Origin of the sequence: Marivita sp., from assembly GCF_051251565.1 — a bacterium.
Lineage (GTDB): Bacteria > Pseudomonadota > Alphaproteobacteria > Rhodobacterales > Rhodobacteraceae > Marivita.
Genome location: NZ_JBPOFB010000008.1, coordinates 1 through 55,572, shown reverse-complemented (window position 1 = coordinate 55,572; position 55,572 = coordinate 1). Strand labels below are relative to the sequence as shown.

55 protein-coding genes and 2 tRNA genes (1 of these 57 only partly in view) are annotated in these 55,572 nt (G+C 60.6%); 26 read left to right on the top strand and 31 right to left on the bottom strand.

What is annotated here, in order from left to right; genetic code table 11:
• The 6 genes from ACSHXH_RS12210 to ACSHXH_RS12185 form a co-directional block, all read left to right on the top strand.
• On the top strand, positions 1-146 hold the final stretch of the coding sequence (locus ACSHXH_RS12210; protein WP_435672170.1) for an alanyl-tRNA editing protein. It extends 574 nt beyond the left edge of the window; 146 of the gene's 720 nt are visible here — the last part of the coding sequence; the start codon falls outside the window, past its left edge; it ends in the stop codon at positions 144-146.
• Entirely contained in the window at positions 143-472 is a 330-nt protein-coding gene (locus tag ACSHXH_RS12205; protein ID WP_435672076.1) for a hypothetical protein, read from the top strand. Before ACSHXH_RS12210 ends, ACSHXH_RS12205 begins: the two co-directional genes overlap by 4 nt.
• Positions 473-587: 115 nt before the next feature.
• Positions 588-677 (top strand) — tRNA-Ser (locus ACSHXH_RS12200).
• Between the two features lie 128 nt (positions 678-805).
• On the top strand, positions 806-1,066 hold the full coding sequence (locus tag ACSHXH_RS12195) for an XRE family transcriptional regulator (RefSeq protein ID WP_435672075.1): 261 nt from the start codon (positions 806-808) through the stop codon (positions 1,064-1,066).
• Between the two features lie 99 nt (positions 1,067-1,165).
• Positions 1,166-1,420: a ribbon-helix-helix domain-containing protein gene (locus tag ACSHXH_RS12190; RefSeq protein WP_132831509.1), complete on the top strand. Its 255-nt coding sequence runs from the start codon at positions 1,166-1,168 to the stop codon at positions 1,418-1,420.
• A 4-nt stretch (positions 1,421-1,424) separates the two neighbouring features.
• A complete protein-coding gene (locus tag ACSHXH_RS12185) occupies positions 1,425-1,742 on the top strand; it encodes a type II toxin-antitoxin system RelE/ParE family toxin (RefSeq protein ID WP_435672074.1) in 318 nt (105 codons plus the stop codon).
• Between the two features lie 405 nt (positions 1,743-2,147).
• On the opposite strand, the gene purL is transcribed toward ACSHXH_RS12185, so the two are convergent.
• Both purL and ACSHXH_RS12175 read right to left on the bottom strand, forming a co-directional pair.
• Entirely contained in the window at positions 2,148-4,307 is a 2,160-nt protein-coding gene (gene purL / locus ACSHXH_RS12180) for a phosphoribosylformylglycinamidine synthase subunit PurL (RefSeq protein ID WP_435672073.1), read from the bottom strand.
• 463 nt (positions 4,308-4,770) lie between these two features.
• Positions 4,771-5,676 carry a LysR family transcriptional regulator gene (locus tag ACSHXH_RS12175; protein ID WP_435672072.1) on the bottom strand — a complete coding sequence of 302 codons (906 nt, stop codon included), beginning with the start codon at positions 5,674-5,676 and terminating at the stop codon, positions 4,771-4,773.
• Between the two features lie 165 nt (positions 5,677-5,841).
• Here ACSHXH_RS12175 and ACSHXH_RS12170 point away from each other — a divergent pair, with 165 nt between their 5' ends.
• The 5 genes from ACSHXH_RS12170 to ccmE all read left to right on the top strand — a co-directional run bounded on the left by ACSHXH_RS12170 (position 5,842) and on the right by ccmE (position 12,805).
• Complete coding sequence (locus tag ACSHXH_RS12170; protein WP_435672071.1) at positions 5,842-9,264, top strand: indolepyruvate ferredoxin oxidoreductase family protein; 3,423 nt, start codon at positions 5,842-5,844, stop codon at positions 9,262-9,264.
• A gap of 158 nt (positions 9,265-9,422) precedes the next feature.
• Entirely contained in the window at positions 9,423-10,235 is an 813-nt protein-coding gene (locus ACSHXH_RS12165; RefSeq protein WP_435672169.1) for a lysophospholipid acyltransferase family protein, read from the top strand.
• Positions 10,236-10,269: 34 nt separating this feature from the next.
• A complete protein-coding gene (gene murI, locus ACSHXH_RS12160; protein ID WP_435672070.1) occupies positions 10,270-11,082 on the top strand; it encodes a glutamate racemase in 813 nt (270 codons plus the stop codon).
• A gap of 49 nt (positions 11,083-11,131) precedes the next feature.
• On the top strand, positions 11,132-12,160 hold the full coding sequence (gene argC / locus ACSHXH_RS12155; RefSeq protein WP_435672069.1) for an N-acetyl-gamma-glutamyl-phosphate reductase: 1,029 nt from the start codon (positions 11,132-11,134) through the stop codon (positions 12,158-12,160).
• A 189-nt stretch (positions 12,161-12,349) separates the two neighbouring features.
• Positions 12,350-12,805, top strand: a complete 456-nt coding sequence (ccmE, locus tag ACSHXH_RS12150; RefSeq protein WP_435672068.1) for a cytochrome c maturation protein CcmE — start codon at positions 12,350-12,352, stop codon at positions 12,803-12,805.
• 112 nt (positions 12,806-12,917) lie between these two features.
• On the opposite strand, the gene eno is transcribed toward ccmE, so the two are convergent.
• The 6 genes from eno to ACSHXH_RS12120 all read right to left on the bottom strand — a co-directional run bounded on the left by eno (position 12,918) and on the right by ACSHXH_RS12120 (position 18,888).
• Positions 12,918-14,195, bottom strand: coding sequence for a phosphopyruvate hydratase (gene eno / locus ACSHXH_RS12145; RefSeq protein ID WP_435672067.1), 1,278 nt, complete (start codon positions 14,193-14,195; stop codon positions 12,918-12,920).
• Positions 14,196-14,287: 92 nt separating this feature from the next.
• On the bottom strand, positions 14,288-15,178 hold the full coding sequence (locus ACSHXH_RS12140; protein WP_435672066.1) for a DMT family transporter: 891 nt from the start codon (positions 15,176-15,178) through the stop codon (positions 14,288-14,290).
• 53 nt (positions 15,179-15,231) lie between these two features.
• Positions 15,232-15,642, bottom strand: coding sequence for a Fur family transcriptional regulator (locus ACSHXH_RS12135; protein WP_435672065.1), 411 nt, complete (start codon positions 15,640-15,642; stop codon positions 15,232-15,234).
• 75 nt (positions 15,643-15,717) lie between these two features.
• Positions 15,718-16,563: a DMT family transporter gene (locus ACSHXH_RS12130; protein ID WP_435672064.1), complete on the bottom strand. Its 846-nt coding sequence runs from the start codon at positions 16,561-16,563 to the stop codon at positions 15,718-15,720.
• Between the two features lie 15 nt (positions 16,564-16,578).
• Positions 16,579-17,373 (bottom strand): DUF533 domain-containing protein, encoded by a 795-nt coding sequence (locus ACSHXH_RS12125; RefSeq protein WP_435672063.1) that lies wholly within the window; start codon positions 17,371-17,373, stop codon positions 16,579-16,581.
• Positions 17,374-17,469: 96 nt separating this feature from the next.
• Positions 17,470-18,888 (bottom strand): protein adenylyltransferase SelO, encoded by a 1,419-nt coding sequence (locus ACSHXH_RS12120; RefSeq protein WP_435672062.1) that lies wholly within the window; start codon positions 18,886-18,888, stop codon positions 17,470-17,472.
• 98 nt (positions 18,889-18,986) lie between these two features.
• Between ACSHXH_RS12120 and ACSHXH_RS12115 the strand changes: the two genes are divergently transcribed.
• Positions 18,987-19,526, top strand: coding sequence for a CBS domain-containing protein (locus ACSHXH_RS12115; RefSeq protein ID WP_435672061.1), 540 nt, complete (start codon positions 18,987-18,989; stop codon positions 19,524-19,526).
• Between the two features lie 3 nt (positions 19,527-19,529).
• Here ACSHXH_RS12115 and ACSHXH_RS12110 read toward each other — a convergent pair whose 3' ends face one another.
• Together ACSHXH_RS12110 and ACSHXH_RS12105 are read right to left on the bottom strand one after the other, a co-directional pair.
• Complete coding sequence (locus ACSHXH_RS12110; RefSeq protein WP_435672060.1) at positions 19,530-19,976, bottom strand: GNAT family N-acetyltransferase; 447 nt, start codon at positions 19,974-19,976, stop codon at positions 19,530-19,532.
• Complete coding sequence (locus tag ACSHXH_RS12105; protein ID WP_435672059.1) at positions 19,973-20,914, bottom strand: nucleoside hydrolase; 942 nt, start codon at positions 20,912-20,914, stop codon at positions 19,973-19,975. The genes ACSHXH_RS12110 and ACSHXH_RS12105 overlap by 4 nt, the downstream gene beginning before the upstream one ends.
• A gap of 217 nt (positions 20,915-21,131) precedes the next feature.
• On the opposite strand from ACSHXH_RS12105, the gene zwf reads away from it, so the two are divergent.
• From zwf to pgi, 3 genes are read left to right on the top strand one after another with little or no spacing between them, the layout of a single operon-like run.
• Positions 21,132-22,586 carry a glucose-6-phosphate dehydrogenase gene (zwf, locus tag ACSHXH_RS12100; RefSeq protein ID WP_435672058.1) on the top strand — a complete coding sequence of 485 codons (1,455 nt, stop codon included), beginning with the start codon at positions 21,132-21,134 and terminating at the stop codon, positions 22,584-22,586.
• Entirely contained in the window at positions 22,565-23,260 is a 696-nt protein-coding gene (gene pgl / locus ACSHXH_RS12095; protein WP_435672057.1) for a 6-phosphogluconolactonase, read from the top strand. The genes zwf and pgl overlap by 22 nt, the downstream gene beginning before the upstream one ends.
• Before the next feature lie 4 nt (positions 23,261-23,264).
• On the top strand, positions 23,265-24,848 hold the full coding sequence (gene pgi / locus ACSHXH_RS12090; protein ID WP_435672056.1) for a glucose-6-phosphate isomerase: 1,584 nt from the start codon (positions 23,265-23,267) through the stop codon (positions 24,846-24,848).
• A 28-nt stretch (positions 24,849-24,876) separates the two neighbouring features.
• On the opposite strand, the gene ACSHXH_RS12085 is transcribed toward pgi, so the two are convergent.
• Together ACSHXH_RS12085 and ACSHXH_RS12080 are read right to left on the bottom strand one after the other, a co-directional pair.
• The gene (locus ACSHXH_RS12085; RefSeq protein WP_435672055.1) at positions 24,877-25,371 is read right to left on the bottom strand and encodes an acyl-CoA thioesterase; all 495 of its coding nucleotides are present in this window, start codon (positions 25,369-25,371) and stop codon (positions 24,877-24,879) included.
• Positions 25,372-25,383: 12 nt separating this feature from the next.
• On the bottom strand, positions 25,384-25,833 hold the full coding sequence (locus ACSHXH_RS12080) for a cupin domain-containing protein (protein ID WP_435672054.1): 450 nt from the start codon (positions 25,831-25,833) through the stop codon (positions 25,384-25,386).
• An 88-nt stretch (positions 25,834-25,921) separates the two neighbouring features.
• Between ACSHXH_RS12080 and ACSHXH_RS12075 the strand changes: the two genes are divergently transcribed.
• The 5 genes from ACSHXH_RS12075 (at position 25,922) to ACSHXH_RS12055 (ending at position 30,483) form a co-directional block, all read left to right on the top strand.
• On the top strand, positions 25,922-26,545 hold the full coding sequence (locus ACSHXH_RS12075; RefSeq protein WP_435672053.1) for a holin-associated N-acetylmuramidase: 624 nt from the start codon (positions 25,922-25,924) through the stop codon (positions 26,543-26,545).
• Positions 26,536-27,060: a holin family protein gene (locus ACSHXH_RS12070; RefSeq protein WP_435672052.1), complete on the top strand. Its 525-nt coding sequence runs from the start codon at positions 26,536-26,538 to the stop codon at positions 27,058-27,060. Before ACSHXH_RS12075 ends, ACSHXH_RS12070 begins: the two co-directional genes overlap by 10 nt.
• A 96-nt stretch (positions 27,061-27,156) precedes the next feature.
• Positions 27,157-29,124 (top strand): heme lyase CcmF/NrfE family subunit, encoded by a 1,968-nt coding sequence (locus ACSHXH_RS12065; protein ID WP_435672051.1) that lies wholly within the window; start codon positions 27,157-27,159, stop codon positions 29,122-29,124.
• On the top strand, positions 29,121-29,621 hold the full coding sequence (locus tag ACSHXH_RS12060) for a cytochrome c-type biogenesis protein (RefSeq protein ID WP_435672050.1): 501 nt from the start codon (positions 29,121-29,123) through the stop codon (positions 29,619-29,621). The genes ACSHXH_RS12065 and ACSHXH_RS12060 overlap by 4 nt, the downstream gene beginning before the upstream one ends.
• Before the next feature lie 85 nt (positions 29,622-29,706).
• Complete coding sequence (locus tag ACSHXH_RS12055) at positions 29,707-30,483, top strand: enoyl-CoA hydratase-related protein (RefSeq protein ID WP_435672049.1); 777 nt, start codon at positions 29,707-29,709, stop codon at positions 30,481-30,483.
• 217 nt (positions 30,484-30,700) lie between these two features.
• Here the strand turns inward: ACSHXH_RS12055 and gltA are convergent, their stop codons facing one another.
• Together gltA and gltX are read right to left on the bottom strand one after the other, a co-directional pair.
• The gene (gene gltA / locus ACSHXH_RS12050) at positions 30,701-31,996 is read right to left on the bottom strand and encodes a citrate synthase (protein ID WP_435672048.1); all 1,296 of its coding nucleotides are present in this window, start codon (positions 31,994-31,996) and stop codon (positions 30,701-30,703) included.
• 82 nt (positions 31,997-32,078) lie between these two features.
• Entirely contained in the window at positions 32,079-33,491 is a 1,413-nt protein-coding gene (gltX, locus tag ACSHXH_RS12045) for a glutamate--tRNA ligase (RefSeq protein WP_435672047.1), read from the bottom strand.
• A gap of 78 nt (positions 33,492-33,569) precedes the next feature.
• Here gltX and ACSHXH_RS12040 point away from each other — a divergent pair, with 78 nt between their 5' ends.
• Complete coding sequence (locus ACSHXH_RS12040; RefSeq protein WP_435672046.1) at positions 33,570-35,600, top strand: ComEC/Rec2 family competence protein; 2,031 nt, start codon at positions 33,570-33,572, stop codon at positions 35,598-35,600.
• Here the strand turns inward: ACSHXH_RS12040 and lexA are convergent.
• From lexA to ACSHXH_RS12005, 7 genes are all read right to left on the bottom strand, one after another.
• Positions 35,594-36,292 carry a transcriptional repressor LexA gene (gene lexA, locus ACSHXH_RS12035; protein WP_435672045.1) on the bottom strand — a complete coding sequence of 233 codons (699 nt, stop codon included), beginning with the start codon at positions 36,290-36,292 and terminating at the stop codon, positions 35,594-35,596. The two genes, ACSHXH_RS12040 and lexA, sit on opposite strands and share 7 nt — an antisense overlap.
• 86 nt (positions 36,293-36,378) lie before the next feature.
• A complete protein-coding gene (locus ACSHXH_RS12030; protein ID WP_435672044.1) occupies positions 36,379-37,548 on the bottom strand; it encodes a molybdopterin molybdotransferase MoeA in 1,170 nt (389 codons plus the stop codon).
• Complete coding sequence (gene moaC / locus ACSHXH_RS12025; RefSeq protein WP_435672043.1) at positions 37,545-38,021, bottom strand: cyclic pyranopterin monophosphate synthase MoaC; 477 nt, start codon at positions 38,019-38,021, stop codon at positions 37,545-37,547. The genes ACSHXH_RS12030 and moaC overlap by 4 nt, the downstream gene beginning before the upstream one ends.
• Positions 38,018-38,821, bottom strand: coding sequence for an indole-3-glycerol phosphate synthase TrpC (gene trpC / locus ACSHXH_RS12020; protein ID WP_435672042.1), 804 nt, complete (start codon positions 38,819-38,821; stop codon positions 38,018-38,020). Before trpC ends, moaC begins: the two co-directional genes overlap by 4 nt.
• Entirely contained in the window at positions 38,818-39,462 is a 645-nt protein-coding gene (locus tag ACSHXH_RS12015; protein WP_435672168.1) for a uracil-DNA glycosylase, read from the bottom strand. Before ACSHXH_RS12015 ends, trpC begins: the two co-directional genes overlap by 4 nt.
• Before the next feature lie 127 nt (positions 39,463-39,589).
• Positions 39,590-40,606: an anthranilate phosphoribosyltransferase gene (gene trpD, locus ACSHXH_RS12010; protein ID WP_435672041.1), complete on the bottom strand. Its 1,017-nt coding sequence runs from the start codon at positions 40,604-40,606 to the stop codon at positions 39,590-39,592.
• The gene (locus ACSHXH_RS12005) at positions 40,603-41,184 is read right to left on the bottom strand and encodes an anthranilate synthase component II (protein WP_435672167.1); all 582 of its coding nucleotides are present in this window, start codon (positions 41,182-41,184) and stop codon (positions 40,603-40,605) included. The genes trpD and ACSHXH_RS12005 overlap by 4 nt, the downstream gene beginning before the upstream one ends.
• 286 nt (positions 41,185-41,470) lie before the next feature.
• On the opposite strand from ACSHXH_RS12005, the gene ACSHXH_RS12000 reads away from it, so the two are divergent.
• Positions 41,471-42,874 carry a divergent polysaccharide deacetylase family protein gene (locus ACSHXH_RS12000; protein ID WP_435672040.1) on the top strand — a complete coding sequence of 468 codons (1,404 nt, stop codon included), beginning with the start codon at positions 41,471-41,473 and terminating at the stop codon, positions 42,872-42,874.
• Between the two features lie 20 nt (positions 42,875-42,894).
• Here ACSHXH_RS12000 and ACSHXH_RS11995 read toward each other — a convergent pair whose 3' ends face one another.
• The 5 genes from ACSHXH_RS11995 to ACSHXH_RS11975 form a co-directional block, all read right to left on the bottom strand.
• Positions 42,895-43,536, bottom strand: a complete 642-nt coding sequence (locus tag ACSHXH_RS11995; protein ID WP_435672039.1) for a DUF1638 domain-containing protein — start codon at positions 43,534-43,536, stop codon at positions 42,895-42,897.
• On the bottom strand, positions 43,520-43,693 hold the full coding sequence (locus tag ACSHXH_RS11990; protein WP_435672038.1) for a hypothetical protein: 174 nt from the start codon (positions 43,691-43,693) through the stop codon (positions 43,520-43,522). The genes ACSHXH_RS11995 and ACSHXH_RS11990 overlap by 17 nt, the downstream gene beginning before the upstream one ends.
• Before the next feature lie 95 nt (positions 43,694-43,788).
• Positions 43,789-44,493, bottom strand: coding sequence for a corrinoid protein (locus tag ACSHXH_RS11985; protein WP_435672037.1), 705 nt, complete (start codon positions 44,491-44,493; stop codon positions 43,789-43,791).
• Between the two features lie 213 nt (positions 44,494-44,706).
• On the bottom strand, positions 44,707-45,723 hold the full coding sequence (gene bmt / locus ACSHXH_RS11980) for a betaine--homocysteine S-methyltransferase (protein WP_435672036.1): 1,017 nt from the start codon (positions 45,721-45,723) through the stop codon (positions 44,707-44,709).
• Positions 45,724-45,870: 147 nt separating this feature from the next.
• Entirely contained in the window at positions 45,871-47,079 is a 1,209-nt protein-coding gene (locus ACSHXH_RS11975) for a bifunctional alpha/beta hydrolase/OsmC family protein (RefSeq protein ID WP_435672035.1), read from the bottom strand.
• Between the two features lie 119 nt (positions 47,080-47,198).
• Here ACSHXH_RS11975 and ACSHXH_RS11970 point away from each other — a divergent pair, with 119 nt between their 5' ends.
• Both ACSHXH_RS11970 and ACSHXH_RS11965 read left to right on the top strand, forming a co-directional pair.
• On the top strand, positions 47,199-48,056 hold the full coding sequence (locus tag ACSHXH_RS11970; protein WP_435672034.1) for an endonuclease/exonuclease/phosphatase family protein: 858 nt from the start codon (positions 47,199-47,201) through the stop codon (positions 48,054-48,056).
• A 58-nt stretch (positions 48,057-48,114) separates the two neighbouring features.
• Positions 48,115-48,855, top strand: coding sequence for a heme-dependent oxidative N-demethylase family protein (locus ACSHXH_RS11965; protein ID WP_435672033.1), 741 nt, complete (start codon positions 48,115-48,117; stop codon positions 48,853-48,855).
• Positions 48,856-48,858: 3 nt separating this feature from the next.
• Here the strand turns inward: ACSHXH_RS11965 and ACSHXH_RS11960 are convergent, their stop codons facing one another.
• The 4 genes from ACSHXH_RS11960 to ACSHXH_RS11945 all read right to left on the bottom strand — a co-directional run bounded on the left by ACSHXH_RS11960 (position 48,859) and on the right by ACSHXH_RS11945 (position 52,452).
• The gene (locus ACSHXH_RS11960) at positions 48,859-49,674 is read right to left on the bottom strand and encodes a lytic murein transglycosylase (RefSeq protein WP_435672032.1); all 816 of its coding nucleotides are present in this window, start codon (positions 49,672-49,674) and stop codon (positions 48,859-48,861) included.
• Between the two features lie 111 nt (positions 49,675-49,785).
• Positions 49,786-50,322 carry a hypothetical protein gene (locus ACSHXH_RS11955; RefSeq protein WP_435672031.1) on the bottom strand — a complete coding sequence of 179 codons (537 nt, stop codon included), beginning with the start codon at positions 50,320-50,322 and terminating at the stop codon, positions 49,786-49,788.
• A 333-nt stretch (positions 50,323-50,655) separates the two neighbouring features.
• Entirely contained in the window at positions 50,656-52,062 is a 1,407-nt protein-coding gene (gene glnA / locus ACSHXH_RS11950) for a type I glutamate--ammonia ligase (RefSeq protein WP_435672030.1), read from the bottom strand.
• A gap of 51 nt (positions 52,063-52,113) precedes the next feature.
• The gene (locus ACSHXH_RS11945; RefSeq protein ID WP_435672029.1) at positions 52,114-52,452 is read right to left on the bottom strand and encodes a P-II family nitrogen regulator; all 339 of its coding nucleotides are present in this window, start codon (positions 52,450-52,452) and stop codon (positions 52,114-52,116) included.
• Positions 52,453-52,621: 169 nt separating this feature from the next.
• Here ACSHXH_RS11945 and ACSHXH_RS11940 point away from each other — a divergent pair, with 169 nt between their 5' ends.
• Together ACSHXH_RS11940 and ACSHXH_RS11935 are read left to right on the top strand one after the other, a co-directional pair.
• Entirely contained in the window at positions 52,622-54,256 is a 1,635-nt protein-coding gene (locus tag ACSHXH_RS11940; protein WP_435672028.1) for an NAD(P)H-hydrate dehydratase, read from the top strand.
• 108 nt (positions 54,257-54,364) lie between these two features.
• A tRNA-Leu gene (locus ACSHXH_RS11935) sits at positions 54,365-54,448 on the top strand.
• Positions 54,449-55,138: 690 nt separating this feature from the next.
• Here the strand turns inward: ACSHXH_RS11935 and ACSHXH_RS11930 are convergent.
• Positions 55,139-55,474, bottom strand: a complete 336-nt coding sequence (locus ACSHXH_RS11930; protein ID WP_435672027.1) for a transposase — start codon at positions 55,472-55,474, stop codon at positions 55,139-55,141.
• Positions 55,475-55,572 lie beyond the last annotated feature (98 nt).

Genomic DNA, 55,572 nt, shown 5'->3' with positions numbered 1-55,572 from the left:
TCGGAGACGGGGTGGATCAGGTTGATCTGCAACCATGCGGTGGCACCCATGTGGCCCGCACCGGCGAGATTGGTCGCGTTGTTTTTGGCAAGATCGAAAACAAGGGCAAGCAGAACCGCCGCGTGAACATCTCGCTCGATACATGATGCATCGGGCGCTGTTTTTCGCAACCGGCCTGTTCGTCCTTCTTATTGGCGCTGTGCTTCTGATCGCGCCACAGGCGTATATGCAGCTCTACGCGACGCAGTACCATCCCGGTATGGATTTCCCCGCCCGCAGGTTTGCCCCTGCGGTACTGGCGCTTGGCGCCGTTCTGATCCTTGCCCGCAGCCTCGCACCTGGACCGTTCCTCGCGTCGCTGTCGCTTGTCTGTACGTTGGCGTTCCTCGGGGTCGCGGCGACGGGCGTGTCGGCGTGGTCCACTGGCGTTGCGGGCCCATCTTGCTGCTCGCGGCGGCCTCCGAGGTTGTGATTGCCGTGCTTTTCGGGGTGGTCTGGTGGCGCATCCGGTCGCAGTGACGCTTTGTTCTGATTTATCTCAACAATCGCCTTGCATCCCCCCAAGGGTTTCTTCTAAACACCGCCTCGGACAGGTGGCCGAGTGGTCGAAGGCGCGCGCCTGGAAAGTGCGTGGGCGGGTGACCGTCCCGAGGGTTCGAATCCCTTCCTGTCCGCCATTATCCCCATTGCGAACCAGTGACACTGCCTTGACGGGCACGGATTTTTACGTGTTATCAAAAGGGGTTTGCGGGAACTGACCGAACCTCATAGACGCGCTGCCAGGCCGAAGCTGAGCGAGGCGCTGATGCCCCTGGTCGACGAACCAACCGATTATCCAGCCGCCATAGCGATGGCTCGGCACGAGAAGTTGGACCACACACACAGGGCAATCAAAATGGCCATGCGCTGGACGGGTGCCAGCGAACGCACCGTGAAGTACTGGTTCTCGGGTGAGCGGGGGCCGAGCGGCGACCATCTGATCGCCCTCGCGCGGCATTCGGATGCTGTGCTCTATGTTGTTCGTGCACTTGCGGGCCGCCACATTGTCGAGGAGGCAGACGATTGAGGGGCGAACGATGATCGGCAGGAGCAGGGTGCAGCTCACTCTTGTTTTGTGTGCGTTTTTGGTTATATTGAATACAGGCGAGATGAGAGGTGCCGTGCCATGTCCCGAACGACCACGATGACCGTCCGCCTTGGTGGGGCACTGAGTGACTTCGTGTCGGCCAACGTAGGCGATGACGGGTCCTATGAGAACGTCAGCGAGTATATCCGTGACTTGATCCGGCGTGACAAGGAGAGGGCGGAGCAGGAAGCCTTCAACCGGCTGAAGGGCGAGCTTACCCATGCCTTCGCAGCCCCGGAGGAGACATACCAGTCATTGACGGCGGCCGAGGTGATCGCGCGGAACCGGGCCTGATCCAGTGCCCGCCATTCGTATCCAGGAAGGGGGGTCGCACCGCCTCGATGACATCTACCGCTACACCCGTGACAGGTGGGGAGATGATCAGGCCGAGAAATACATCACCGGCCTGTTCGCCGCCTTCGACAAGATCGCAGCACACGGTGTCGCGTCGAAACCGATCCCAGCCGAGTTTGGTGTTGAAGGGTTCTTCTTTCGATACGAGCGTCATTTCGTCTACTGGCGTCATCTATCGAATGGCGACATCGGGATCGTGACCCTCCTGCATGAGCGCATGCATCAGATCGACCGCTTCCGGGATGACTTTGGGCTCTGCTGATCGGACGCCTTTTAAAGGCGCATCAGATTTGCGCAGCGTGGAATCGTCAATGTTTGCACGGTCCAGCTGTAACAATAGCCAGCTACTTGCTGGAGGTGATGAGGACGCTCTAACCAGAAGGCATCACCACGTGAGACGCTTGCAGTGCTGGAAGCGCTCGTGGGGTGCATTGCGCGAAAAATAATTATTTTAAATCAATGACTTGATGTGGGTAAGGTTCGACGCCAGTCTTGTTCCCTCCGCCATAAACCTCATAAATCTCATCGTTCGGCACATGTCGTGCGCCTTGTCCGCGCGGGCGGTAAAGAGCGGTTGAAGACATGGGGTGCCCACATGCAAAACGCATGCGCGTGGCGTGCGTTTTGGCGGTGCTCAGAAGCAACCCAAGATGACAGATCGTATGGCTTAGGCGAAATGGCCTGCGAAGGCAGAGCGGTGCATCTCGGTCAACTCGGATAGCGCCGCTTCAGCGCTGCCAATGCGGACGGTGTCGCCTGTGAACCGACCCACGGACGAAATCGGCACACCAGCCTGACCTGCCGCGATCATCAGGGCTTCGGCCTGATCAAAGTTGCAGGCAACCAGATAGCGGCCTTGATCTTCGCCAAACAGGTATGCTTGGTCGGCGGTGTCAATCAGGACGCCCACGCCTGACCCGCTGGCCATCTCGAAAGCGGCCAGCACAAGACCCCCATCCGACAGATCGGTGCAGGCTTTGATCAGGTCGCGGTTGTTGCGGATGAAATCGCCGTTGCGGCGTTCGGCGATCAGGTCCACCGCAGGTGCGTCACCATCTTCACGGTTGAACACTTCGGCCAGAAGTGCCGATTGGCCCAGATGTCCCTGTGTCTCGCCCACCAGCAAGGCCACATGCCCGTCGCGGGCGCGGCCCAGGATCGGCTCTTCGCCAGCGGCAATAAGGCCGACTGCGCCGATGGTGGGGGTGGGCAGGATGCCTTGGCCGTCGGTCTCATTGTAGAGCGACACATTGCCCGACACGATGGGCATGTCCAGCGCCTCGCAGGCGCGGCCGATGCCTTGCAGAGCGCCGACGAACTGGCCCATGATTTCGGGTTTTTCGGGGTTGCCGAAATTCAGGTTGTCGGTGGTCGCCAGTGGTTTGGCACCAACGGCGCACAAGTTGCGGAACGCTTCGGCCACAGCCTGTTTGCCGCCCTCAATCGGGTTGGCCTTGACGTAGCGGGGGGTGACATCTGATGTGAAGGCAAGCATCTTGTCAGTACCGTGCACGCGGATCACGCCCGCGCCCCAGCCGGGGCCTTCGACAGTGTCGGCCATGACCATGGTGTCATATTGTTCGAACACCCAGTTGCGCGCGCAATAGTTCGGGCTGCTGATCAGCGCCTTGAGCGCGTCGATGGGATCAACCGCGGGCACGTCGTCCATAGGTGCGGGCGCCTCGGTGGGCACCCATGGGCGGTCGTATTCAGGGGCCGAGGAGGACAGGCGCGACAGCGGCATATCGGCTTTGACCGCGCCGTGATGCACGATCAGGAACCGGTCTTCGGCGATGGTCTCGCCGACAATAGCGAAATCCAGGTCCCACTTTTCAAACACAGCACGCGCCGCGTCTTCCTTTTCGGTGTCGAGCACCATGAGCATGCGTTCCTGGGATTCCGACAGCATCATCTCATAAGCGGTCATGTTTGTTTCGCGCTGCGGCACCTTTTCGAGATCAAGCCGGATGCCGAGCTTGCCCTTGTCGCCCATTTCCACGGCAGAGCAGGTGAGGCCAGCGGCCCCCATATCCTGAATGGAAATCACCGCACCCGTCTGCATCAGCTCAAGCGTGGCCTCCATCAGGCGCTTTTCGGTAAACGGATCGCCGACCTGCACAGTGGGGCGCTTTTCTTCGATGCTGTCGTCGAACTCGGCCGATGCCATGGTTGCACCGCCGACGCCGTCACGGCCGGTCTTGGCGCCAAGATAGACCACGGGGCGGCCCACGCCGCTGGCTGCGGAATAGAAAATCTTGTCTGCATCTGCCAAACCCGCGGCAAAAGCGTTCACAAGGCAATTGCCGTTATAGGCCGGGTGAAAGCGCACTTCGCCGCCGACGGTGGGCACACCGAAGCAGTTGCCGTAGCCGCCAATGCCTTCGACAACGCCGTGTACAAGACGGCGGGTCTTGGGGTGGTCTTTTTCCCCAAAGCTCAGCGCGTTCATTGCCGCAATCGGGCGCGCGCCCATGGTGAACACGTCGCGTAGGATACCACCCACGCCGGTGGCGGCCCCTTGGTAGGGTTCAATATAAGACGGGTGGTTGTGGCTTTCCATTTTAAAGACCACGGCCTGTCCGTCCCCGATATCCACAACACCTGCGTTCTCACCCGGGCCACAGATCACTTGCGGCCCTGTGGTGGGCAGGTTTTTGAGGTGAATTTTTGACGATTTATAAGAGCAATGTTCGTTCCACATCGCCGAAAAGATGCCCAGTTCGGTGAAAGTGGGTTCGCGGTTCATGATGCGCAGGATTTCTGCGTATTCATCGGCGTTAATGCCGTGCGCTGCGATAAGGTCGTCTGTGATGGCGGGCTCTTGCATGATGGGGTCCGGCGGCAGAAATGGGGTTGCGCGTGTCATATGCCATGGGCGCGCCGGAAGGAAGGGGCCAGCCGGATTTCGCGCCCTATGACCCGAGTTGCGGCGCGTGGCCGATCTCTTGGGGTCGGTTCACCTTGTCCATTGGTCAGATCAGAGGGGGTGCCGCGCAAGGGGCGGTGCCAAGGCGGTCGCCGGTCTCGGAGGTGGATTTCAAACACGATCCCGCGCGGTTTCCTTCAGCGGTCCGTCCGAAACGAGCATGTATCTTGAACCACCGGCAAAAAAAAGGCCGAGCTCAAAGCTCGGCCGAAGTCCAACAGGGAGGTATGAAGGTGATGCACAATTCAGCGCCGCACCTCATATGTGCCAAATATGTCAGCAAAGCCTGACATGGCAAGACGCTGAGCCTTTTTGATATATCATTCCCGCTATGCGTGAGGCGCATGGGTCACACTTTCGCGGGCTATTTGCCCTCAAGCGCGCGCAGCGTCTGACGGTGGGCAAATATCTCTTCCTGCACGAAATCCCGGAAAGCGGCGATCCGTTTGGATTGGCGCAGCTCTTCGGGATAGGCAAGGAAAACAGGCACTTCGCTGGATTCCACATCTGTCAGGACACGCTTGATGGTTGGGAAATCCTCAATGATATAGTCCGGCAGTACGCCGATCCCAAGTCCGGACAAAACGCTTTGCAGCACGCCAAAGTAGTTGTTCACGGTCAGGGTGGACCGAATATCATAGGTCATAAGCTGCTGCACAAGCGTTGTTCCGGCCGTGACCTGTGCGGCACGCAGATTTTGGCAAATCAACCGGTGCTTGGAGATGTCCTCGATGGTTTCGGGCGTGCCGTTCTGGGCAAGATATTCGGGCGACGCGTAAAGCCGCATGCGAATGGCCATCAGCTTTTTGCGGATCAGGTCCGCTTGGCTGGGTTCCTTCATCCGCACCGCAACATCGGCCTCGCGCATTGGCAGGTCCAGAACGCGCTCTTCCAGCATCAGGTCGATATTGAGGTCTGGATATTTCTCGTACAGCTTTGGCAGGCGCGGAGCGAGCCAGAGCGACCCGAACCCAATCGTGGTCGTGACACGCAATTCGCCGAACACTTCTTCTTCGCTGTCGCGGATGCGGGCGGTCGCCGCGTCGATGCGTTTGTTCATCGACCGCGTGGCATCAAACAGCAATTCGCCCTGTTCCGTCAGAATCAGGCCGCGCGCGTGTCGGTGGAACAGCACAGTATTAAGCGATTCCTCCAAGGAGCGAATCTGCCGGGACACGGCGGATTGCGACAGGTGAAGCGCATCACCCGCATGAGTGAGGCTGCCCGCATCGGCCACCGCGTGAAATATTCTGAGTTTGTCCCAGTCCATCTGATACACTTTCAATCGTTAAATAAGGTCTACATGACACAAAGACATATATGAATGACAACTTCGTCTCACACTGAAATTTGGGGAGAATTTTCTGGCAAGGTCAGCATATATGACCTAAATTTAAGCAAGGATACAGGCCCATTTCGCGCGGGGAGGCGTAAAATGACCAAAGCAGAAATTACATTGAACGACCGCTTTGATCTGGCCAAGTCGCCAGTTCTTCTCAATGGAACCCAGGCGCTTGTGCGGTTGATGCTGATGCAGAAAGCCGCTGATCAGGCGGCAGGTCTGAACACGGCTGGCTATGTAACGGGCTATCGCGGGTCGCCGCTGGGCGCTGTGGATATGCAGATGCGCCGGGCTGAGCGCTTTCTCAAAGCTGCGGATGTGACGTTCAAAGAAGGGCTGAACGAAGACCTCGCTGTCACGGCGCTTTGGGGCGCGCAGCAGGCCGAACTGCGCGGCGAAGGGCGCTATGATGGGGTGTTCGGTCTTTGGTACGGCAAGGGCCCCGGTGTGGACCGGTCGGGCGATGCCATGCGCCACGCAAATATGGCGGGCACGTCACGACATGGCGGTGTGCTGATGGCGATGGGGGATGACCATACTGGCGAATCCTCGACCGTGCTGCACCAGTCGGAATGGGCGATGGTAGATGCCTACATGCCCGTCGTGTCCCCGGCAGGCGTGCAGGAAATCCTTGATTACGGGATGTACGGCTTTGCCCTCTCGCGGTTTTCCGGTCTCTGGGTTGGTCTCAAGACGATGAAAGACACGGTCGAGGCGACGGCTGTGGTGGATGCCACGTTGGATCGGATGTCCTTTGTCCTGCCGCAATTCGACATGCCCGAAGGTGGGTTGAACATCCGTTTGGTCGACACACCCCACGCCCAGGAAGCGCGGATGATTGACCACAAACGCTTTGCCGCCGAGGCGTTTTCACATGCCAACAAGATGGACAAGCGCGTTTGGGGCAAGCCGGGTGCCAAGATCGGCTTTGTCGCGGCGGGCAAGAACTGGCTTGATCTGGTGCACGCACTTGCCCTGCTGGGCATTGATGGACCCGAGGCAGAGCGGTTGGGTGTCACGACTTATAAGGTGGGGCAAACCTGGCCTTTGGACGTGCGCGGTTTCTGCGATTGGGCCGAAGGTCTGGACCTGATTGTCGTGGTAGAGGAGAAGCGCAAGCTGATCGAAGTGCAGATCAAGGAAGCCATCTTTGATGACAGTCGCGGACGGCGTGTCTGGGGCTGGCACAAAGGCGGCGGGGCCGGGTCCATGCACGGGCCAGAGTTGTTCCCGACGCGCGGCGCGCTTGATCCGATCCTGATCGCAGAAAAGCTGGGCGAGATTCTGATCGAAGAGGGGCGCAATACCGACCGTATCAAAGCCGGGATGCAAGCCCTTAATGAGGCAAGAAAAGCTGACAACGCTGAAGAAATCGCGGCGCGTCTGCCGTATTTCTGTTCGGGCTGTCCGCACAACTCTTCCACCAAGGTGCCCGAAGGCAGCCGCGCCTATGCGGGGATCGGCTGTCACTACATGGTGCAGTGGATGGACCGCGAGACGCTGGGCTTTACCCATATGGGGGCAGAGGGCGCGAACTGGATTGGCGAGTCGCTGTTTTCGAAAACAGACCATGTTTTCCAAAACTTAGGCGACGGAACGTACAATCATTCGGGCATTCAGGCAGTCCGTGCGGCTGTCGCGGCGGGCACCACGATGACCTACAAGATCCTTTACAATGATGCTGTGGCCATGACCGGTGGCCAGCAGAACGATGGCGGGCTGAGCCCGCAGCGCATCGTTGCAGAACTGCGCGCAATGGGTGTCGCGCATCTGGCGGTGGTCTATGACGAAAAGGAAGACGTGGACGTCAAGACCTTTCCACAAGGCGTTGAATTTGCAGAACGTGCGGATTTGCAAACCGTTCAGGAAAAGTTTGCAAAGACGTCAGGCGTCAGCGCGATTGTCTATATTCAGACCTGCGCCGCCGAAAAGCGCCGCCGCCGCAAAAGGGGCACCTTCCCGGACCCGGACAAGCGCGTGTTCATCAATACCGATGTTTGCGAAGGCTGCGGCGATTGCGGTGTGCAAAGCAACTGCGTGTCCATTGTCCCCAAAGAAACCGAACTGGGCCGCAAGCGGGCGATTGACCAATCCTCCTGCAACAAGGATTTCTCGTGCGTCAAAGGCTTCTGCCCGTCCTTCGTCACGCTGGAGGGCGCGCAGGTCAAAAAGGCGGCAACCGCGGATGTGGCCTTGCCCGACATGCCGGACCCACATTTGCCGCGTATCAACGGCACCTGGAACATGGTTGTCACCGGCGTTGGCGGCACCGGCGTTGTGACCATCGGCGCGGTGCTGGCGCAAGCGGCGCAGATCGACGGCAAAGGGGCGGGCATGATGGAAATGGCAGGCCTCGCGCAAAAGGGTGGCGCAGTGCATATCCATTTGCGCTTGGCAGAAAACCCCAGTGATATCAGTGCCATTCGGGTGGCCACCGGCGAAGCGGATGCGCTTATTGGCGGTGACTTGGTGGTCAGCGCGGGCGCCAAGACGCTTGGCCTGATGCGCACCGGGCGCACCGGCGGAGTGGTCAACAGCCACGAGATCATCACCGGCGATTTTACTCGTGACACCGAATTTGCCTTGCCGACCGACCGGCTGCGTCTGGCGCTTGAGGCGCGGTTGCGCGACCGGCTTGATCTGTTTGACGCGTCTGATCTGGCCAAAGCCACGCTGGGGGATTCGATCTTTTCCAACATGATGATCCTTGGCGCTGCATGGCAGCGCGGGCTGGTCCCGCTGAGGCGCGACGCCATTGTCCAAGCGATCGACCTGAACGGGGCAGCGGCAGATAAAAACATCCGCGCGTTCGAGATCGGCCGCTGGGCGGTCCTGCATCCCGAAGACGCGGCACGGGTGACAGAGCCCAAGGTTCTGGCACTGCCCAAGACGTTGGACGACAAGATCGCCTACAGATTTGACCATTTGGTAAAATATCAAAGCAAGCGCTACGCCAAACGCTACCGCAAGCTGGTGGATCAGGTGTCTGATCCCGCACTGCGTGAGGCGGTGGCAAAGGGGTATCACAAGCTTTTGGCGTATAAGGACGAATACGAAGTGTCCCGCCTTCACTTGGAAACCCGCGCTAAGGCACAAGAGCAGTTCGGCGGCGATTTCAAAATGTCCTTCCACCTGGCCCCCCCAATGCTGAGCAAAACCGGTGCTGATGGCCGCCCGGTGAAAAAGCAATTCGGCGAAGGCATGTTGCGCGGCTTTGGCCTGTTGGCAAAACTCAAGATGCTGCGCGGCACGCCGTTTGACCCGTTTGGCCGGACCCAGGAACGCCGGATGGAGCGCGCGCTGATCACGCAATTTGAGGCCGACATGCGCGACTGGCTGCCCAAAGCCACACCCCAGATCATGGAGCCGCTTGTGGCGCTGGCCGAGCTGCCACTGCAAATTCGCGGCTTTGGTCCGGTCAAACACGCCAATGCCGCAAAGGCCGAGAAACGGCGCGAAGAGCTTTTGACGGTGCTGCGGGCGGGCGGTGCAGGGATGCAACAGGCGGCGGAATGATGCATAATATGGACGTTAAGGTTCTGTTACATCTTTGCGGATAAGTCAGAGCGCGCTAGCAGGGCGCGTTCCTCTGAACCGGAGTCCTCTTGGTGACGTCATCCGCCGCTCGTGATATTTCCTACGCCTATTCCGCGCGGTCAAAACCGGGCCGTGCCATGATCCGCCTGATGGAGAACGCGACAGGTCGGCTTAGCCTGATCAAGCGCGCCGCTGGCTATCAGGACGAGGTCGCACAAGGCCGCGATTTCTGGGAGGTGATGATCACACGCTACGGCCTTAGCCTAGATGTGGTCGGCGGGTCATTGGACAACATCCCCAAAACCGGGCCTCTGATCATCATTGCGAACCACCCTTACGGTATTCTTGATGGGCTGATCCTTGGGCACATCCTGTCGGTCACACGGGGCGATTTCCGAATTCTGGCCCATAAGGTGTTTCGCAAGGCCCAAGAGCTGGACCGCGTTGTCCTGCCGGTGAACTTTGACGAAACCAAAGCCGCCGTCGCGCAGAACATCGAAACCCGCAAAATCGCGCTGGACTATCTGGGGCAGGGCGGCTGCATCGGCATCTTTCCCGGTGGCACCGTGTCAACCGCCGTCACGCCATTTGCAAAACCGATGGATCCCGGCTGGCGCAGTTTTACCGCACGGATGATTGCCAAATCGGATGCCACGGTTGTGCCGATCTATTTCGATGGCCACACCAGCCGTTTGTTCCAAATGGCCAGCCACCTGCATTACACGCTGCGCATGGGGCTGTTGATCAAGGAATTCCACAAACGGGTCGACACACCGGTGCGTCTTGCCATCGGCGCACCTATCCCCGCGCATGAGATTGCCAATCGCAAAAAAGACGCGCGAGAGCTGATGGATTTTCTTCGCAAAGCCACGTATGAGCTGTCTCCAACGCCGTTTGCGTCTTACGACTACGGCTTTGAGTTTGAAGAGCGGCATCGGGTGCGCGGCTAAAAAGGCCACCCCTTGCCGATTGCGCGAGGGCGACATGGCGGTAGGTGTTTTTGACAGTGGGCTTGGCGGGCTGACGGTGCTGGATGCAGTGTCCAAGCGCTTGCCGGATGTGCCGTTTGTGTATCTTGGCGACAATAAGCATGCGCCCTATGGCGTGCGCGACGCGGATGACGTCTACACCCTGACCTGCGCCGCAACCGAACGGCTTTGGGATGCGGGCTGTGATCTGGTGATCCTTGCCTGTAATACCGCCTCGGCGGCCGCCTTGCGCCGGATGCAGGAAAGCTGGATTCCCCGTGACAAGCGCGTCTTGGGCGTCTTTGTGCCGCTGATCGAGGCGCTGACCGAACGGCAATGGGGTGACAATTCCCCGCCGCGCGAAGTTGGCGTGCAGCACGTGGCACTGTTTGCGACCCCGGCCACAGTGCGCAGCCGTGCGTTCCAGCGGGAGCTGGCGTTCCGCGCCATTGGCGTCGATGTCGAAGCGCAGGCTTGCGGTGGTCTGGTGGACGCCATCGAAGAGGGCGACATGATCCTTGCCGAAGCGCTGGTGCGGTCCCATGTCGATGCACTCAGACGCAAGATGCCGACCCCGCAAGCGGCCATTCTTGGCTGTACGCATTACCCGCTGATGCAGGACGTGTTTCAGGATGCGCTGGGGCCGGATGTGGCGGTCTACAGTCAGGCCAATCTGGTGGCAGAGTCGCTGGCCGATTACCTGACCCGCCATCCCCATATGATGGGGTCTGGTGCCGAGTCGGCGTTCCTGACAACGGGTGATCCCAAGCGCGTGTCCGATCACGCCACGCAATTCCTGCGACGACGGATCCAGTTCGAGGCTGCCTGAGCCTGACATCCTTAAATTTCACAGACCATCCGTCACGGGGAGTGACCCAATGACCTCGAAAATCGCCATCATCGGCGCAAGCGGCTATACCGGGGCCGAATTGTTGCGCCTCATTGCCACCCACCCCGATATGGAGATTGCCGCCTTGGCCGCAAATTCCAAGGCGGGTCAGACCATCGCGCAGGTGTTTCCGTTCCTGCGCCATTTGGACCTGCCGCAATTGGTGACGTGGGAAGAGATTGATTTCTCCGGCATCGACCTGTGTTTTTGCGCATTGCCGCACAAGACCAGCCAAGAGGTGATTTCAAAGCTGCCGACCCACCTCAAGATCGTTGATCTGTCGGCCGATTTCCGTCTGCGCGATCCGGCAGAGTATGAAAAATGGTACGGCAATCCGCATGCAGCCCCAGAGATGCAGCACGAGGCGGTTTACGGTCTGACCGAATTCTACCGCGACGCCATCAAAGACGCGCGTCTGGTGGCAGGCACGGGCTGCAACGCGGCGACGGGGCAATACATCCTGCGGCCATTGATTGCGGACCGGGTGATCGGCCTCAAGGATATTATCCTCGATCTGAAATGCGCAGTGTCCGGCGCGGGTCGGTCGCTCAAGGAAAACCTGCTGCATGCTGAACTGTCCGAAGGCACAAACGCCTATGCTGTGGGTGGCACACACCGGCATCTTGGTGAATTTGATCAGGAATTCAGCGCCTTGGCGGGCGAAGACGTTCGGATACAATTCACCCCACACCTCATTCCGGCGAACCGGGGTATTCTGGCGACCTGTTATGTCAGTGGCGACGCGCAGGCGGTCTATGCGTCTTTGATCAAGGCCTATGCGGATGAGCCCTTTGTCGAAGTGCTGCCGTTTGGCGAAACCCCCTCTACGCACCATGTGCGCGGATCGAATTTCTGCCATATTGGGGTGACCGGGGACCGGATCGAGGGCCGCGCCATTGTCGTGGCGGCGCTGGACAATCTGACCAAAGGATCGTCGGGGCAGGCATTGCAGAACGCCAACCTGATGCTGGGGCTGAAGGAAACGGCGGGTCTCATGCTCGCGCCGTGTTTCCCGTAAGAGGGGGGCGCGCCCAGTTTGCCGGTCGCGCAAGGCAGGGGGCGCTGCCCCCTTTTGGCCCTTTGGGCCAATTCACCCCCGGCAGTATTTGGAAAAAGAAGAAGACCAGAGCCGCGGCAAATTGGACCGACCCGTTTTCAGATGCGATTTTTCTGACTATATTCGTACCAAGTCTGGGAAGAGGACGTCATGGCACTGAAATCGCTGAAAAAACAACGCCGGATTCAGGTGGTTGCGCTGGCAACCGTGGCATTGATTCTGTCAACCGCCCTGATCGGGTACGGCATGCGCGACGGGATTAATTTTTTCCGGTCACCAAGCCAGATCATGGCAGAGCCACCATCGCCGAATGAGACCTTTCGCATCGGCGGCTTGGTTTCCGAAGGTTCGATCGTGCGGGGGCAGGGGTCTACCGTGTCGTTCAGCGTGACGGACGGAGGCGCCACTGTGCCCGTGGTGTATACCGGCGTGTTGCCAGACCTGTTCACTGAAAATGAAGGTATGGTCGGCACCGGGCGTTATGTGGACGGTGTGTTCGAAGCGTCCGAAATCCTGGCCAAACACGACGAAGAATATATGCCCGCCGAAGTGGTCGATGCACTGAAAGAGCAGGGCATTTACAAAGACCCGAACGCCGGGAGCTAAGGTACGGCGCTGCCTTTGGGCGCGTTCTGGTCTTCTTCTTTTTCCAAATATGCAAAAAGCCGGGCGCGCAGCGCCCGGCTTGTCGGATTTTCCATAGGAAAATTCGAAATCATCACCCGCGAAGGATCGACCGCCCGGCGTATTCGGCGGTTTCTGCCAGCATCTCCTCGATGCGGATCAACTGGTTGTATTTCGCCAACCGGTCTGACCGCGCCAGCGATCCTGTCTTGATCTGACCGCAGTTCGTTGCAACGGCCAGATCCGCGATGGTGGCGTCTTCGGTTTCGCCCGACCGGTGGCTCATCACGTTGGTGTAGCGCGCGCGATGCGCCATATCGACGGCCTTGAGCGTTTCGGTCAGTGTGCCGATCTGGTTCACCTTGACGAGCATGGAATTGGCGCAGCCGCGGGCGATGCCATCGGCCAGACGCACCGGGTTGGTGACAAACAGATCGTCGCCCACCAGCTGTACCTTGTCGCCCAGCACTTCGGTCAGCATCGCCCAACCGTCCCAGTCATCCTCGGACATGCCGTCTTCGATGGACAGGATCGGGTAGTCGGCCACCAGCGCCTGAAGATAGGCCACGTTTTCGTCCGAGGTCAGGGTTTTGCCTTCGCCAGCATAGACGTAATTGCCGTCCTTGTAATATTCGGTCGCTGCGCAATCGAGGGCAAGCATGATGTCCTCGCCCGGCGTATAGCCTGCTTTTTCGATGGATTTCAGAATGAAATCAAGCGCCTCGCGGGTTGAACCAAGTTCCGGCGCAAAGCCGCCTTCGTCGCCCAAACCTGTGGACAGACCTTTGGCAGACAGTTCTTTTTTCAGGGTGTGGAACACTTCGGAGCCCATGCGCACGGCATCACGGATGTTTTCCGCAGCCACGGGCATGATCATGAATTCCTGAATGTCGATCGGATTGTCAGCATGTTCGCCGCCATTGATGATGTTCATCATGGGCACGGGCAAAAGCCGGGCCGAAGTGCCACCGACATATCGGAAAAGCGGTTGTGCAGTGAAATCGGCCGCTGCTTTGGCGACGGCAAGGCTCACTCCGAGGATGGCGTTTGCGCCAAGGCGGCTTTTGTTATCGGTGCCGTCCAATTCGATCATCGCCATGTCGATGCCGACCTGTTCGGTCGCGTCCAGACCCACGATCTCGTCGGCGATTTCGCCGTTGACGGCGGCAACCGCTTCGAGCACGCCTTTGCCCATGTAGCGGCTTTTGTCGCCATCGCGTTTTTCCACTGCCTCATAAGCACCGGTCGACGCGCCCGACGGGACAGCGGCGCGTCCGATGGTGCCGTCTTCGAGGGTGACGTCTACCTCAACAGTGGGATTGCCGCGGCTGTCCAGAATTTCGCGGGCGTGGATGTCGATGATGGTGCTCATTGCGCTTGGGTCCTGAAAAAGCTGATGATGGGCGGGGGTATAGCAGGCAGGGACGTAAAGTAAACTGCGGCTGATAGCGCTAACGGTTCACCTTAGGACAGCGACTCCTGATCAGCGCGCGCGGCGCGGCGCAGCTTGCGTTCGCGCAGCACAGTATAGACGCCCGACCCCACGATCAGCGATCCGCCCGCCAGCATCCAAATGTCGATGGTTTCGCCAAACAGCGTCACGCCCAGGACAAGCCCGAACAACAGACGGGTGTAGCGAAACGGTGTCACAACCGAGATTTCGCCGACCCGCATCGCGGCGGTGATGGCGTAATAGCCTGCAATGGTTGGCACGATGGCCAATGTCAGCAACCCGGTCTGGTGCAGAGTGGGAAGCTTCCATGGACCGGTGAAGGGGATCAGGCAAAGGGCTGCCACGTTGAACGCGGCAAAGCCAACGGTTGCCAGTTGCAGGTTGCTCAAAGTTTTGGGTGCGGCCCGCGTGGACAGGTCGCGCGCGGCCAGCGCCAGCATCGCGCCCACAGCCAGCAGTGCGAGGCTGTTGAACCCGTCTGTGCCCGGTCTCAGGATGATCATTACGCCGGTCAGCCCGGTGAGGATCGCGCACCATCGCCGCCAACCGACTGTTTCCTTAAAGAACACCACAGCACCCAAGGCCACGACCAATGGCCCCGCTTGGGTGACGCTGGTGACCAACGACAAAGGTGTCAGCGCCAGCGCATTCACCATGAACAGCGCGGCAACGATTTCGGCAATGCCGCGTGTGGTGACGGCCGGATGGAGCAAGTCGCGCGACCAAACGGGCTGGCCTTTGGCCCGGCTGAGGCCGACAAAGAACGTGGTTCCGACAATCCCCATCGTCATCACGATCTGGCTGAGCGACAGGTCGGCGGACAGGAACTTGATGCCCACATCGCCAAGGGCAAAGCCCGCCATGGCCGCGATCATCAAAAGGATGCCTTGGAGGTTCTGCATCCCGCGCTGCTACGCCTGTTTCGGGACAGGGACCAGCGCTTTTGATGTGTAGGTCACTTCTTGATCGGAACGCCGTAGAGTTCGAGCTTGTGACCCTTGAGCCGGTAGCCCAGCTTGGCTGCGATCTTTTCCTGAAGCGCTTCGATCTCGGGGTCTACGAATTCGATCACCTTGCCGGTTTGCAGGTCGATCAGGTGGTCATGGTGATCGCGTTCGGCGTCTTCGTAGCGGGCGCGGCCGTCGCCAAAATCGATCTTCTCCAGAATCCCGGCTTCTTCGAATAGTTTTACCGTCCGGTAAACTGTGGCGATCGAAATGTTCGGATCACGCCCGGAGGCGCGGGCATACAACTCTTCCACGTGCGGATGATCGTCTGCCTCTTCGAGGACTTGCGCAATGGTGCGGCGCTGCTCGGTCAGGCGGAGCCCTTGCGCTTCGCAACGCGAGATGATGGTTTCGGTCATCGCCGGACCTCTTGTCAATGTGGCGCAAGGTGTATCCAACTGCGTGCGGCATTGCCATAACCGCACGCGGAAAAATTACGCGCGGCGGCGCAGGTGCCAAAGATATATCGCCAATGTCGACACCACGATGGCCCCGCCGCTCAGCATGGTGGGGGTGGGGGCCTCACCAATCGCCATCCAGACCCAAACCGGACCGAGCACGGTTTCGAGCAGCAGCACGAGGCTGACATTGACCGATGCGGTGTGCCGCGATGCTTCGGACATCAGGTAGAAGGACAGGGGCAGCACGACAAAGCTGGCCAGCGCTATGGCCCAAGTGGTGCCGGATGTCATGATCGCGGGTGTGGTGAACGCAAAAGCGGTGATCCCGGCCAGAAACGACCCTGTTCCAACAGCAGTCAACAACGGCATGTCGGGCCTGTTGCGCAGTAGCGTAAAGCTGAGCGCGAGGCTGAGTGCCACGCCAAGACCACAGGCCACGCCAATGACAGAGCTTCGGTTGAGCGCCACATCGCCTTTGCCCAGCATGGCCAGAACAATGCCCGCGCTGACAACGGCAATCGTGACCCATGTCGCGGGGCGGGTTGGCTGACCGTAGAGCACGCGCGACAGGATCGCCGCCCAGATCGGAACGGTTGCCACCGCGATCAGCACCAAGGCCACAGGGGCCAGCGAAATCGCCGGGGCGAACAGAGAGGCGTTGGCCCATTGCGCCAGTACCAACGCGAGGCCCGCGCCTGAGGCAAGACGCGGAAACAGCCGAAGTTGGCCTGTGAGCGTCGCTGCGATCAGGAACAGGGTCCCCATCGCCAGACCACGCCACGCGACAAGCGGGGCTGCCTCCAACCCCGACAGACGAATAAGAAGCGCGTCCGGTGTCAGGATCAGAACACCGAGAACGGCCAGCAAAATGCCTTTCATACAGGGTAAATGCGATCAGCTGTAAAGCGGCTGAACCCCCATCTGCATGTGCACAGTGTTGACGGTTGGTTGGTCCAGACCCATCGCTTGGGCCAGTTCGTGCAGGTATTGCGCCTCGGCCTGGGAGTCGAGGCGGATCGTCATGAGCGATGCGCCGTAGACTTGTGCGCGCAGCGCATCGGGCGTGTCCTTGGCAAGGCTTGCTACATCGACAGGCGCGGCAAGCTGGGCTTGGACAAAGGCAATATCTTCGGCGTCGGCGTCATCGCCTACTGTTTCAAGGATCTTGGCGCGTTCTGCCTCGTCGATGCCGCCATCGGCTTTGGCGGTCTGGATCATCGCACGCAGCATCAGGGCGGCGGTTTCCTCGGCCTGCGGGGCAGAGGCCCCGGACGCGGCGAACTGATCCATCAGACCCCCCATGTTCTTGCCACCCATCGCGGCCATGCCACCAGCAGCGGCCAGAATGCCTGCAAGACCCGCGCCGCCGCCACTGCCGCCGCCGCCAAGCTGGGACAAAAGCCCGCCCTTGTTGCCGGACGGTTCACTGGCACCGCCCCCCATGAGCGACGACAGGTCAAGCCCGCCGGATTGAAGTTTGTCCATGATCCCGGCCATTGGGTTTGCGCCACCGCCTGCGCCGCCCATCATCTGACCCAACTGCGCCTGAATTTGCGCCATTGGATTGTCACCGGGAACTTGCGCACCGCCCATGAGGCCACCCAGACCTTTGCCGCCTGAAAGCGAAGCCACGCCGCGCGCCGTGGCATATCCGATGGCCACTTTGGCCAGTGTTCCCATGAGACTCATATCCGTACTCCAAAGTTGTTTGGGGCAGGATGACAGATTCGTGTGACGCTGGCGACTGTTCTGCCCGGTGGGCCATATCCGCGCTTGGATATTGTGTCAGGTTCCGCAAAACGTGGCCTGCACCACCTCTTGTGGTTTTGGCGGCTGGCGCAGGTCTGCATCCGCGCCCGTGTCGGCATAGGGCGTCGCATAGGCCGTGTTGAGCCGGTGAAAAAGGCTGTCATCGCCCGCAACCGCGGCGGTGATCATCTCTTCGATGCGGTGGTTGCGCGGGATCAGCGCAGGGTTGGCCGTGCGCATCTGGCCCTGTGGGTCGTCCTCGGTCTTGATCCGGGCCTGCCATGTTGCGGCCCACGCATCAAAGGCCACGGGATCGGTGAACTGGTTCCGTGCGGTACCATCCACCAACCCCCGGAAGGTGTTGGTGAAATCGGCCTCGGCCTCTTCCATCACTGATAAAAGACCGGTGATCAGCGCGCTGTCCTCGGGTGTGGCTTGGGCCACGCCGATCTTTTTGCCAAAGCGCGACAGCCATTCGGCGCGGATCATCTCGGGCATGGCGTGGATCTGCGCGGTGAACGGTTCCACCGACGCCTCCGGGTCGGGCATGAGCGACAGCAATGCGGTGGCAAGCTGTGCCATGTTCCACACGATAATGTCGGCCTGTGCGGCATAGCTGTAGCGGCCGTACCGGTCGATCGAGGAATAGACCGTTGCCGGGTGATAGCTGTCCATAAAGGCGCAGGGGCCGTAATCTATGGTCTCGCCTGAAATGCTGCAATTGTCGGTGTTCATCACGCCGTGGATAAACCCAAGGCTAAGCCAATGTGCCACCAAAGCAGCCTGCCTGCGCATCACGGCATTGAGGAAACTGGCGGGGTCGGGCGCGTCGGGATAGTGGCGCGCAACCGCGTAATCGAACAGCGTTTGGAGGGCTTCGATGTCGCCGCGCGCTGCAAAGACCTGAAACGTGCCCACCCGCAGATGGCTGTGCGCCACGCGGGTCAGGACGGCACCGGGCAAGGGGCGCTCGCGCACCACCCGTTCGCCGGTTCGCACAGCGGCAAGCGCGCGGGTTGTGGGCACGCCGAGCGCGTGCATGGCTTCGCTCACCACATATTCGCGCAGAACCGGACCCAGCCATGCGCGCCCGTCGCCCATGCGCGAATAGGGCGTGCGCCCCGAGCCCTTGAGCTGAATGTCCCGGCGTTGACCGTCAGGTCCGATGGCTTCGCCCAGAAGGACCGCGCGGCCATCCCCCAGTTGCGGGTTGTACTGACCAAACTGGTGCCCAGCATAGAGCTGCGCCAGCGGCGTCGCGCCGTCGGGCAGGGCATTGCCGGAAAACAGCGCGGCGAGGTTCGGATCGTCCAGCCCGTCGATCCCCAGCTCCTGCGCCAGCGGCGCGTTCACGGCAATGAGCGACGGCGCCTTGACCGGCTCTGGATTGACCCGCGCAAAAAAGCTGTCTGGCAGGGTGGCGTAGCTGTTGTCGAACGGGATGTGTAAAGTCATAGCGCAGATATAGGACGCGGGGCCGCGCATCACCAGAGGCTTGTCTTTGTCAGATCGGCGCTAAGCTCAATAGGGTATTGATTAAAGGAGTATCCTGCATGGCCGCATCAGACACGTATGGCATGACGTTGAAGGATCGTCCCGAATTCGCGTCCAAACCCAAACCGCTTTGTTTCCCTCCAACCGCCACAGTGCTCGAAGCCGTGGTTGCGATGAGCGCCAAGAATTTCGGGTCTGTGGTAATTGTGGACGGCGATCAAAAAGTGATCGGCATCGCCACAGAGCGCGACGTGATGAAAAAGCTGGTCGCGGCGGGCAAGGACGCCGAGACGACGACACTGGCTGATATCATGACCAGTGATCCACGGCTTGCCCGCGAAACCGACGATGTGGTCGATTGGCTGCGCATCATGTCCAACGAACGGTTCCGCCGATTGCCCGTGGTGGACGAGGATGGCCGGATCAAGGTGATTTTCACGCAGGGTGATTTCGTCAGCTACACATGGCCGGATTTGATTTATCAGGCCAAAGAACTGGCCAAGGCCAGTGTGGGGCGCAACTACCCGATCTGGCTTATTGGCGGGGGTATCATGCTTTATTCGTTGCTCATGATTATCGTCGTGTCATCCATGGGCTAGGCGTCACAGCTCGCGGGACATATAGGCATAGCCTTCGCGGGTGAAGAACTTTGCGCGTTGATAGAACCGTTTGAGGGTTTCATCGTTCTGGTTGGCCTCAAGGTGAAGCGCGCGGATACCGCCTTCGCTGAGCGCTTTGGCCAAAGCGTTGAGCGCATCCGACCCCATGCCGCGCTTGCGTACGGCGTTGCGGACATACAATTCGTCGACGATCGCGTCCATGCCGCCATATTCGACAGACCAGCCGAATGACACCACCACATAGCCCACCGGCGCGCGGCGTGGACCAATCAGCCAGATCGCGCCGTGCGGGCTGCCTTGCAGCAGGGGCAGGATCGCGTCGTGCTGGTGTTCGGCTGTGGTGTTGAAGCCTTGGTGGTCGTGGAACCCGGCCACCAGCGGCAAAAGCTTGGGCAGGTCCTCTTCCATGGCAAGGTGAAGCGATCTCATAACCGGGCCAGCCGGTTGGTCAGCAGAGCAAAGAACCCATCGGCATCAATATCGCCCATGAAGGTGGCATTGGCAGGCCGGTCAGTGACACCCCACCAATCGGCGACCGTCATGCCGAGGGTAAGGTCAGAGCCGGTTTCAACCTCGACATTGATGTGCCGCCCGGAGAACAGGTCTGGCTGGATCAGATAGGCGACAACACATGGATCGTGCAGCGGCGCGCCAGAACTGCCGTATTTTTCCTTGTCGAACCGTTCAAAGAAATCGGTCATGTCCGCCACGGCCCTGCCCACAGGGGTTTCAAGCGCACGGAATGCGTCGTTGCGCGGTGTGGTGACCAACGCCTTGTGGGTGACGTCCAACGGCATCACCGTGATGGGGGCACCGCAGGCAAAGACGATCTTGGCCGCTTCGGGATCGACATAGATGTTGAACTCGGCCGCAGGGGTGATGTTGCCAACTTCGAAATAGGCCCCGCCCATCAGCACGATCTCTGCAATCCGCCCTGCAATATCCGGCGCGCGCTGCAACGCGACCGCAATGTTCGTGAGCGGTCCCAATGGGCACAGTGTGACTGTTCCCGCAGGTTCGGTGCGCAGCGTGTCGATGATGAAATCCACCGCGTGCTGATCCTGAAGCGGCATCGTGGGATCAGGCAGGGTTGGGCCATCGAGTCCGGTCTTTCCGTGCACATGTTCCGCCGTGACCAGCGTGCGGGCGATGGGGGTGTTGCAGCCTGCGAACACCCTGGTGTCAAGCTTGCCCGCCAATTCACAGACGATGCGCGCATTTTTTTCAGTCAGATGCAGTGGCACGTTCCCCGCCACGGCTGTGATGCCCACAACCTCAAGGTCTTCTGGTGAGGCGAGCGCCAACAGGATGGCAACCGCGTCGTCCTGGCCGGGGTCGGTGTCGATGATGATCTTACGGGGTGCCATACACGCCTCCTTAGCTTGGCGCGGTGGTGACACGCGGGTGTCTTGGGATCAAGCGTGATGATGGCGGCGGGCAAGGCTTTGCCGGTTCTTTTGGGGAACCCGATTGCAGCCCCTTGCCGGACTGTTAGACTGCTGCCATTCGATGCGAAATAAGTTTACATCCGCTTCGTTAGCGCTAACAAGGCGCTGAGCGAAGCAGAATCGGAAGGACCACGCCATGGTGTCCCGCGTTATTCCCGTTGACCCGTTTGACCTGGTGATCTTTGGCGGAACCGGAGATTTGGCGCGGCGCAAGATTTTGCCCGGCCTGTTCCGGCGCTTTTGTGCAGGCCAGATGCCCGAGGGCTCGCAGATCATCGGCGCGGCACGATCCGACATGGATGATGCCGAATATCGCAGCATGGTGTCCGAAGCGGTGGCAGAATTCGGCGGCGGTCAGGCCTGCGAAAGCGGAACGCTGGCGGCGTTTCTCGAACGGGTGTCTTATGTCACAACCGATGCCAAAGGCGATGGCGGGTGGGTCGAACTGCACGCCAAGATGCGGCAGGACCGCGTGCGGGCGTTCTATTTCTCGGTGGCTCCATCGCTGTTTGGCGACCTGGCCGAACGCCTGCATCGCTTTGGCATGGCAACCCCCGAAAGCCGCATCGTGGTCGAAAAGCCGTTTGGCCATGATCTGGAAACGGCGCGCGCGCTGAACGCGACGCTGGCCCAGCATTTCCACGAGACGCAGATTTACCGGATCGACCATTACCTTGGAAAAGAGACCGTCCAGAACCTGATGGCGGTGCGCTTTGGCAATATGCTGTTCGAGCCGCTTTGGAACGCGCAATATGTCGATCACATCCAGATCACTGTGGCAGAAACGGTTGGTGTTGGTGGGCGCGGCGGCTACTACGACAAATCCGGCGCAATGCGCGATATGGTGCAGAACCACCTGATGCAGCTTTTGTGCCTGATCGCAATGGAGCCGCCCGCAAAGTTCGAGCCTGATGCGGTGCGGGATGAAAAGCTCAAGGTCATTCGCGCGCTTGAACCGGTTGACTGGCATCACATCGTGCGTGGCCAATACGCGGCGGATGCCAAGGGGCCAAGCTACCGAGACGATGTGGAAGATCCCAAATCCAAGACCGAAAGCTTCATCGCCATGAAGTGCCACATCTCGAACTGGCGCTGGGCCGGGACGCCGTTCTACCTGCGCACGGGCAAACGGCTCAAGGCGCGCGCGTCCGAGATTGCGGTGGTGTTCAAGGACGCCCCGCATTCGATTTTCGGGGTGGATGCAGGGCGGCACCGCAATGTGCTGGCGATCCGTTTGCAGCCCAATGAAGGCATGACGCTGGATGTGACGATCAAAGAACCCGGACCGGGGGGCATGCGTCTGATGGACGTACCGCTGGATATGAGCTTTGCCGAAGCGCTGGGCCCGGATGCCGAAGAGGCCACTGACGCCTACGAGCGTCTGATCATGGACGTGATCCGTGGCAACCAGACATTGTTTATGCGGGGGGACGAGGTCGAGGCGGCGTGGGCGTGGACCGACCCGTTGATCGAAGGTTGGCAGGCGCGCAATGACGTGCCCAAACAATACGACCCCGGAAGCTCTGGCCCCGAGGATTCGCTGATGCTGATGCACCGGGACGGGCGCAAATGGCGCGAGGTAAAACCATGACCTATGACCTGCAAACCTATCCCGACCGCGAAATGCTGGCGATGGATTTGGCCAACCAGCTTTCGGGCGATTTGCGGATGCTGCTCAAGCACGAAGACCGTGTGGTGCTGGCGGTGCCCGGTGGGACGTCGCCGGGGCCAGTGTTCGATGATCTTTGTGCCGCCGATCTGGACTGGAGCCGCGTGGACGTGATGCTCACCGATGAACGCTGGGTGCCCGAAGACAGCGACCGGTCCAACACGAAGCTCATCCGCAAACGGCTTTTGGTGGATCGCGCCGCGGCGGCGCGCCTGTTGCCACTTTATGTGCCCGCACATCAACCCGAAGAGGTGCTGGCCGAGCTAGAGGCACAGATTGTCGACGCATTGCCGCTGGCGGTGGTGTTGCTTGGCATGGGCACCGACATGCACACCGCGTCGATCTTTCCCGGCGCGGACCAATTGGATTTGGCCTTGGCCCATGACGCGCCGATCCTGGTGCCGATGCGCGCCCCCGGTGCGCCGGAACCCCGGATCACGCTGAGCGCGCGGGTGCTCAATGATGCGATCCGCAAGCATGTGCTGATCTTTGGCGCTGACAAGCGCGACGCTTTGGACAATGCCAAGGGCAAGAAGCCCGAAGACGCGCCGATCATTGCCGTTCTGGACGGCGCAACAGTTCACTGGGCGGAGTAAGCAGATGTGGAACGCGCTGAAAGCAACCGCCGAGGTGGGCAAACATACATCCATCCTCGATTTGTTTGCCCAAGATCCGGGCCGGGCCGAGGCGTTCAGCCTGCATGCCCTCGACCTGCTGTTTGACTACTCCAAGACGCAAATTGATGACACCGCCCGCAATGTGCTGATCGACCTTGCCAAAGCGGCAGGGGTCGAAGCACGCCGCGAGGCGATGTTCACGGGCGAAAAGATCAATGAAACCGAAGGCCGGGCGGTTCTGCACACGGCGCTGCGCAACCTTGATGGGGACGCGGTGCTGGTCGACGGGCAAGACGTGATGCCCGGTGTGCTGGACACGCTGGTCCGAATGGGCGCTCTGGCCGATGAGGTGCGTGGCTCTGGTTTTACGGATGTGGTGAATATCGGCATCGGCGGGTCCGACCTTGGGCCCGCGATGGCGTATCGGGCATTGGCGCCCTATTGTGACGGCCCGCGGTGCCATTTCGTGTCAAACGTCGATGCGGCGGATATCGCCGACACGCTGCGCGGTTGCGACCCGGAAAAGACGCTGTTCATCGTGGCGTCCAAGACCTTTACCACGATCGAAACGATGACCAACGCCCGTACCGCGCGCGCTTGGTTGCAGGACAATGGCGTGTCCACTGATGGCCGCTTTTTCGCGCTGTCCTCAAATGCCGAGGCCGCCGGTGACTGGGGCATCCCGTCGACGCGTGTTCTGGGCTTCGAGGATTGGGTTGGCGGGCGCTATTCCTTGTGGGGCCCGATTGGCCTGTCGCTGATGATTGCGATTGGCCCCGATGGCTTCAAGGCGTTCCTGCGCGGCGGCCAGTCGATGGACCGGCATTTCCGCGCTGCTGCTTTGCATGAAAACATGCCGGTGCTGCTGGCGTTGGTCGGGCTGTGGCACAACCAGGGCTTGGGCCAAACAACACGCGCGGTTCTGCCCTACGACAACCGACTGTCTCGCCTCCCGGCTTACCTTCAACAGCTCGAAATGGAATCAAACGGCAAATCCGTGGCGATGGATGGCACGGCGGTGCCGGTGCACACGGGCCCCGTGGTCTGGGGCGAACCGGGCACCAACGGCCAGCACGCGTTCTACCAGTTGATCCACCAAGGCACGCGTGTGGTGCCCTGCGAATTCATGGTCGCTGCCGAGGGCCACGAGGCTGACCTGCGCCACCACCATGATCTGCTGATCGCCAATTGCCTTGCCCAATCCGAAGCGCTGATGCGTGGACGGTCCTTGGACGAGGCGCGCGCGATCATGGCGGCCAAGGGTCTGACGGGTGATGAACTCGATCGACAGGCGCGTCACCGGGTCTTTCCGGGCAACCGGCCCTCGACCACGTTGATGATGCCAAAACTCACGCCCGAAGTTCTGGGCCAGATCATTGCGCTTTATGAGCACAGGGTGTTTGTCGAAGGCGTGATCTTGGGGATCAATTCTTTTGACCAATGGGGCGTGGAGCTTGGCAAAGAACTGGCCACATCCCTTGGTCCGCTGGTCAGTGGCGATGTGCCAGCTGGGGATAAAGACGCCAGCACGCAAGCGCTTCTGGGGTATGTGAAACGGTATTCTTAGACGTTGAAGGGGTTTCGACCGCGCGTGGTCAAGGCGCGTCGACGCGCCTTTCCACGCCATCAAATTCATGAAAATAATCAAGGATACGCGCGGGGATCGGCATGCGCCCGTTGCCATCCGGCTGGAGCAAAACAATCACGCAGGTGAATGCTGCACGCTTTCGGCCACCGGCCCAAATCTCTTGCTGCATGGTAAAGCTGCTGGTCCGGTACGCGACCGCCTTTGACAGGATCACATAATCCTCGTCTGCGCGCATTTCCGCAAGCCAGTCAATTTCGCCCCGCCGGATCACGATCCGCGGCTCGACCGCGTCATCCGCATAGGTCGAAATGCCGACATGCTTGAAATACGTCACCCGCGCACTCTCGAACCAGATCAGATAGGCTACGTTGTTCACATGGTTCAGCGGATCAAGCTCTGCAAAACGGACGCGGTCCGCAATGGCCAGCGGCCAGGGGTCCAGTACGCCAAAGGCGCGTTGCTGGTCGGGCGATAGCGGTGTGAGATACGGCAGATGTGTCATGCGGAAGCTGTGTCAATCGGCACGGGGAATGTCAAATCCCGGTGCGGCCAGCGCAAACCCTTCAAACCGAAACGCCGGGCTGACCGTGCAGCCCACAAGCGTCCAGCCGCCGGTGCTGTGCGCGGCTTGCCAATGGTCTTTAGGCACGATGATCTGCGGGGACTGACCGGCAAACAGGTCCGGCCCAAGCACATGGTCGGTAGCCGGTCCAGCATCGGTGGCCGATAGCGACAGGATCAGCGGCGTTCCGGCATAGTGATGCCAAATTTCGGTGGCATCGACGCGGTGCCAATGGCTGTTTTCACCTTCGGACAGCAGGAAATAGATGCAGGTGCCTGACGGGCGGCCCGCCTCATCGCCAATCCAGGTTTGCCGGTAATGCCCGCCTTCGGGGTGCGGGGACAAATCAAGACGCCGAATGATGTCCTCCGCTGTGTATCCCGCCAGATCATGTGGTTGCATCGTCATCTCCCGCATCGCGCGCCGTCTTGTCACTTCGTTAACCACAGATTTGCAGTCTTTGCACCGGGGAGCAATCAGTGGAGGTGAGATGGAGCGGCTTGTTCAGGACGTGCGCGCAATTGCGCAAGAGATCGTGGCGCGTGAAGGCGGGTATGTGGATGATCCTGACGATCCGGGCGGGGCAACCAACCATGGCGTGACGATCCACACGATGCGTCGCTTGGGGTTGGACTTGACTGGCGATGGTCAGATCACCAGCGCCGATGTGCGGCGGCTGAGCCGGGATCAGGCCATCGCCATATTCATCGAGCATTACTTCGAACGGCCCCGCATCGCGGATTTGCCGACACCGCTGCACGCGACTGTCTTTGATATGTATGTCAATGCCGGGACCAATGCGGTGAAAATCCTGCAACGCCTTTTGGGCAAGATGGGTTTTGCGGTGGCGGTTGATGGCGCCATAGGCCCCAAGACCATCGCCGCCACAGCCCGTGCGCTGGCCCTCGCGCCGGACCACTTTGTTGATGCCTACGGAATCGAGCGGCGTAACTACTACTTTGATCTGGCCGACCGCCGCCCCCCCAGCCGCAAATACGCGCGGACCCGCAAAGGCGGCAAAGGCGGTTGGATCACCCGCGCCGAGGCGTTCATCGCCGCGCGGTATCATCTGTCTTCAGCAGCGTTTCAGCAAAGGGTGTCGGCATGGGATTGATCGAACAGGTGTTCTCATTGGTCTTTGGATCGGGGCGCAACGTGCTGCGCGAAACGGCCGAGGTGTTCCGCCCCAATGCCGAAGCGCAGGCACAGCGCGATCACGGCATGCAAGACGCCGCCCTGCGCCAGTTCGCGCAGGAATTTCACACCCCGCAGCGCGGATGGTTTGACCGGCTGATGGATGCGCTCAACCGGGTGCCGCGCCCGGCAATGGCACTTGGCACCCTGGGCCTGTTCATCGCGGCGATGGTCGATCCGGTCTGGTTCGGGGCCCGCATGCAGGGGCTTGCGCTGGTGCCCGAACCGCTTTGGTGGTTGCTGGGTGCCATTGTCAGCTTTTACTTCGGCGCGCGACATCAGGCAAAGGGGCAGGAGTTCCAACGCGATCTGGTGGCGCGAATGACCGACGCTCCGCCACGGGACGTGGCGCGACAGGGGGCCGTTACACCGGCGCAGGCCCCACAGCCCGATGGCAATGCCGCTTTGGAAGATTGGGTCAAACAGCGCCGGTAAGAGCGGTCATCGCCGCAAACCGCTTGCGACAATGTGAACCGCGTGAATGGTCGAAACGGATTGGCCGATTGGCACTCTGCGCCTATAGTTACGACCATGATTACAGAACTCGGTCACTTCGCCCTTATCCTCGCGTTCCTTGTCGCGATTGTGCAATCTGTCGTTCCGCTCGTCGGTGCGCATAAACGTTGGCCCGGCTGGATGGCCGTCGCCGAACCGGCCGCTACAGTGCAATTCCTGCTGACGGCTTTTTCCTTTGCGGCGCTCACATATGCGTTCGTGACGTCTGATTTCTCGCTCCGGCTTGTTTGGCTCAACAGCCACTCGGCCAAGCCAATGATCTACAAGATCAGCGGTGTCTGGGGCAATCACGAAGGGTCAATGCTGCTCTGGGTGCTGATCCTGGCGCTCTTTGGCGCAATGGCCGCGTGGTTCGGCAAAGGCTTGCCGCCCACCTTGCGCGCCCGCGTGCTGGCGGTGCAATCATCTGTTGCCGTTGCCTTCTTCGCCTTTATCCTTTTCACCTCCAACCCATTCCTGCGCCTTGCAGTGCCGCCCTTTGACGGGCAGGATCTCAATCCGCTCTTGCAGGATCCGGGTTTGGCCTTCCATCCGCCATTCCTCTACCTCGGTTACGTGGGCCTCAGCATCTGCTTCAGCTTTGCGGTTGCCGCCCTGATCGAGGGCCGCGTTGACGCGGCGTGGGGCCGGTGGGTGCGTCCTTGGACGCTGGCCGCATGGGTCTTTCTGACCATCGGCATCGCGCTGGGATCGTGGTGGGCCTATTACGAGCTTGGCTGGGGCGGTTTCTGGTTCTGGGACCCGGTTGAAAACGCGTCCTTCATGCCATGGCTTCTGGCGGCGGCGCTGTTGCACTCCGCCATCGTGGTGGAAAAGCGCGAGGCGCTGAAAAGCTGGACCATTCTGCTGGCCATCCTGGCCTTCGGGTTCTCGCTGATCGGTACATTCATCGTACGCTCTGGACTGCTGACATCGGTGCATGCCTTCGCCAATGACCCGGAACGCGGCGTGTTCATTCTGATGATCATGGTGTTCTTCACGGGCGGTGCGCTCACCCTGTTTGCGGCCCGTGCCAGCACGATGGAGGCCAAGGGCATCTTTGGTGTCGCCAGCCGGGAAAGCGCGCTTGTCGCCAACAACGTGATCCTCGCGGTAAGCTGCTTTGTCGTGTTCGTCGGCACCCTGTGGCCCGTCGTGGCCGAGATGTTCTTTGACACCAAGCTCAGTGTTGGTCCGCCTTTCTTCAACATGGCCTTCACACCGTTCATGGTGGTACTCGGCCTGCTTTTGCCACTGGGGTCAATGCTCAGTTGGAAACGGGCCAAGGTCGGGCGTGGGATCAAACAGCTTGTCCCTGCGTTTATCCTGAGCGTCCTGCTGCTGGGTCTCTTCTGGACCATGCAGACGGGCACCAGCCTCTTGGGTCCTGTCGGCGTGTTCCTTGCGTCTTGGGTGATCTCGGGTGCGATTGTGGACCTGCTGAACCGCACCGGCCAATCGCGTGACCTGTCGCGTCTGTTCCGTCTGCCGCGTGCAGATTGGGGCAAGGCCACCGCACATATCGGTTTTGGCATCACCATGGTTGGTGTTGCGGGGCTGATGGCCTGGCAGGAAGAAGACATCCGTGTCGCTCAGATCGGCGAACGGTTCGAGGTCGGCGCGTTCGAGCTTGAGCTGACAGCGGTGAATGACGTGCGCGGTCCGAACTATTTCTCGACCATGGGGGACGTGATTGTCCGTCAGGACGGGGAACAGATCGCATTCCTGAATCCTGAGAAACGCAACTACCCTGTGGCGCAGATGCCAACCACGGAAGCCGCGATTGACTACCGCTTCTTGCGCGACATCTACGTGGTGATCGGCGACGAACAGGACAACGGCGGATGGGTTCTTCGGACCTATATCAAACCGCTGGCGAACTGGATCTGGGGCGGGTCAATCCTGATGGCGTTGGGCGGCTTGCTGTCCTTGTCGGACCGGCGGTACCGCGTCGCGGCTGGCACACGACAGCAAACCACGCCGCAGGGGGTGCCCGCAGAATGAACAGGTTCCGCACATGGTGGGCAAACGGCCCATCCTACGCCCTGATCCTCTGCCTTGCACTGGCGATGCCTCTGGCAACGCCAGTGCATGCGGTTCTTCCGGACGAAGTGCTGGACGATCCGGTTCTCGAAGACCGGGCGCGCGCCCTGTCACGGGGCCTGCGCTGTGTGATCTGCCAAAACGAAAGCATCGACGAATCCCATGCCGATCTGGCGCGGGAATTGCGGCTGGTGGTGCGCGAACGTCTGGTTCTCGGTGACAGCGACGAAGAGGTCCTGGACTACCTTGTCGACCGTTACGGCGAATTTGTCCTGCTCAAGCCCCGCACCGATGGCTGGAACATGGTTTTGTGGCTGTCTGCCCCGGCCCTGTTCCTGATCGCGCTGGGGGTGGGCGGCGTCTACATACGCGGCCGATCAATGGCGGTTGCGCCATCCGAGGCGGTGTTGTCCGACGCGGAACAGGCACGGCTCAAGGAAATCCTGAAAGACACCTGATTCAATTCATGACGCCGCGTTGGCCTTTGCCAAATCAAACACTTCGGTGTTTGATGCGGCCATTGGTTACACAAAGGCGCGGCGCATGAACTACGACACCATCACCTTCGACATCACCGACGACATCGCAACGGTCACATTGAACCGGCCCGATGTGATGAACGCGCTCAACAGCCAGATGCGGGCCGAGATTACAGACGCAGTGCTTGAGGGCGGCAAATCTGCGCGGGTGGTTGTGCTGACGGGGGCGGGCAAATCCTTCTGCTCGGGTCAGGACCTGGGCGACCGTGCCAATGCGGCGAACCTTGATCTCGAACGTACGCTGCGCGATGAATACGTCCCGATGCTGCGCGCGATCTATGACTGCCCGGTGCCCACCATCAGCGCAGTCAACGGCGCAGCAGCCGGGGCAGGGGCGAACCTTGCCCTTGCCGCCGATGTTGTCATCGCAACCGAGTCTGCCTTCTTCCTGCAAGCCTTCACGCGCATCGGCCTGATCCCGGATGCGGGCGGCACCTATTACCTGCCACGCCAGATGGGGCTGGCCAAGGCAATGGGTGCGGCGCTTTTTGCCGACAAGATCACCGCGCGGCAGGCCGATGACTGGGGCATGATCTGGGAGGCCGTGACCGATGCGTCCTTTGCCGAGCACTGGAGATCCCGTGCGGCCCATCTCGCCAAGGGACCGACCGCCGCCTATGCCCGCGTCAAGCAGTCCATCCGCGCATCGTTTGACAATGATCTGGAGGCGCAGCTTGCGCTTGAGGCGCGGCTTCAGGGGCAATGCGGCCAGACCCGCGATTTCAAGGAAGGTGTCGTGGCCTTCCTCGAAAAACGCCCCGCGCAATACGAAGGACGCTAAACCGCCCGCGGCGTCGCTATCGACGCCGCATCCCGTGGGGTCGCTGTCGATTGCACATAGCGCAGCGCGTCATTGAAATGGGACATCACCAAGGTGTCGCTGTAGACGGTGTACAGATCGACAAGATCGGTGGTCCGCGCGTCTCTCAGAACAAGTCGTTAGCTGTGCACGCGCATCTTGCGAAAAAGGCCGCCCCGAAGGCGGCCTTTCCTGTGTCTTAGCGATTTTCGATATCGACGTAGTCGCGCTCGGTCGGGCCCTGATAGAGCTGACGCGGACGACCGATTTTCATCTGTGGGTCAGCAAGCTGCTCTTTCCACTGGGAAATCCATCCAACTGTCCGGCTAAGTGCAAAGACCGGCGTAAACATCGACGTCGGGAAACCCATCGCCTCAAGAATGATGCCCGAATAGAAATCGACATTCGGGAACAGCTTTTTCTCGGCGAAATACGGATCGGCAAGTGCGGCTTCTTCGAGGGCCTTGGCGGTCGCAAGGATAGGGTTGTTTTCCACACCCATAAGATCAAGCACTTCATCGGCCGATTGCTTCATCACCGTCGCGCGGGGATCGAAGTTTTTGTAGACCCTGTGGCCAAAGCCCATCAGGCGGAACGGATCGTTCTTGTCCTTGGCGCGGGCGATGAATTCCGGGATACGGTCCGGCGTGCCGATTTCCTTGAGCATCTCAAGACAGGCCTGGTTTGCTCCGCCATGCGCCGGGCCCCAAAGGCACGCAATGCCAGCGGCAATACAGGCGAATGGGTTTGCCCCAGACGACGATGCCAGTCGCACGGTCGAGGTCGACGCGTTCTGTTCGTGATCGGCATGCAGGGTAAAGATACGGTCCATTGCGCGGGCGAGGATCGGATCGACCTGGTATTCTTCGGCGGGAACAGCAAAACACATATGCAGAAAGTTCGCCGCGTAATCGAGATCATTGCGCGGATAGACGAACGGCTGTCCGATCGAATACTTATACGCCATCGCCGCAATGGTTGGCATCTTGGCAATCAGCCGGTGCGACGCGATTTCGCGCTGGCGTTCGTCGGAAATGTCGGTGCTGTCATGATAAAACGCAGACATTGCACCAACCACACCCACCATGGTGGCCATCGGGTGCGCATCCCGGCGGAAGCCCCGGAAGAAGTTGTGCATCTGCTCGTGGATCATCGTGTGGCGGGTGATCGTCGCCTCGAAATTTTCAAGCTCTGCCGCAGAGGGAAGTTCGCCGTAAAGCAGCAGGTAGCACACTTCGAGGTAATGCGATTTCGACGCGAGCTGGTCGATCGGATATCCGCGATGCAGCAATTCACCCTTGTCGCCATCGATAAAAGTGATGGTGCTGTCGCAGGCGGCTGTTGACGTAAAGCCGGGGTCGTAAGTGAACACGCCAGCCTGACCATACAGTTTGCGGATATCGATCACATCCGGCCCAACCGAGGGCGAGTAGATCGGCAGGTCATAGGTGGCGTCACCAATCGTCAGAGTCGCGTTCTTAGAGGTGTCAGACATACGTGGTCCCTTCGTCTCAATGCTCTGAACAAAAGGCCCAGAGCCAGCAATCCCAAGCCTCGGGAAACCACACCAAGCGGTGTCAGTTGCCCCCCGAGGCAGCTGTTTCTGTCAGGCGCGCAACGGTTTCGTCGCGCCCCAGAACCAGCATCATATCGAACACACTCGGCGTCACGGCCCGGCCTGCAAGCGCAGCCCGCATCGGGCCTGCCAGTTTGCCGAATTTCGTCCCGTGCTCTGTCGCAAATCGGGATGTGACGGCTTCAAGCTCGTCGCGCGTCCAGCTAGCATTTTGCAGATGCGGCGTCAACGATCCCAGTATACCACGGGATACCGTATCCAGATGCTTTGCCGCTTTCTCGTCCGGATGGATGGGGCGGCTTGCCAGAACAAAATGAGCCTTTTCAATCAGTTCCGGAAAGGTGTGCGCCCGTTCCTTGAGGCAATACATCGCACGACCCAGGCCATCCTTCTGCGGCTCTGTCAGGGCAGATTCCCCCGCGGCCAAAAGATACGCCTGCAATTCATGCAGCAGCGCAGCATCGTCGCCGATGGCAATATGTTGGCCACTCAGATTCTCCAGCTTCTTGAAGTCAAACCGCGCGGGCGATTTGCCGATTCCGTTCAGGTCAAACCACTCTTTTGCCTGATCATCGGTAAAGAATTCGTCATCGCCATGGCTCCAACCCAACCGGGCAAGGTAATTGCGCATCCCTGCCGCCGGATATCCCAGTGCCTGATATTCCTCGACCCCAAGCGCGCCATGCCGCTTGGACAGCTTTTTGCCGTCAGGTCCGTGTATCAGCGGAATATGCGCCCAAACCGGCACGTCCCACCCCATGGCTGTATAAATCCCCATCTGGCGTGCGGCATTGTTCAGGTGGTCATCCCCCCGGATCACATGGGTCACGCCCATGTCATGGTCATCGACAACAACTGCCAGCATGTAAACGGGTGTGCCGTCCGAGCGTAACAGAACCATGTCATCCAACTGGTCGTTGCGGATGGTCACATCCCCCTGCACCTCGTCTTTGATCACCGTGGTCCCGTCCTGCGGCGTGCGCAAGCGTACCACATATGGCGCATCGGGGTGGGCGCTTGGGTCTGCATCGCGCCACGGGCTTTGGAACAACGTGGATGTCCCTGCGGCACGCGCGGCTTCGCGGAAGGCCTCGATCTCGTCTTGCGTCGAAAAACACTTGTACGCCGCACCCTTGGCCAACAGATCATGCGCCACTTCGGCATGGCGATCAGCGCCTGCCGCCTGGCTTACCACGTCGCCGTCATGATCCAGCCCCAGCCATTCCATTCCCCTGAGAATCGCAGCCGTTGCCTCGGGGGTGGATCGCGCGCGGTCGGTGTCTTCGATCCGCAGCAGGAACTTGCCGCCGCGCCCCCGCGCATAAAGCCAGTTGAACAACGCCGTGCGCGCCCCGCCGATATGCAGGTAACCGGTGGGAGACGGGGCGAAACGGGTGACGATCTGGCCGGACATTGGGCGCGTTTACCTTTCGATAACTGTCTAGGGGATATCTTAGGGTTCTCTTAACCAGCACCATCCACGGGGGCAAGCATGGCGCGGGTCTGGTCTGTCCTCCCCGACCTGCTTCTGGCACAGCGCGGCGGGTTGTTTCCCTTTGTGCCGATCTTCCTCGGGGTCGGGATTGGCCTCTATTTCGCCCTGCGCATGGAACCGCCGGTTTGGGCGCTGGTCACCTGCGCGACCCTTGGGGCGCTGACCTTGATCTGGCATCTGCGCAGCCGGTCTTTGTGGGCCCCGCTGATCTGTGCCTTTGCGATGGTGGCATGCGGCATCGCCTTGGCTGGCACCCGCGCGCATCTGGTGGCAGGGCCAGTGCTGGATTGGCGCTACTATGGCCCGGTGACGGGCAGGGTGGTGGCCATCGACCGATCCGCCTCGGACGCGCTGCGCGTTACGCTGGACCGCGTTTGGCTGGCCAATGTCCCATTGTCCGAGACGCCAACCCGCGTGCGCCTGTCACTGCACGCCGCCAATCCGGGTCTTGCGCCAGAGCCGGGCATGACCCTCATGACCACCGCGCATCTTGGCCCGCCGGGCGGTGCGGTCGAACCCGGAGGGTTTGATTTCCGCCGCCACGCGTGGTTCCTGCGACTGGGCGCCGTGGGCTATACCCGCGTGCCCCTGGTCCTGTGGGAAGAGGCGGGGCAGGATCGGTTCATCTTTCAGACCCGCATGCTGATCTCGACCCGCGTGCAAGAGGCGCTGCCGGGCGACACGGGTGCCTTTGCCACGGCCATCATCACCGGCGACCGAAGCGCGATCCCGCAACCCGTGCTGCAAGCCCTGCGCGACACCAATCTGGCGCATCTGCTCGCCATTTCGGGGCTGCATATGGGGCTGGTCAGCGCCTTTGTCTTCGCCAGCCTGCGCCTTGGCTTGCTGCTCACCCCCATCGGTCTGCGCTGGCCGATCAAAAAGATCGCCGCAGCAGGCGCGCTGGTGGTCGCGGCCATCTACCTCGCGCTCTCGGGGGGCAATGTCGCCACGGAACGCGCCTTTGTGATGGTCGCCGTGATGCTGCTGGCCGTGATGGTGGACCGCCGCGCAATCTCGCTGCGCGCTGTGGCGCTTGCGGCGTTGATCGTGCTTGTCCTGCGGCCTGAGGCGTTGATGGGGCCGGGGTTTCAGATGTCGTTCTCGGCCACAACCGCGCTGGTCGCAGTCTTTGGTGCGCTCCGGGACAGCACACATGACCTACCACGCCACCGCCTATTGCGCGGGGCGGCGTCAGTGCTCATGTCTTCGGCTGTGGCGGGGGCCGCAACCGCGCCGTTTGCCATGGCGCATTTCAACCAGATTGCGCAGCTTGGTCTGATCGCAAACCTGGTGACGGTGCCGCTTATGGGGATCATTGTCATCCCGGCGGCGGTTCTGGGCATCCTTCTGATGCCCTTGGGGTTCGAAGTAATTGGCCTGACGCTGATGGGCTACGGTCTTGACTGGATATTATGGGTCGCCGAGGCCATGGCCGATTTGCCGGGGGCAGTGCGCCCGGTGATGACGCCGGACCCATCGGTGCTGCCGCTCATCACTCTGGGGTGCCTGTTCGTCATTCTTTGGCAGGGACGTTCGCGGTGGCTTGGTCTGGCACCTGTCGCGCTTGCGGCCCTGCTCTGGGCCCAGGCCGAGCGCCCGCCGATCCTCGTTGCCGAAGGGGGGGCATTGGTGGGTGTCATGACCGATCAGGGGCGCGCGCTGTCCCGCGACAAGGGATCAGGCTTTATCGCCGAGGTCTGGCTCGAAAATGACGGGCAGGGGTTAGATCAACCCGCTGCCGCCACCCTGTGGGATCGCGCCGACACTCCCGTGCGCCACATTCATGGCAAACGCGCTGCCGCGTCTTACGAAGGCTGCACCAATGGCGCGCTTGTTATCTCCAGTGCAGATCTTCCCTCCAAACCGCAGACTGATGGCTGCGTTGTTCTGGATGCCAGCGCACTGGCCGGTCTGGGCAGTCTTGCCGTGACGCGGGATGATGCGGGCAACTGGCAGATCGAAAAAGCGCGCGACATATCTGGCGCGCGCCTTTGGAACGACAGGTCGGTGCGCGACGATCAGTAAGTGCGGATCAAGCCTACCAACCGGCCCTGCACCTTGACCGCGCCAACCGGCAGGATGCGTGGCTCATAGGCGGGGTTTGCCGCCTCAAGAATAATGCTTTCGCCCTTGCGCTTGTAGCGCTTGAGCGTCGCTTCATACCCTTCGACCTGCGCCACGACGATATCGCCATTATCGGCGGTCGCGGTTTCGCGGATCACCACAACATCGCCATCGTTGATCCCGGCTTCGATCATAGAATCGCCTTTGACCTCAAGCGCGTAATGCTTGCCGCTGCCCGACAGCATTGACCCAGGGATTGCCACAGTCGGCGGCACATCGTTGATCGATTCAATCGGCACACCGGCCGCGATCCGCCCCATCAGCGGCAGGTCCAGCGCATCCACACGGTCCACATGGATCGCATTGGCGGGCGGCGGCATGTCCGGCAGATCTCCATCAATCACTTTCGGCGTAAAGCCTGGCTGTTTCGCGGCCAGCGTATCGGGAAGCTTCACGATCTCGATCGCGCGGGCCCTGTGGGCAAGGCGGCGAATGAACCCGCGTTCTTCCAATGCGGTGATCAACCGGTGAATCCCCGATTTGGACCGCAAATCCAGCGCCTCTTTCATTTCATCAAAGCTTGGCGGCACACCGTCGCGTGTCACGCGTTTGTTGATGAAATCTAACAGGTCGAGTTGTTTCTTGGTCAGCATTTCCTGCCTCCGCTCGCATGATCATCACTGTTTGTTCTACTGTTGTTCTTGTTTTGTGTCAAGAAAACGTAAACAGACGTAAGATTTTATCGCAGCGGCAGATACTCAACACTGTCGCCCGCAGCGCGTGGGCCGTCATTTGGGGCTCGCACGATCAGGGCGTCGGCCTGCCCAAGAATGCTCAGAAGCGAGCTGTCCTGCGATCCAAACGCGGTCAGGCCACCCGCGTTGAGCCGTGCCCGCATGTAATGCTCGCGCGGCCCGTTCGCCGGGAGACCCTGCGCCAAAACACCGGTTTTGCGCGGCGCAGGGGCCGCACCCAGCCCCAGCATCGCCCGCACCACCGGGGCCACGAAGACATGGCCGCAGACCATCGCGGACACCGGATTTCCGGGCAAGCCAATCATCATAGCGTTCCGAAAACGACCTGCCATCAGCGGCTTACCGGGGCGCATAGCGACTTTGTAAAAGCTTTGATCAAACCCCAGTTGCGGTGCAAGGTTTGCCACCACATCGTGGTCGCCCACCGACGCGCCGCCAATCGTGATGATCAGATCCGCACCTTGGGCCAAGTCAAACGCCGTCCTGAGAGACGGCTCATTGTCGCGCGCAATCGGCAACATCCGTGGCTCTGCTCCCAGATCGCGCAGCAGCGCATGCAGGCCAAAGGTGTTCGACGCGATGATCTGATCGGGTCCGGGCGTATCCCCCGGCATCACCAACTCATCCCCGGTCGAGATCAGCGCCACGATTGGTCGCCGCGTCACAGGAACCTCGGCAATGTTCATCGCTGCCATCAGCGCAATGTCATTTGCTCCGATCACACGGCCTGCGTTGACAGTGTCACCACTGCGAAAATCCCCGCCGGCCGGCCGGATATACGTGTTGTCATCAAGGCTGTCGCCAAGCGTGATCCACTCACCGTCGCGGGTGACATCCTCTTGAATAACAACGGCTTTCGTACCTTTTGGCACTGGCGCGCCGGTAAAAATACGCACCGCTTCGCCATTTTTTACCGTCTGGTCAAATCCATGACCCGCCGCTGCCTCGCCAATCACCCGAAGCCGCAAACCGGGGGCGGCGTGCGTGACCGCATAGCCGTCCATAGCCGACCCGTCAAAAGGCGGCTGGTCCCGCGTCGCGGCCACGTCTTGCGCCAACATCCGCCCATGCGCCTGCAACAGCGGCACTGTCTCAACCGCAAGCGGTCGTGCCAGCGCGAACAGCTGCTCAAGCGCCTCTGCGACCGAAATCATAGCGCTTCGTACCGCCCTGATTTTCCACCGTCTTTCAGCATCACGCGGATGCCGGTGATCTCCATCGCCTTATCCACCGCCTTGGCCATGTCATACACGGTCAGCGCGGCCACCGACACAGCGGTTAACGCTTCCATCTCCACACCGGTCTGGCCGGTGGTCTTGACCGTCGCCTCGATCCGCAAGCCGGGCAAATCAGGGGCTGGTGTCAGCTCCACCGCCACCTTGGTGACGGGCAAAGGGTGACAAAGCGGGATCAGGTCGGGCGTCTTCTTGGCCCCCATGATCCCGGCAAGCCGCGCAACGCCGATCACATCGCCCTTTTTGGCACGACCTTCGGTAATGATATCAAACGTGTCCTGCGCCATCCTGATGTAGCCTTCGGCCACCGCAACACGCGATGTGACTGCCTTGTCCGACACATCCACCATGTGCGCATCGCCCTTGGCGTCGAAATGCGACAGCCCGCTCATGCCGCCACCGGATCCGTCAGCAACGCACGGGTGGCAGATGCCACGTCCGCTTGCCGCATCAGGCTTTCGCCAATCAGGAAACTGCGCGCGCCGTATGCCGCCATATCGGCCAGATCCGTGGGGGTAAACAAACCTGATTCCGAGATCAGCATCCGATCGCCCGGAACATGTTTTGACAGCTCGCGTGTTGTCTCAAGAGACGTCTCGAACGTCTTGAGATTGCGGTTGTTTACCCCGATCAGCGGTGATTTCAGCGCCAAGGCTCGGTCAAGCTCGTCGCGGTCATGAACTTCGATCAACGCCTCCATCCCCCAAAAGGTCGCGGCCTCTTCGAGCTCTGCGGCCTGTGCGTCGCTGACGCTCGCCATGATGATCAGGATGCAATCGGCCCCAAGGCTGCGCGCCTCGGCAACCTGATAGGTGTCGTACATGAAATCCTTGCGCAGCGCGGGCAGGGATGTGGCCGCACGGGCCGCCACCAGATAGGATTTGTCCCCCTGAAAACTGGGCGTGTCGGTCAGCACGGACAGGCACGACGCACCACCGGCCTCATACGCCTGCGCGAGGCTGGCCGGTTCAAAATCCGCCCGGATCAACCCCTTGGACGGTGACGCCTTTTTGACCTCGGCAATCAGGCCATAGCCAGTGACCTGCGCGGTGCGCAACGCGGCCCCAAAGGGGCGCACCGGGTCTGCGGTTTTGGCTGCGGCCTCCACCTCGGCCAAAGAAACCCGCGCCTTGTCGGCGGCGACTTCCTCAAGCTTGTAGGCTTTGATGGTGTCGAGAATGGTTGCAGTCATGGCGTGGTCCAATTGATCGGGGCATGTCCATGCTGTCTAAGCCAAGCGTTCACGGTGGAAAAGGGGCGCGACCCGAAAAACCCGCGCCGCGCCGATAGCGGCGACGGATGGGCGCTTTGCACCACCAAATGCCCAAACCCCTCAAGCAACGGCGCATGGGCGCGCGCATCATTGCCCCAAAGCACAAAGGCACGCGGTCTGTCCGACACCGCCCCAAGCACCTGCGGCACCAGTTTTTGCCAGCCAAGCCGGCGGTGCCCGCGCGCATCCCCGGCAGGCACCGTCAACACATCGTTCAAAAGCAGCACGCCCTGATCCGCCCAGAAATGCAAATCCCCATGCGGTGGGCAGGTGCCAAGATCGGCGCGCATCTCTTGGAAAATATTGCCCAAAGAGCGCGGCAAGGGTCTCACATCTGCATCCGCTGAAAAGGCAAGCCCGTGGGCATGTCCGGGGGTCGGATACGGATCCTGGCCCAAAATAACCACCTGCACAGCATTGGGCGCGCAGGCGTCAAGCGCTGCAAAGACCTGCGCCTCAGGTGGCAACACGGCGCGGGTCTCTGCTGCCAAAGCCGTGCAGATCCCGGGAAACACGTCCGTAAAGAACGGCAAATGCTCCCAAGCCGCAGGGGGTCTCAACATGGCGCACGCCCCCCGCTTCTCTGGTTCAAAAATATCCGGGGGTCTGGGGCAGCGCCCAAGGGTTTTCCGTTATCGGAAAATCTGCGATGCGTCGACGCGTCGCCCACTCCGCGAAACCCATGTCTCACGTCTGCTGGGTGATCCGCGCCAAGGCGGCAACCCGCGCGCGGGCCGCGCCGCTGTCGATGCTTTCTGCGGCCATTTCGGCCCCGGTTTTCAGATCGGATACCTTGTCTGCCACCACCAGCGCCGCCGCCGCGTTAAGCAGAACTGCATCGCGGTAGGCGGTTTTGGCTCCGTCCAGCAAGGCGCGGAAGGCCTGTGCGTTTTCGGCAGGTGAGCCGCCCATGATCTCGCGGAACGGATGGGCGGGCAGGCCCGCATCCTCGGGATGTACCTCGCGGCCGCGGATTTTGCCGTCCTCCAGAACGGCGACCTGCGTCGGCTCCGAGATCGAGATCTCGTCGGTCCCGTCGCCGCCATGCACCAGCCATGCTTTCTCGGACCCCAATTCCTTGAGCGTTTCCGCCATTGGGAAAATGAGGTCGATCGCAAAAGCGCCGGTCAGCTGCCGTTTGACACCTGCGGGGTTGGTCAGCGGGCCAAGGATGTTGAAGATCGTCTTCGATCCCAATTCCTGCCGCACCGGCATCACATGCTTCATTGCCGGGTGGTGCATCGGGGCCATCATGAACCCGATCCCAGCCTCAGTCAGAGCGCGTTCCACGATCTCGGGGCCGACCATCACGTTGATGCCCATCTCGGTCAGCGCATCCGCAGCACCTGATTTCGACGACAGGTTGCGGTTGCCATGCTTGGCCACCGGCACACCTGCGCCTGCCACGACAAAAGCTGTCGCGGTGGAAATGTTGAGCGTACCCATGCCGTCGCCGCCGGTGCCGACAATGTCCATCGCGCCCTCGGGCGCTTTGACCGGCGTGCATTTGGCGCGCATCACCGCCGCCGCCGCCGCGTATTCCGAAACCGCTTCGCCGCGCGCCCGCAACGCCATCAGAAAACCGCCGATCTGGGCGGGTGTAGCTTTGCCGTCGAACAGGATCTCAAACGCCTGTTCGGCCTGCGACCGGCTCAGCGGGCCTTCCGAGGCGGCATAGATCAGGGGCTTCATCGCGTCGCTCATGCGGGCACCTTCATATCGTTTACAAAATTCTGCAAAAGCGCGTGCCCATGTTCCGAGGCAATCGATTCCGGGTGGAATTGCACACCGTGCATGGGCAGTGTGCGGTGGCTCAGTCCCATCACTGTGCCGTCATCCAGCCACGCTGTCACTTCAAGGCAGTCTGGCACGCTGTCCTTGTCCACCACCAGCGAATGATAGCGCGTCGCCTCAAACGGCGAGGGCAGGCCCGCAAACACGCCTTTGTTCGCGTGGTGCATCACGCCCATCTTGCCGTGCACAATCTCGGAATGGCGCACAACCGTACCGCCAAAGGCCTGACCCAAGGTCTGATGACCAAGACACACCCCCATAAGCGGGGTCTTGGATTCGGCCGCCGCCGCTGTCAGGGCAAGGCAAATTCCAGCCTGATCCGGGTCGCACGGGCCGGGGGACAGCAAGATACCCGCCGGGCGCATGCCCATGGCGTCTTGTACGGTCAGGGCATCGTTGCGCACGACCTTTACGTCCGTGCCAAGCTCGCCCAGATAATGCACTAGATTGTAGGTAAAACTGTCGTAATTGTCGATGAGCAGCAACATAGGCGTTTCTTCTATCTCGGGGCTGGCGGGGCGGGGCGCAATCGCGGTATACATGCGCAGGCAGACCAAGGCGCGTCAAGGGCGCGGGTGGGTCAACCGGCACAACCGAGATGCCGGGGACACGTGAGACGGCAAGGCGAGGGCATTGAGCATGGCAAGAGGGTTTTTGTCAGGGGCCATCTGGGGCACAGTCCTGTCAGTGGGGGGGTTGGGTGCACTATCCGTGGTGACATCGGGCCAAACGGATGCACCGATAAGCACAGCCGAAATGCCTGTTTCCCAATCAGTGGACGATACCGCCGCCACCCAAAATAGCGCCGCCATACCTGAGCCCACCCAAGAGATCACCGCGCCCGAACCTGTCGATGCGGATGCGCTTGAGACTGCGCCGATCGCGCAGCCTGCCGAGATCACAGAGACGGCCCCGGAGGTGCAGACCCCGGATTTGCCCGAACCCGCCGCGCCCGAAGACACAGTCGCGGCAGACACATCCGCTGCGCCTAGTCCTGCGCCGGATGCGGGCGATACGATAGCCGCGCTCGCTACGCCAGAAGCACCGGATGCGCCCGAGGTGCCCCCGGCACCAACGGGCGACAGTGCACCCAGCGCGTCGGTGGCCCCGGAACTTACCGCACCGCAAAGCGAAACCGACCCAAACGTTTCGACCGATCCGGCGCAACCGCCAGCCCCCGAGCAGGTACCGCAAGCCGACGTGCCCGTGGTCGCTGATCCGAACGGGGCGGCTCTTGCCGAAGACGCGGCCACAGCCACAGACGACACTCCAGACGCCGAACGCCCGCAGGTCCGCCGCCTGATCCCCGATACTGGGGACATCGGCGCAGCAGATGACTCTGATGACGACACATCAGAGCCGCTGCGCCCGCAGATCGGAACCCCCGCAGCCTCCTTGGCCGACCGCAACCCGGGCAATTCCGCGCGCTTGCCATCCATCGGCGGAGCTGCCGACGCAGACACCGCCGCGCCCGCAGAGGCGCCACCCGCCCTTGATGCGCGACCGCCGCTGGAACGCTATGCAGCAGACGTAGACAGCGACCCGTCGCTGCCGCGCATGTCCATCGTGATGATCGACGACGGCACCGGGCCGCTTGGGCCCGACACGCTTGGCACTTTCCCATTCCCGGTGACTTTCGCGCTCGATCCCGGCAAACCCAACGCTGCGGACCGCATGGCCGCCTATCGCGCGCTTGGCTATGAAGTGGCCACGCTCATTGATCTGCCCGAGGCGGCACAGCCCACGGATGTGGAACAAATCCTTGGTGGTGCGATTGCCGCGCTGGCCGAAACCGTTGCCCTGATCGAAGCGCCCGGCAGCGGGCTGCAAGCCTCGCGCGCGGTGACAGAACAGGCCACACGTTTTGCTGCCGACAGCGGGCACGGTCTGGTGTTCCTGCCCAACGGGTTGAACACGGCACAGGCAATTGCGCAGCGCGAGAACGTCCCGTCCGTCAGCATCCTGCGCGATTTTGACGGCGAAGGGCAGGACGCCCGCACCAAACGCCGCTTTCTCGACGGTGCGGCGTTTCGTGCCCGTCAGGACGGCGCAGTCATCATGCTGGGCCGCCTGACGCCGGACACGTTGTCGGCGCTGGTGCTTTGGAGCTTGCAGGACCGCGCGGCCAGCGTGTCCATGGTGCCGGTGTCCACACTTTTGATCGAACAGTCGCAGTAAGGCATGACTGGCACCGCCCGTCAGCCAGTCGCCCAACCCTGCATGTGCGTCTCAAGATCACCGTAGCCGGTCAATCGCCGCTCGAACGCGAGCCCCAGCCGGTCGGCACAGGTCTTGGCCAATTCGGTCAGCGCAGGATCATCTGTCTGCGCCTGATAGACCAAGGTCTCGTAATGCCCGAAATACATGTCTCGCAGCTCAGGATGCCGGTCGAGGCCAAGCGGCTTCCACACAAACGCATCGAACTGGCGCGCCAGAAAATCGGTCAGGTAAAACGCCGTGATCTCGTCACGCGCGGCAAAGGCGGTGTTGCCTTCGAAAAAGCTGTAACAATGGGGCCCCGCGATCATCTCGACACCCATCTCGGCGCAGGCCGCCTCTAGCAACCCGCCGGTGCCGCAATCGCCATAGGCAATGAAGATGCTTTGATACGCGTCGCGGTGGCGGGTTACGGCATCGCGCACGGCCCCGACAATTTTTTCGGGGTGATTGTGATAAATTGCGGGCAGGCAGGTCAGATCAAGATGCGCCCAGCGATTGGCGTCACGCAGGGCCAGTATTTCGCGCGCAAGTGCGCCACAGGCCACAATCAACACCCGGCCATCGCCGCGCGCCGCAAGTCCCGCATCTGTCAGGATGGTGTCGTTAGGCAGGCTCGTCATCGCCGGGCACATGGGACAATCCCCAGCGCGCCGCAAGCGCGACAGCGATCAGGGCGGGCAATACCTTGAGAAGGCCAAATTCGACCAACGCCCAAACGGTCACGCCCGAGGCCGCGATCACGGCCAAAATCATAGAGACGAAGGTGGTCACTGGCATGTTGATCTCCTTGTTCTCAAAATATGGGATAGTTTGATCCATATGAAAAGGCCCTGCGATGAAGCAGGGCCAAAAAAAGGCAATTTCGCGTATAGTCAGCCTGCGGCAAGCTGATTGTGTTTGCGACTGACAAAGGTTTTGGCCGTTTCCACCGCCACGGCCGCATCCCGGCAATAGGCATCTGCGCCAATGGCCTTGCCGAATTCCTCGTTCAGGGGGGCACCGCCCACAAGAACGATGTAGTCGTCCCGAATGCCTTTTTCGATCAGCGTGTCGATCACAACCTTCATATAGGGCATCGTGGTCGTCAACAGCGCCGACATGCCAAGGATATCGGGCTGTTCGGCCTCGATTGCGTCCAGATAGCTGTCCACAGGGTTGTTGATGCCCAGATCGACCACTTCGAACCCGGCGCCTTCCATCATCATCGACACAAGGTTCTTGCCGATGTCGTGGATATCGCCTTTGACGGTGCCGATCACCATCTTGCCGACGCGGGGGGCGCCGGTTTCGGCCAACAGCGGCTTGAGAATGAACATGCCACCCTTCATCGCGTTGGCGGCCAAAAGCACTTCGGGCACAAACAGGATACCGTCGCGGAAATCGTTTCCGACGATGGTCATACCACCGACAAGCGCCTTGGTCAGAACGTCATAGGGCTGCCATCCGCGTGCCAGAAGAATGTTGACCGATTCTTCGATCTCTTCCTTGAGACCATCATAAAGGTCATCGAACATCTGTTCGACCAGTTCATCATCGTTCAGGTCCGCAAGGATGATATCGTCTTCTTCGTCAGCCATATGTGTCACTCCAGACGCTGGCGATGCCGCCAATGATTGATTTTCTCGAGTCTTGGTCGTTTTCTGACCCGGTCACTTGGTGAAATCCGACATGCGCGCGAACGCAACCGACGCGGCATGCCTTAGGGGGTGGAAAACAGCCATCCGGCGTGTGTCTGTCCTGTGATCAGGGACCATGCGCATCGAGGCAGCGTGCATGATGCGACCGATATGTCAGCCGCGACGGCGTCCGCGCCGTTCACGCTTGGGCGCGCCGCTTTGGTCACCGGTGCCATCCCCGTCCGAGGTGAACGGACCGATCTGATCCACGATCTGCTCCAATGTCGGGGCGTCGCCCTTTGGCGTGGTTTCCAGCGCCTCGCGCATCGCGCGCAAATGGTGGGGCATGGTGCCACAACAGCCGCCGATAATGGTCGCGCCCGCACCGCGCGCCAACACCGCGTAGCGTGCCATCAGCTCGGGTGTGCCATCATAATGGATATGGCCGTCGACATATTTCGGAATGCCCGCATTGCCCTTGGCGACAATCGCACGCGTCGTGCCCGTGGCGGTAAAGCCCAGAACGGTGCGCAACAGGTCCGACGCGCCGGTCCCGCAATTTGCGCCAAACGCCAATGGCGGGTTCGGCAGGGTGTCCACCATCTCGGCCATCGCCTCTGAGGTCATGCCCATCATCGTGCGGCCCGCGGTGTCAAAGCTCATCGTGCCGCACCACGGCATGCCGGCCAGCGCAAAGGCTTCGGCGGCGGCGCGATACTCTTCGGGGGCGCTGATCGTCTCGACCCAGAGCACATCCGCGCCCCCGGCCTTGAGCCCCTCGGCCTGTTCGTGAAACATCTCGACCGCGCTGGCATGGGACAAAGGGCCGACTGGCTCCATGATCTCGCCCGTTGGGCCAACGGAGCCCGCCACGATCACAGTGCGGTCTGCGGCATCGGCGATCTCGCGGGCGATCTCGGCCCCGATGCGGGACAACTCGAACGCGCGATCGGCGGCATTGTGCAGTTTGAGCCGCGACGCGTTCGACCCGAATGTGTTGGTCAGGAACAGGTCGCTGCCCGCCTCGACGGCGCCGCGATAGAGCGCGCGGATGTTGTCGGGTTTGGTCTCGTTCCAGAACTCGGGCGGATCACCGCTTTCAAGCCCCATGTTGAACAGGTTGGTGCCCGTCGCGCCATCGGCCAAAAGCCAGTCGCGGGTGCTCAGAAGGTCGTGCAGCGGGTTTGTCATGACGGGCCTGTGTGTCCAAAGAGTGGGCTGTGCCTGACAGATTTCTCTGAATGAGACAAATTCATAATTCTCAAGACCATTATGAATGCACCGCGAAAAATCCGTCAACGGATTGCACCAAACGCGTTGACGCGTTTGGTGCCAAACTCAGACCAGTTCGGTTTCCACGCGGCTTGAGGCCTCCAGCGTCTTGTGGACCGGGCATTTGTCCGCGATCTCCAGAAGCTTCTGACGCTGGTCGGTGTCCAGATCGCCGGTCACGGTGATCCGACGCCGGAACAGGTCGATATTGGCATCCGTTGGCGTGTTCGCGTCTTGGGCATGCACCTTGTCATGGCTCACATCCACCGACACATGGACCAGCGGCCATCCTTTGCGCCGCGCGTACATGCGCAGGGTCATGGACGTGCAGGCCCCCAGACCCGCTGCAAGCAACCCGTAGGGCGAGGGCCCCCGATTGGTGCCGCCATAGGCCAACGGTTCATCCGCCAAGAGGTGATGCGGGCCGGCCTGCACATCCTGCAAAAACCCGGCGGCATCCGCCTCGGACACCCGCACGATCCCCTCGGGCGCGCCGATGGGTGGGGCAGGCGGAGTCAGGTGCAGATAGCGCCCCACCCAAGCCGCGATCACGTCAGCGGCGTATTCCGCGTCTTTGGCCTGTGTGACAAGGTGGTCGGCATCGTCGAGCGTTACAAAGCTCTTGGGGTGCAAGGCGGCGGCAAAGATATTGGTGGCGTTCTCGATCCCCACAATGCTGTCGCGCGGCGCGTGCATGACCAACAGGGCGGCCTTTAGGCCCTTGATCGCCGGGGCCAAAGCCTGTGCCTGCACATCTTCGACAAACGCCTTGCCGATGGTGAAAGGCCGGCCGCCAAGATCGACCTCGGCCTTGCCCTGGGTCTGGATGTCGTCCAGCGCGTCGGCGAAATTATGGGTGACGTGTTCGGGGTCAAACGGAGCGCCGATGGTGACCACTGCCTTGATCCCGGCCATATCGCCTGCCGCCCGCAACACCGCCGCCCCGCCCAGCGAATGCCCGATCAGCATGGTCGGGGCCATCCCGCGGGTCGCCAGATAGGCCGCCGCCGCATGCAGGTCGCCGACATTCGACGTGAATGTGGTGTTGGCAAACTCACCTTTGGAATGTCCCAGCCCGGTAAAATCGAACCGCAGCACGGCAATCCCCATCCCGGACAGACGTGCGGCGATCCGCCGTGCCGCCGGAATGTCCTTGGAACAGGTGAAGCAATGCGCAAAAAGGGCGGTGGCCAGATGGGGACCGTCCGGCAGGTCAAGCCGTGCTGACAGCGTGTCGCCGGAATGGCCGGGAAAGGTGATGCGTTCGGTGGTCATGGAATGTGTCCTTCGGGCCGGGCAGGGCAGCCCTTTGGTGTTTCAGTATGTGTAGAACTGTAGGGTGTGTTGCCCTTTGGCAAGCATTGTGTCGGGAGCGTCACAGGATGGTGAGAGCGATGCGCAGGTTGGTGAGTTTTGTTGCATGTATCCTGACGGCCCTCGTCTTGGCCAGCTTTGCCGGTGCGCTGCATCCGGCGGGTGACAGTCTGGCGGTCTTTCGCATGCCCCTTGCGGTGATCTGCGCGCTTTGGGTGATCTGGTCACATTGGCCCGCATGGTCGCGGTGGGCGATTGCGGTGCTCTGTCTTGGCGCAATGGGGCAGATCGTGGCGCAGAAATACCTGTCGCATCCATCGGGGCCAATAACGATCTACCAAAAGAACCTGTTGTTCCAAAACGATGAGGTCGCAGCCCTTGCCGCCGACATCCGCGCGGCCAATCCCGATATCGTGGCGCTTCAGGAACTCACGTCGCGCAATGCAGGCCTCGTACACGACCTGCGCGCGGACTACCCCTATCAGGCAAGCTGCGCGTTGGTAGACTGGGCGCGGGTGGCGATCCTGTCGCGGTGGCCGGTCGAAGGGGAAATCTGCATTGAACGTCAGGGCCTTGTCGGACTTTTGGTCACGTCCCCGGAGGGCGCGTTCTGGGCCTTCAGCCTGCATGCGTTCTGGCCGTGGCCACATGATCAGCAAACCCAGTTGGACCTGATCCTGCCGGTGCTTGACAGCTTGGATCAACCCATAGTGATCGCCGGCGATTTCAACATGGTGCCATGGTCCTACGCGCTGCGCCGGGTCCAGGCGGCGACCGGCACAACCCGCGCAGGCCCGCTGTTTCCCACGCTGATCAAAGCCCGAGCGCCGCTGCCCATCGACCACGTTTTCGCCCCCCGGGGCGGCAAGGCGATGCCGCGACCGCTGCTTGGGTCCGACCACAAAGGCGTCCTGGCCGAGGTGTTTGTGTTCGAGTGATCGCGCGCCCCTCTGCACCGGTCTTTTCGCGCAGGACCGCGTCGGCTAAGACGTGCCCATGATCCTGCAAACCACATTGCCCTATGACATCCACGCGCCGCGCCCGTTGCCGGGTATTCAGCCTTTGGGCGACGCACCGTGGTTTCTGCTGGACGAAGCCTATGCCCCGCAGATGGCCGAACGCCTTCGCCTGATCGGAACCCACCGTGATGATGTGATCGCGCAGGACCAGCCAAACCCCGACAGCATGGCCAAGATGATGGACGCGGTGTTGGCGCATTTGCCAGCGGGGTTCGCGGTCCGTGGGGACCGGGTGACCTGCCCGGATGGGCGGGACGTGCAGATTGACCGCGCAGATCCGTTTGCCACCTTGGGGCAGATCGTGCAGGACGACATTTGTCTGTTGGAAAAACGTGGCGATGAACACGTCCTGACCGGCGCGGTTCTGTGCTTTCCGGCAAGCTGGCGACTGCGGGAAAAGATCGGCCATCCCCTGACCCATATCCATGTGCCGGTCAAAACCTACACCAACGACATTGCCCGCCGGGTGCAACGCCTGTTTGACGGGGTGCGCCCCGGCATGCCGCTCTGGCGGTTCAATGCGCTGTGGTACGAAGACCCGACGCTGCACCAGCCCCGATCAGAAACCGAACCGCGCCCGCTGACCGCAGCAGGGCAAACGGCCTATCTGCGCAGCGAACGACAGGTGCTTTGGCGGTTGCCTGACAGTGACGCGGTGTTGTTCACCATTCACAGCTTCATGCTGGCCCGAAAGGATGTTCCGGGCGCAACCGATTAGGGTTCAGCCGCCTGCGCGCTGCGCGGAATAGACAATCGCGCGCAGGTAGTTGCCGCTGTCATTCCAAACCGACAACACGTTGAAATTCTGCGTGCCTTCGCCAAACGGCTGTCCGGTCTGCCAGCCATTCCGGCGCAGCATGTTGGCCGCTGTCGCCAACGCATCGTCGGCGTTATAGGGATCGGCGCGACCATCGCCATTGCCATCGACCTTGTATCGCAGCCAGTTGCCCGCAAGGAATTGCATATGGCCCAGTTCGCCTGACGGCCCCCCCTTGGTGCTGGGCGACAGGATGCCATCATCCACCATATCAAGCGCGGCAATCGCGTGCGGCTCGAACCGTGGGTGGCGGCGGCAATAAGATGACAGCGTCACCGCACCGTCCACCACGGATGTGCCACCCAGATAGCCGCCCCAGCTTGTCTCTAGTCCCCAGATCGTCGCAAGGATCGACGCAGGTACGCCGTAGGCTCGTTCGATCGACCCAAAAGTGTTGGGGTTGCGCGCGATCTTGGCGCGGGTCTGGTTGATAAAGCTTTCCGCCGTGCTGCCCGACCGCTTGGCCAGAAACTTGGCTGGATCGCCCTGCAAGGTGCCGGTCTGGTTGCCGGGGTTGGATTCAAACCGCCATGTCAGGTCCGACAGGCGTGCATTCTGAAGCGCCGCCAGCCCGCGCTGGCCGACACCCGCAGCAGAGGCCTGACCCGCAAGGGTACGCTTGTATTGATCAAAGGCGCCTTTGCTTGTGATGCATTCTGCCGAATAGGCGGGCAGGGCGGCACAAAAAGACACACAGACAGCAGCTATCAAACGACGCATCAGGCAAACTCCAAACGGGAAAACAACTTGCGCGACGTTAGCAAATGCCGGGGTGTGGGCAAGCGGGAACACCGCGCGCGGTTTCCCCGCGATCCCCGGCTAAGCTCCGCATCACAGCAGCCCCGCCAATGCCGGAGCCAAGCCGGACTGGGCCAGACCTGAATAAAGCCCCGCGACCCCCAGCGCCAAAGCCGCCGCGCGGAGGTCTTCGCCGCGCACGAGATTGTGAACGATCAGCGGGATCGCCAAGGGGGCAGCAATCACCGCCGTGGCCAGCGAAAGCGCCCAAGCCGCCAACCGCGTCGGTGCGGTCTTGGCGCGGCGGGTCTCTACCTCGAACAATTCCGTGTCCGCCAGATCAAGCGGGCGTGGTCTCGGGCGGCAGTCCTCGGTGCGTCGCGCGGGCAGGGTGACCATTTCGGGACCGCCCGCGCGCGCAAAGGCAGCTCGATCAACAGGATGGGTACCATCGCACAGAAGCGTGTGCGCCTCAAAATCCCGACACAGCGCGGCCGCGACCGACACGCAGATCGCCGGGGCAAGACCGCGCGTTGCAATCACGATCAGGCAGGACGCACCAACCCGGTCCAACACAACTGTCACACGACCTGACCCGCTCACCGACCACTCGATCTGGTTCTGCGTCATGGGCAAACGTTTGTGCTCGAGGCCAAGCTGACAAAGGGCAAGGCGTACAAAAGGTATCACGGACGCGCACACATCTTCACGTTTTGTGCAGGTCACCAAACTCATTACAGTCACATCCGAAGTCGACATGCTCATGTCCTCCTGGTGGATCAAGACTGTGATCTTGGATCAAGGATGATCTGGGATTGTGGTCTGAATGAGAATGTAATCGGCCAAAATCGCGGTTCTTGCCGCTTGGGCAAAGTTTGGGCGTTTTGACCGCTCCATGCGGGCAGCTGAACGAAAACGGGCGACCCATTGGGCCGCCCGTCTGTCTGCGAACTGCCTGAGGGATCAGCAGCTGTAGTACATGCCGAACTCGACCGGGTGCGGCGTGTGTTCGTACAGTTCAACTTCTTCCATCTTCAGGCCGATATAGCCTTCGATCTGGTCCTTGGTGAACACGTCACCGGCCAGCAGGAAGTCCATGTCGGCACGCAGCTCGTCGATGGCTTCGCGGAGCGAACCACAGACTGTCGGGATGCCTTCCAGCTCTTCTGCGGGCAGGTCGTACAGGTTCTTGTCCATCGCCTCGCCGGGATCAATCTTGTTCATGATGCCATCAAGACCGGCCATCAACAGCGCGGCAAAGCACAGATACGGGTTGGCGCTCGGATCGGGGAAACGGGCTTCAACGCGCTTGGCTTTGGGGTTTTCTGTCCACGGGATACGAACGCAGCCAGACCGGTTGCGTGCGGAATAGGCGCGCAGAACGGGGGCTTCAAAACCCGGGATCAGACGCTTGTAAGAGTTCGTGGACGGGTTGGTGAACGCGTTCAACGCTTTTGCGTGCTTCAGGATGCCGCCGATGAAATACAGCGCTTCCTGCGACAGGTCTGCATATTTGTCACCTGCGAAAAGCGGCTTGCCGTCTTTCCAGATCGACATGTTGCAATGCATGCCGGTGCCATTGTCACCGTAAATGGGCTTGGGCATGAATGTTGCCGACTTGCCGTAGGCCTGTGCCACGTTGTGGATCACATATTTATATTTCTGAAGCTCGTCCGCCTGCTTTGTCAACGTGCCAAAGATCAGACCCAGCTCGTGCTGGCAGGACGCCACTTCGTGGTGGTGCTTGTCGACCTTCATGCCCAGACGCTTCATCGTGGACAGCATCTCGGACCGGATGTCCTGACCGTCGTCGATCGGGTTCACAGGGAAATAGCCGCCCTTGAGGCCCGGACGGTGACCAGTGTTGCCCATCTCGTATTCGGTGTCGGTGTTCCAGGACGCGTCGATTGCGTCAACTTCGTAGGACACCTTGTTGATCGAGTTCTGGAACCGCACATCATCGAACAGGAAGAATTCGGCCTCGGGGCCCCAGTAGGACACATCGCCGATGCCCGACGATACCAGGTAGGCTTCGGCCTTTTCGGCAGTCGAACGCGGATCGCGGTCATAGGCTTCGCCGGTGTCCGGCTCCACAATGGAACAATGCACGCAGACGGTCTTTTCGGCATAGAACGGATCGATATACGCGCTGTCGGTGTCGGGCATCAATTTCATGTCCGAGGATTCGATGGATTTCCACCCCGCAATGGAGGAGCCGTCGAACATAAAACCTTCTTCAAGAAAGTCCTCGTCAACTTCGTCTGCAATTACCGTTACGTGCTGAAGCTTACCGCGCGGGTCGGTAAAGCGGATGTCCACGTAGGCGACATCTTCGTCTTTGATCATCTTGAGAAGCGTTTCAGTGCTCATTCTCTTCCCTTTCACTGAGTTGGGTCGGTGTTCGTGTTGTGTGGCGCAGGATCAGATCGCGTCCGAGCCGGATTCGCCTGTGCGGATGCGGATGGCCTGTTCGACCGGAGAGACGAAAATCTTGCCGTCGCCGATCTTGTCGGTCTTTGCCGCATCCACGATGGCAGCAATCGCGCCATCAACCTGATCGTCCTCGAGGACAACCTCGATTTTTACCTTGGGCAGGAAATCAACCACATATTCAGCGCCGCGATACAGCTCCGTATGGCCTTTCTGGCGCCCAAACCCTTTGACTTCCACGACACTCAGGCCTTGTATACCTGCGTCTTGAAGGGCTTCCTTCACCTCGTCGAGTTTGAAGGGTTTGATGATGGCTTCAATCTTTTTCATGGCGGATCCCTCATTCCTGCATTGGGGTCGTCAGACCACTTCTGTTTGGAGGCCACAATCGGCTAAGCCCACAGAACAGCCCGAGGGCACGGGGATTGAAATATAGAGCCTAAATAATGTGCGTGTTGCACAATTAATATGCGAAAATGAATCGCACAAAGGAACAGACGTGACTGAATTGCTCACCGCAGCCCAGATGCGCGCCATAGAACAGGCCGAAATCGAGTCGGGTTCCGTCACTGGCCTGCGCCTGATGGAACGTGCCGGACGTGGCGCTGTGGACGCGGCGTTCGCCAAATGGCCGACCCTTGGGCAGGGGCGTCACAGGGCGCTGATCCTGTGCGGGCCGGGTAATAACGGCGGCGATGGGTTTGTCATCGCACGGCGTCTGGCCGATCGGGGATGGGATCTGGATGTTTTTTTATATGGGGATTCCGACGGGCTGCCCCCGGATGCGCGAACCAATCACGACCTTTGGGCGCAGATGGGCGCGGTTCAGCGGCTCGATCCCGCTGCCATCCGGAGCTGCGACCGGCCTGACCTTTTCATTGACGCCGTGTTCGGCACGGGGCTGACACGGCCACTGCCCGATGAGCTGGCCGAGGTGCTGGATATCGGGATGATGGGGGTCTGGACGTCTGGGCAAACGATCCGGCGTCTCGCCATTGATTGTCCGTCGGGCCTCAACCTCGACACCGGGATGATCCCGGCGCAAGAGGGCGCACCGCGCAAGGTGAATACAGCCGATCTCACGGTAGCGTTTCACAGCCTCAAAGCAGGTCACAAGCTTGGGCTTGGGCCCGCCCTGTGTGGTGAGGTGCGCATCGTTGATATCGGGTTGCACGCAGCGGATGCGGGGCCGCGCGCAGCATTGGGCACCCCGCCTGACCCGAACCGTGCCCGACTTGTCGCGCGAGCGCGTGAGTCAGAGGGCATCCCGCGCGTGTGGCCCAGTGCCCTGATCCCCAAGCTGAACAGCAGCGGTCACAAATACACTTACGGTCACGTCATGGTTCTGGCCGGTGGGCCGGGACGCGGCGGTGCTGCACGGATGGCCGCGCGGACGGCGCTGCGGTCGGGGGCGGGGCTGGTCACCGTGTTGTGTCCCCCGGATGCGATGCTGGAAAATGCCAACCACTTGGACGCCGTGATGCTGCATGCCTGCGCGGATGCAGAAGCCTTCCGCCAGATCGCCGACACACGTGTCACGTCGCTATGCCTTGGGCCAGGGTTGGGTGTGGGGCAGGCGACCCGCGATCTGGTTGCGGCGGCGCTGTGCCACAACGGCGGCACACGCAACCCGCGCCAAACGGCGGTGGTGCTGGATGCGGACGCGCTGACATCGTTCGAAGACGACCCGGACGCCTTGTTCGCCCTGTGCCATGGGCGCACGGTTCTGACCCCGCATGAGGGCGAATTTGCACGGCTCTTTCCAGACCTTGCGCAAGGCGAACGGGGGGCGCGCTCCAAAATCGACGTGGTGCGCATGGCCGCTGACCGGGCTGGGTGCATTGTCCTGCTTAAGGGCGAAGACACCGTGATCGCACAGCCTGGCGGCGGCGCAAGCGTGCACAGCGCCACCGGCGATCGCGCGGTCCCGTGGTTGGCCACCGCTGGGGCGGGTGATGTGCTGGCTGGTCTCATCGCGGGATTGGCCGCACCTGACAGCGTGCCGGACCTGTTCTGCGCCACTGAAGCGGCCGTCTGGTTGCATTGCGACGCAGCCCGCCTGTTTGGTCCCGGTTTGATTGCCGAAGACCTGCCCGATATGTTTCCAGAGGTTTTCTTAACCCTCGGGGCCTAAGAAACTTCGTACGACGTTTCTTAGGACGCTGAATTATCAGGGTTGCGGGTTTCGACGCAAAAATTCTTCTCGCATCGGCGCAAGAGCTTTGCTAGTGACCAGCGCAATGCGGGTGTGGCGGAATTGGTAGACGCACCAGATTTAGGTTCTGGCGCCTTTGGCGTGGGGGTTCGAGTCCCTTCACCCGCACCAATAAAGCAGATAGAGTTTTAATTTTAAAAGAAAAATTTGGTTTCCTACGCATCTATCCCCCAAATTCTCCCCAACACCACATCGGTTGTGCTGGGAGGAGGCATGTGGGCTTCGATAAAATTCGATTGCGTTGTTTGAGGGAGATCCTCTGCAGAGGGGGCTGTTGCATTAACTTGTGAACAGCCGTTTTGAGGCAGGTTAAGGGGCCACTGCGCATAGAAGGCAGCCCTACGGGCTGCCGCCTTTTCTGACTAACTCATTGATATAAATAATAAAACCCAATCAGCCTAAACCCTGTCCCAACATTTGTCCCACCTGGCAGACATGCAGGAAACCCACCGAGTTTGAGATGAAGCTCTTGACGACGGTAGGCGAGCCTTAAATCCATTTTTTCGATTACCTGCCTTTTCGCAATGGATCGAGACTACGAGAGGGGATCATCAGCTCCCATATTTTGGAACACGGTGGCCCTCTGTCCAGTTGACCTCGTCTTTTGAGTGAACGGTGTGTTTATGTTATCGGGCATTTGTGGCGGAAGAGGCAGGCTGATGCCGGAAGCGGGAGGAAGGATGCGATCTACGTTTGTGAGTTTGCAACAATATTTGTCACACGCAGCTGCAAACCTTCTACACCTATGAAGTGGTCTTGCTTTTTCGGACAGGTTTGCGGCTCAGCTAAAGCGTTTCGGTTTTAATTTGAGACATATCCGGCAACCTTGAAGTATTTCAAACATTCTTGAGGGTCGTAGCGGTCGCAGATTTTTCCAATGGCATCGAATACGTCGGTGAAGGTTCTTGCCCCGATCCGGCGCAGATGGGCTTTCAGTTTGGACAATGCCTGTTCGATTGGGTTGAGGTCGGGCGAGTATGGCGGCAGGAAGAGGAACCAGCATCCATGCGCGCGCAGGGCATCCGACGCTTCCTTGTTTTTATGCGTCGCAAGGTAGTCCAATATGACGACGGTGCCGGGCTCAATCTCTGGCACCAACACCTCACGCACGTAGGCCGCGAAGGCCGGGCCATTCAAGGCACCCTTTATGACCTACGGAGTCCGGCCTGAACAACTCCCAAGGCATTGAAAATATGTGATTAAATGGTGGTATTAGTGGTCTTTTCCTGCAGGGT

Excerpts from the sequence above, each read along its gene's own strand:
- ACSHXH_RS12205 (WP_435672076.1), top strand. The coding sequence starts at position 143 with ATGATGCATCGGGCGCTGTTTTTCGCAACCGGCCTGTTCGTCCTTCTT.
- ACSHXH_RS12195 (WP_435672075.1), top strand. The coding sequence starts at position 806 with ATGCCCCTGGTCGACGAACCAACCGATTATCCAGCCGCCATAGCGATG.
- ACSHXH_RS12190 (WP_132831509.1), top strand. The coding sequence starts at position 1,166 with ATGTCCCGAACGACCACGATGACCGTCCGCCTTGGTGGGGCACTGAGT.
- purL (WP_435672073.1), bottom strand. The coding sequence starts at position 4,307 with ATGCAAGAGCCCGCCATCACAGACGACCTTATCGCAGCGCACGGCATT.
- ACSHXH_RS12175 (WP_435672072.1), bottom strand. The coding sequence starts at position 5,676 with ATGGACTGGGACAAACTCAGAATATTTCACGCGGTGGCCGATGCGGGC.
- ACSHXH_RS12170 (WP_435672071.1), top strand. The coding sequence starts at position 5,842 with ATGACCAAAGCAGAAATTACATTGAACGACCGCTTTGATCTGGCCAAG.
- ACSHXH_RS12165 (WP_435672169.1), top strand. The coding sequence starts at position 9,423 with ATGATCCGCCTGATGGAGAACGCGACAGGTCGGCTTAGCCTGATCAAG.
- murI (WP_435672070.1), top strand. The coding sequence starts at position 10,270 with ATGGCGGTAGGTGTTTTTGACAGTGGGCTTGGCGGGCTGACGGTGCTG.
- argC (WP_435672069.1), top strand. The coding sequence starts at position 11,132 with ATGACCTCGAAAATCGCCATCATCGGCGCAAGCGGCTATACCGGGGCC.
- ccmE (WP_435672068.1), top strand. The coding sequence starts at position 12,350 with ATGGCACTGAAATCGCTGAAAAAACAACGCCGGATTCAGGTGGTTGCG.
- eno (WP_435672067.1), bottom strand. The coding sequence starts at position 14,195 with ATGAGCACCATCATCGACATCCACGCCCGCGAAATTCTGGACAGCCGC.
- ACSHXH_RS12140 (WP_435672066.1), bottom strand. The coding sequence starts at position 15,178 with ATGCAGAACCTCCAAGGCATCCTTTTGATGATCGCGGCCATGGCGGGC.
- ACSHXH_RS12135 (WP_435672065.1), bottom strand. The coding sequence starts at position 15,642 with ATGACCGAAACCATCATCTCGCGTTGCGAAGCGCAAGGGCTCCGCCTG.
- ACSHXH_RS12130 (WP_435672064.1), bottom strand. The coding sequence starts at position 16,563 with ATGAAAGGCATTTTGCTGGCCGTTCTCGGTGTTCTGATCCTGACACCG.
- ACSHXH_RS12125 (WP_435672063.1), bottom strand. The coding sequence starts at position 17,373 with ATGAGTCTCATGGGAACACTGGCCAAAGTGGCCATCGGATATGCCACG.
- ACSHXH_RS12120 (WP_435672062.1), bottom strand. The coding sequence starts at position 18,888 with ATGACTTTACACATCCCGTTCGACAACAGCTACGCCACCCTGCCAGAC.
- ACSHXH_RS12115 (WP_435672061.1), top strand. The coding sequence starts at position 18,987 with ATGGCCGCATCAGACACGTATGGCATGACGTTGAAGGATCGTCCCGAA.
- ACSHXH_RS12110 (WP_435672060.1), bottom strand. The coding sequence starts at position 19,976 with ATGAGATCGCTTCACCTTGCCATGGAAGAGGACCTGCCCAAGCTTTTG.
- ACSHXH_RS12105 (WP_435672059.1), bottom strand. The coding sequence starts at position 20,914 with ATGGCACCCCGTAAGATCATCATCGACACCGACCCCGGCCAGGACGAC.
- zwf (WP_435672058.1), top strand. The coding sequence starts at position 21,132 with ATGGTGTCCCGCGTTATTCCCGTTGACCCGTTTGACCTGGTGATCTTT.
- pgl (WP_435672057.1), top strand. The coding sequence starts at position 22,565 with ATGGCGCGAGGTAAAACCATGACCTATGACCTGCAAACCTATCCCGAC.
- pgi (WP_435672056.1), top strand. The coding sequence starts at position 23,265 with ATGTGGAACGCGCTGAAAGCAACCGCCGAGGTGGGCAAACATACATCC.
- ACSHXH_RS12085 (WP_435672055.1), bottom strand. The coding sequence starts at position 25,371 with ATGACACATCTGCCGTATCTCACACCGCTATCGCCCGACCAGCAACGC.
- ACSHXH_RS12080 (WP_435672054.1), bottom strand. The coding sequence starts at position 25,833 with ATGCAACCACATGATCTGGCGGGATACACAGCGGAGGACATCATTCGG.
- ACSHXH_RS12075 (WP_435672053.1), top strand. The coding sequence starts at position 25,922 with ATGGAGCGGCTTGTTCAGGACGTGCGCGCAATTGCGCAAGAGATCGTG.
- ACSHXH_RS12070 (WP_435672052.1), top strand. The coding sequence starts at position 26,536 with ATGGGATTGATCGAACAGGTGTTCTCATTGGTCTTTGGATCGGGGCGC.
- ACSHXH_RS12065 (WP_435672051.1), top strand. The coding sequence starts at position 27,157 with ATGATTACAGAACTCGGTCACTTCGCCCTTATCCTCGCGTTCCTTGTC.
- ACSHXH_RS12060 (WP_435672050.1), top strand. The coding sequence starts at position 29,121 with ATGAACAGGTTCCGCACATGGTGGGCAAACGGCCCATCCTACGCCCTG.
- ACSHXH_RS12055 (WP_435672049.1), top strand. The coding sequence starts at position 29,707 with ATGAACTACGACACCATCACCTTCGACATCACCGACGACATCGCAACG.
- gltA (WP_435672048.1), bottom strand. The coding sequence starts at position 31,996 with ATGTCTGACACCTCTAAGAACGCGACTCTGACGATTGGTGACGCCACC.
- gltX (WP_435672047.1), bottom strand. The coding sequence starts at position 33,491 with ATGTCCGGCCAGATCGTCACCCGTTTCGCCCCGTCTCCCACCGGTTAC.
- ACSHXH_RS12040 (WP_435672046.1), top strand. The coding sequence starts at position 33,570 with ATGGCGCGGGTCTGGTCTGTCCTCCCCGACCTGCTTCTGGCACAGCGC.
- lexA (WP_435672045.1), bottom strand. The coding sequence starts at position 36,292 with ATGCTGACCAAGAAACAACTCGACCTGTTAGATTTCATCAACAAACGC.
- ACSHXH_RS12030 (WP_435672044.1), bottom strand. The coding sequence starts at position 37,548 with ATGATTTCGGTCGCAGAGGCGCTTGAGCAGCTGTTCGCGCTGGCACGA.
- moaC (WP_435672043.1), bottom strand. The coding sequence starts at position 38,021 with ATGAGCGGGCTGTCGCATTTCGACGCCAAGGGCGATGCGCACATGGTG.
- trpC (WP_435672042.1), bottom strand. The coding sequence starts at position 38,821 with ATGACTGCAACCATTCTCGACACCATCAAAGCCTACAAGCTTGAGGAA.
- trpD (WP_435672041.1), bottom strand. The coding sequence starts at position 40,606 with ATGAGCGACGCGATGAAGCCCCTGATCTATGCCGCCTCGGAAGGCCCG.
- ACSHXH_RS12005 (WP_435672167.1), bottom strand. The coding sequence starts at position 41,184 with ATGTTGCTGCTCATCGACAATTACGACAGTTTTACCTACAATCTAGTG.
- ACSHXH_RS11995 (WP_435672039.1), bottom strand. The coding sequence starts at position 43,536 with ATGACGAGCCTGCCTAACGACACCATCCTGACAGATGCGGGACTTGCG.
- ACSHXH_RS11990 (WP_435672038.1), bottom strand. The coding sequence starts at position 43,693 with ATGCCAGTGACCACCTTCGTCTCTATGATTTTGGCCGTGATCGCGGCC.
- ACSHXH_RS11985 (WP_435672037.1), bottom strand. The coding sequence starts at position 44,493 with ATGGCTGACGAAGAAGACGATATCATCCTTGCGGACCTGAACGATGAT.
- bmt (WP_435672036.1), bottom strand. The coding sequence starts at position 45,723 with ATGACAAACCCGCTGCACGACCTTCTGAGCACCCGCGACTGGCTTTTG.
- ACSHXH_RS11975 (WP_435672035.1), bottom strand. The coding sequence starts at position 47,079 with ATGACCACCGAACGCATCACCTTTCCCGGCCATTCCGGCGACACGCTG.
- ACSHXH_RS11970 (WP_435672034.1), top strand. The coding sequence starts at position 47,199 with ATGCGCAGGTTGGTGAGTTTTGTTGCATGTATCCTGACGGCCCTCGTC.
- ACSHXH_RS11965 (WP_435672033.1), top strand. The coding sequence starts at position 48,115 with ATGATCCTGCAAACCACATTGCCCTATGACATCCACGCGCCGCGCCCG.
- ACSHXH_RS11960 (WP_435672032.1), bottom strand. The coding sequence starts at position 49,674 with ATGCGTCGTTTGATAGCTGCTGTCTGTGTGTCTTTTTGTGCCGCCCTG.
- ACSHXH_RS11955 (WP_435672031.1), bottom strand. The coding sequence starts at position 50,322 with ATGACGCAGAACCAGATCGAGTGGTCGGTGAGCGGGTCAGGTCGTGTG.
- glnA (WP_435672030.1), bottom strand. The coding sequence starts at position 52,062 with ATGAGCACTGAAACGCTTCTCAAGATGATCAAAGACGAAGATGTCGCC.
- ACSHXH_RS11945 (WP_435672029.1), bottom strand. The coding sequence starts at position 52,452 with ATGAAAAAGATTGAAGCCATCATCAAACCCTTCAAACTCGACGAGGTG.